Annotated in this window: 51 protein-coding genes (2 of these 51 cut by a window edge); 22 read left to right on the top strand and 29 right to left on the bottom strand. The window is 57.7% G+C overall.

Annotated features, from left to right (window positions below):
• On the top strand, positions 1–1,501 hold the 3' portion of the coding sequence (betT, locus tag LC059_RS03075; RefSeq protein ID WP_226702355.1) for a choline BCCT transporter BetT. 566 nt of this gene lie to the left of the window's left edge; only the last 1,501 of its 2,067 coding nucleotides appear in the window; its start codon lies beyond the left edge, outside the window; the stop codon is at positions 1,499–1,501.
• An 8-nt stretch (positions 1,502–1,509) separates the two neighbouring features.
• Entirely contained in the window at positions 1,510–3,213 is a 1,704-nt protein-coding gene (gene betA / locus LC059_RS03070) for a choline dehydrogenase (protein WP_226702354.1), read from the top strand.
• Between the two features lie 96 nt (positions 3,214–3,309).
• On the opposite strand, the gene betB is transcribed toward betA, so the two are convergent.
• The 8 genes from betB to LC059_RS03030 all read right to left on the bottom strand — a co-directional run bounded on the left by betB (position 3,310) and on the right by LC059_RS03030 (position 13,589).
• Positions 3,310–4,773 carry a betaine-aldehyde dehydrogenase gene (gene betB, locus LC059_RS03065; RefSeq protein ID WP_226702353.1) on the bottom strand — a complete coding sequence of 488 codons (1,464 nt, stop codon included), beginning with the start codon at positions 4,771–4,773 and terminating at the stop codon, positions 3,310–3,312.
• A 63-nt stretch (positions 4,774–4,836) separates the two neighbouring features.
• Positions 4,837–5,553: a TorF family putative porin gene (locus tag LC059_RS03060; protein WP_226703177.1), complete on the bottom strand. Its 717-nt coding sequence runs from the start codon at positions 5,551–5,553 to the stop codon at positions 4,837–4,839.
• A gap of 351 nt (positions 5,554–5,904) precedes the next feature.
• Positions 5,905–6,891, bottom strand: a complete 987-nt coding sequence (locus LC059_RS03055; protein WP_226702352.1) for an alpha-L-glutamate ligase-like protein — start codon at positions 6,889–6,891, stop codon at positions 5,905–5,907.
• Positions 6,891–8,423, bottom strand: a complete 1,533-nt coding sequence (locus tag LC059_RS03050; RefSeq protein WP_226702351.1) for an inactive transglutaminase family protein — start codon at positions 8,421–8,423, stop codon at positions 6,891–6,893. Before LC059_RS03050 ends, LC059_RS03055 begins: the two co-directional genes overlap by 1 nt.
• A gap of 107 nt (positions 8,424–8,530) precedes the next feature.
• Complete coding sequence (locus tag LC059_RS03045; RefSeq protein ID WP_226702350.1) at positions 8,531–9,148, bottom strand: ATP-dependent zinc protease; 618 nt, start codon at positions 9,146–9,148, stop codon at positions 8,531–8,533.
• 375 nt (positions 9,149–9,523) lie between these two features.
• Positions 9,524–9,850: a YqcC family protein gene (locus LC059_RS03040; RefSeq protein WP_226702349.1), complete on the bottom strand. Its 327-nt coding sequence runs from the start codon at positions 9,848–9,850 to the stop codon at positions 9,524–9,526.
• Between the two features lie 44 nt (positions 9,851–9,894).
• Positions 9,895–12,072, bottom strand: coding sequence for an ATP-dependent DNA helicase DinG (dinG, locus tag LC059_RS03035; protein WP_226702348.1), 2,178 nt, complete (start codon positions 12,070–12,072; stop codon positions 9,895–9,897).
• Between the two features lie 341 nt (positions 12,073–12,413).
• A complete protein-coding gene (locus LC059_RS03030; RefSeq protein WP_226702347.1) occupies positions 12,414–13,589 on the bottom strand; it encodes a 1-acyl-sn-glycerol-3-phosphate acyltransferase in 1,176 nt (391 codons plus the stop codon).
• 332 nt (positions 13,590–13,921) lie between these two features.
• Between LC059_RS03030 and nhaC the strand changes: the two genes are divergently transcribed.
• Both nhaC and LC059_RS03020 read left to right on the top strand, forming a co-directional pair.
• A complete protein-coding gene (gene nhaC / locus LC059_RS03025; RefSeq protein ID WP_226702346.1) occupies positions 13,922–15,412 on the top strand; it encodes a Na+/H+ antiporter NhaC in 1,491 nt (496 codons plus the stop codon).
• Between the two features lie 31 nt (positions 15,413–15,443).
• Complete coding sequence (locus tag LC059_RS03020) at positions 15,444–16,490, top strand: DUF3549 family protein (RefSeq protein WP_226702345.1); 1,047 nt, start codon at positions 15,444–15,446, stop codon at positions 16,488–16,490.
• Positions 16,491–16,917: 427 nt separating this feature from the next.
• Here the strand turns inward: LC059_RS03020 and LC059_RS03015 are convergent, their stop codons facing one another.
• The gene (locus LC059_RS03015) at positions 16,918–17,214 is read right to left on the bottom strand and encodes a hypothetical protein (RefSeq protein WP_226702344.1); all 297 of its coding nucleotides are present in this window, start codon (positions 17,212–17,214) and stop codon (positions 16,918–16,920) included.
• A 296-nt stretch (positions 17,215–17,510) separates the two neighbouring features.
• Between LC059_RS03015 and pgi the strand changes: the two genes are divergently transcribed.
• Positions 17,511–19,124 (top strand): glucose-6-phosphate isomerase, encoded by a 1,614-nt coding sequence (pgi, locus tag LC059_RS03010; protein WP_226702343.1) that lies wholly within the window; start codon positions 17,511–17,513, stop codon positions 19,122–19,124.
• Between the two features lie 347 nt (positions 19,125–19,471).
• On the opposite strand, the gene LC059_RS03005 is transcribed toward pgi, so the two are convergent.
• The 6 genes from LC059_RS03005 to LC059_RS02980 form a co-directional block, all read right to left on the bottom strand.
• Positions 19,472–20,242, bottom strand: coding sequence for a slipin family protein (locus LC059_RS03005; protein WP_226702342.1), 771 nt, complete (start codon positions 20,240–20,242; stop codon positions 19,472–19,474).
• A gap of 20 nt (positions 20,243–20,262) precedes the next feature.
• Complete coding sequence (locus LC059_RS03000; RefSeq protein ID WP_226702341.1) at positions 20,263–21,723, bottom strand: NfeD family protein; 1,461 nt, start codon at positions 21,721–21,723, stop codon at positions 20,263–20,265.
• 96 nt (positions 21,724–21,819) lie between these two features.
• Complete coding sequence (locus LC059_RS02995; RefSeq protein WP_226702340.1) at positions 21,820–23,496, bottom strand: lysophospholipid acyltransferase family protein; 1,677 nt, start codon at positions 23,494–23,496, stop codon at positions 21,820–21,822.
• Positions 23,493–24,314 carry a UDP-2,3-diacylglucosamine diphosphatase gene (locus LC059_RS02990; RefSeq protein WP_226702339.1) on the bottom strand — a complete coding sequence of 274 codons (822 nt, stop codon included), beginning with the start codon at positions 24,312–24,314 and terminating at the stop codon, positions 23,493–23,495. The genes LC059_RS02995 and LC059_RS02990 overlap by 4 nt, the downstream gene beginning before the upstream one ends.
• Before the next feature lie 155 nt (positions 24,315–24,469).
• Positions 24,470–25,297, bottom strand: a complete 828-nt coding sequence (locus LC059_RS02985; RefSeq protein WP_226702338.1) for a hypothetical protein — start codon at positions 25,295–25,297, stop codon at positions 24,470–24,472.
• Positions 25,297–26,670 (bottom strand): ABC transporter permease, encoded by a 1,374-nt coding sequence (locus LC059_RS02980; protein ID WP_226702337.1) that lies wholly within the window; start codon positions 26,668–26,670, stop codon positions 25,297–25,299. Before LC059_RS02980 ends, LC059_RS02985 begins: the two co-directional genes overlap by 1 nt.
• A 394-nt stretch (positions 26,671–27,064) precedes the next feature.
• On the opposite strand from LC059_RS02980, the gene LC059_RS02975 reads away from it, so the two are divergent.
• A complete protein-coding gene (locus LC059_RS02975) occupies positions 27,065–28,009 on the top strand; it encodes a collagenase (RefSeq protein WP_226702336.1) in 945 nt (314 codons plus the stop codon).
• Between the two features lie 94 nt (positions 28,010–28,103).
• On the opposite strand, the gene LC059_RS02970 is transcribed toward LC059_RS02975, so the two are convergent.
• Entirely contained in the window at positions 28,104–28,436 is a 333-nt protein-coding gene (locus LC059_RS02970; RefSeq protein WP_226702335.1) for a DUF1820 family protein, read from the bottom strand.
• 187 nt (positions 28,437–28,623) lie between these two features.
• Here LC059_RS02970 and miaB point away from each other — a divergent pair, with 187 nt between their 5' ends.
• From miaB to LC059_RS02940, 6 genes are all read left to right on the top strand, one after another.
• Positions 28,624–30,027, top strand: a complete 1,404-nt coding sequence (gene miaB / locus LC059_RS02965; protein WP_226702334.1) for a tRNA (N6-isopentenyl adenosine(37)-C2)-methylthiotransferase MiaB — start codon at positions 28,624–28,626, stop codon at positions 30,025–30,027.
• Positions 30,028–30,364: 337 nt separating this feature from the next.
• Positions 30,365–31,438 carry a PhoH family protein gene (locus LC059_RS02960; RefSeq protein ID WP_226702333.1) on the top strand — a complete coding sequence of 358 codons (1,074 nt, stop codon included), beginning with the start codon at positions 30,365–30,367 and terminating at the stop codon, positions 31,436–31,438.
• Between the two features lie 10 nt (positions 31,439–31,448).
• Positions 31,449–31,997, top strand: coding sequence for an rRNA maturation RNase YbeY (ybeY, locus tag LC059_RS02955; protein ID WP_226702332.1), 549 nt, complete (start codon positions 31,449–31,451; stop codon positions 31,995–31,997).
• An 8-nt stretch (positions 31,998–32,005) separates the two neighbouring features.
• A complete protein-coding gene (locus tag LC059_RS02950) occupies positions 32,006–32,902 on the top strand; it encodes an HlyC/CorC family transporter (protein ID WP_226702331.1) in 897 nt (298 codons plus the stop codon).
• Entirely contained in the window at positions 32,902–34,512 is a 1,611-nt protein-coding gene (lnt, locus tag LC059_RS02945; protein ID WP_226702330.1) for an apolipoprotein N-acyltransferase, read from the top strand. The genes LC059_RS02950 and lnt overlap by 1 nt, the downstream gene beginning before the upstream one ends.
• A gap of 173 nt (positions 34,513–34,685) precedes the next feature.
• A complete protein-coding gene (locus LC059_RS02940) occupies positions 34,686–35,618 on the top strand; it encodes a TIGR01777 family oxidoreductase (protein WP_226702329.1) in 933 nt (310 codons plus the stop codon).
• 94 nt (positions 35,619–35,712) lie between these two features.
• Here the strand turns inward: LC059_RS02940 and LC059_RS02935 are convergent, their stop codons facing one another.
• The 3 genes from LC059_RS02935 to LC059_RS02925 all read right to left on the bottom strand — a co-directional run bounded on the left by LC059_RS02935 (position 35,713) and on the right by LC059_RS02925 (position 37,711).
• On the bottom strand, positions 35,713–36,102 hold the full coding sequence (locus LC059_RS02935; protein WP_226702328.1) for a hypothetical protein: 390 nt from the start codon (positions 36,100–36,102) through the stop codon (positions 35,713–35,715).
• Positions 36,103–36,370: 268 nt separating this feature from the next.
• Complete coding sequence (locus LC059_RS02930) at positions 36,371–37,153, bottom strand: YdcF family protein (protein WP_226702327.1); 783 nt, start codon at positions 37,151–37,153, stop codon at positions 36,371–36,373.
• Between the two features lie 63 nt (positions 37,154–37,216).
• Entirely contained in the window at positions 37,217–37,711 is a 495-nt protein-coding gene (locus LC059_RS02925) for a zinc ribbon-containing protein (protein WP_226702326.1), read from the bottom strand.
• A gap of 102 nt (positions 37,712–37,813) precedes the next feature.
• Between LC059_RS02925 and leuS the strand changes: the two genes are divergently transcribed.
• From leuS to LC059_RS02905, 4 genes are all read left to right on the top strand, one after another.
• A complete protein-coding gene (gene leuS / locus LC059_RS02920) occupies positions 37,814–40,411 on the top strand; it encodes a leucine--tRNA ligase (protein ID WP_226702325.1) in 2,598 nt (865 codons plus the stop codon).
• A 216-nt stretch (positions 40,412–40,627) separates the two neighbouring features.
• Positions 40,628–41,158 (top strand): LPS assembly lipoprotein LptE, encoded by a 531-nt coding sequence (gene lptE / locus LC059_RS02915; protein ID WP_226702324.1) that lies wholly within the window; start codon positions 40,628–40,630, stop codon positions 41,156–41,158.
• Between the two features lies 1 nt (position 41,159).
• Positions 41,160–42,164: a DNA polymerase III subunit delta gene (holA, locus tag LC059_RS02910; RefSeq protein WP_226702323.1), complete on the top strand. Its 1,005-nt coding sequence runs from the start codon at positions 41,160–41,162 to the stop codon at positions 42,162–42,164.
• A gap of 109 nt (positions 42,165–42,273) precedes the next feature.
• Positions 42,274–43,932 (top strand): acyl-CoA dehydrogenase family protein, encoded by a 1,659-nt coding sequence (locus LC059_RS02905; protein ID WP_226702322.1) that lies wholly within the window; start codon positions 42,274–42,276, stop codon positions 43,930–43,932.
• Positions 43,933–43,975: 43 nt separating this feature from the next.
• Here the strand turns inward: LC059_RS02905 and LC059_RS02900 are convergent, their stop codons facing one another.
• From LC059_RS02900 to LC059_RS02875, 6 genes are all read right to left on the bottom strand, one after another.
• Positions 43,976–44,377, bottom strand: coding sequence for a hypothetical protein (locus tag LC059_RS02900; RefSeq protein ID WP_226702321.1), 402 nt, complete (start codon positions 44,375–44,377; stop codon positions 43,976–43,978).
• Between the two features lie 148 nt (positions 44,378–44,525).
• Positions 44,526–45,266, bottom strand: a complete 741-nt coding sequence (locus tag LC059_RS02895) for an SDR family NAD(P)-dependent oxidoreductase (RefSeq protein ID WP_226702320.1) — start codon at positions 45,264–45,266, stop codon at positions 44,526–44,528.
• A 31-nt stretch (positions 45,267–45,297) separates the two neighbouring features.
• Positions 45,298–47,307: an aminotransferase class I/II-fold pyridoxal phosphate-dependent enzyme gene (locus LC059_RS02890; protein WP_226702319.1), complete on the bottom strand. Its 2,010-nt coding sequence runs from the start codon at positions 47,305–47,307 to the stop codon at positions 45,298–45,300.
• A 139-nt stretch (positions 47,308–47,446) separates the two neighbouring features.
• Entirely contained in the window at positions 47,447–47,872 is a 426-nt protein-coding gene (locus LC059_RS02885) for an NUDIX hydrolase (protein WP_226702318.1), read from the bottom strand.
• A gap of 18 nt (positions 47,873–47,890) precedes the next feature.
• Positions 47,891–48,982, bottom strand: a complete 1,092-nt coding sequence (locus LC059_RS02880; RefSeq protein WP_226702317.1) for a phospholipase A — start codon at positions 48,980–48,982, stop codon at positions 47,891–47,893.
• A 184-nt stretch (positions 48,983–49,166) separates the two neighbouring features.
• Positions 49,167–49,904 (bottom strand): hypothetical protein, encoded by a 738-nt coding sequence (locus LC059_RS02875; RefSeq protein ID WP_226702316.1) that lies wholly within the window; start codon positions 49,902–49,904, stop codon positions 49,167–49,169.
• A gap of 284 nt (positions 49,905–50,188) precedes the next feature.
• Here LC059_RS02875 and LC059_RS02870 point away from each other — a divergent pair, with 284 nt between their 5' ends.
• Positions 50,189–50,650 (top strand): NfeD family protein, encoded by a 462-nt coding sequence (locus LC059_RS02870; RefSeq protein ID WP_226702315.1) that lies wholly within the window; start codon positions 50,189–50,191, stop codon positions 50,648–50,650.
• A gap of 56 nt (positions 50,651–50,706) precedes the next feature.
• Complete coding sequence (locus LC059_RS02865; RefSeq protein WP_226702314.1) at positions 50,707–51,552, top strand: SPFH domain-containing protein; 846 nt, start codon at positions 50,707–50,709, stop codon at positions 51,550–51,552.
• 30 nt (positions 51,553–51,582) lie between these two features.
• Here the strand turns inward: LC059_RS02865 and LC059_RS02860 are convergent, their stop codons facing one another.
• Positions 51,583–52,107, bottom strand: coding sequence for a GNAT family N-acetyltransferase (locus LC059_RS02860; protein ID WP_226702313.1), 525 nt, complete (start codon positions 52,105–52,107; stop codon positions 51,583–51,585).
• Positions 52,108–52,148: 41 nt separating this feature from the next.
• Positions 52,149–52,349 carry a hypothetical protein gene (locus LC059_RS02855; RefSeq protein WP_226702312.1) on the bottom strand — a complete coding sequence of 67 codons (201 nt, stop codon included), beginning with the start codon at positions 52,347–52,349 and terminating at the stop codon, positions 52,149–52,151.
• A gap of 252 nt (positions 52,350–52,601) precedes the next feature.
• Between LC059_RS02855 and can the strand changes: the two genes are divergently transcribed.
• The 4 genes from can to LC059_RS02835 all read left to right on the top strand — a co-directional run bounded on the left by can (position 52,602) and on the right by LC059_RS02835 (position 56,563).
• Entirely contained in the window at positions 52,602–53,258 is a 657-nt protein-coding gene (gene can / locus LC059_RS02850; RefSeq protein ID WP_226703176.1) for a carbonate dehydratase, read from the top strand.
• Between the two features lie 77 nt (positions 53,259–53,335).
• Positions 53,336–55,000 (top strand): FAD-dependent oxidoreductase, encoded by a 1,665-nt coding sequence (locus tag LC059_RS02845; protein ID WP_226702311.1) that lies wholly within the window; start codon positions 53,336–53,338, stop codon positions 54,998–55,000.
• Positions 55,001–55,105: 105 nt separating this feature from the next.
• The gene (locus LC059_RS02840; protein WP_226702310.1) at positions 55,106–55,633 is read left to right on the top strand and encodes a flavin reductase family protein; all 528 of its coding nucleotides are present in this window, start codon (positions 55,106–55,108) and stop codon (positions 55,631–55,633) included.
• Between the two features lie 159 nt (positions 55,634–55,792).
• Positions 55,793–56,563, top strand: a complete 771-nt coding sequence (locus tag LC059_RS02835; protein WP_226702309.1) for a glycerophosphodiester phosphodiesterase — start codon at positions 55,793–55,795, stop codon at positions 56,561–56,563.
• Between the two features lie 37 nt (positions 56,564–56,600).
• Here LC059_RS02835 and LC059_RS02830 read toward each other — a convergent pair whose 3' ends face one another.
• Both LC059_RS02830 and LC059_RS02825 read right to left on the bottom strand, forming a co-directional pair.
• Positions 56,601–57,260 carry a peroxiredoxin-like family protein gene (locus LC059_RS02830; protein ID WP_226702308.1) on the bottom strand — a complete coding sequence of 220 codons (660 nt, stop codon included), beginning with the start codon at positions 57,258–57,260 and terminating at the stop codon, positions 56,601–56,603.
• Between the two features lie 191 nt (positions 57,261–57,451).
• On the bottom strand, positions 57,452–57,671 hold the 3' portion of the coding sequence (locus LC059_RS02825; protein ID WP_226702307.1) for a YdcH family protein. Its footprint extends 29 nt past the window's final position; 220 of the gene's 249 nt are visible here — the last part of the coding sequence; its start codon lies beyond the right edge, outside the window; it ends in the stop codon at positions 57,452–57,454.

Here is a 57,671-nt window from a genome sequence, read left to right as displayed (position 1 = left end):
CGGCAAACGCATCTACGGCCCCATTGGCAACTCGGTAGATATTGCGGCGGTTTTGGGTACTGTATTCGGCGTCGCGACCAGCCTGGGAATCGGCATCATCCAGCTCAACTTCGGGCTGAAGTACATGTTCGGCGTTCCAGAGAGCACGGCCACCCAGGCTGTTCTCGCAATACTTATCGTCGTGTTCGCGGCAATTTCTGCAGCGACAGGTGTTGAAAGGGGGATTCGCCGACTGTCGGAGTTCAATATGCTGCTCGCGATAGCGCTGATGCTGTTTGTCCTTTTCAGCGGCAAGACGCGCTTTCTCCTGGATGCCTTCGTCACTAACCTGGGTGACTATATCCAAAACTTTATCGAATTGTCCTTCAACACCTTTGCTTTCGACCCACCACAAGACTGGCTCAATGCCTGGACTATTTTCTTCTGGGCCTGGTGGATCGCCTGGGGGCCGTTTGTCGGATTGTTTCTTGCCCGTATTTCACGAGGCCGCACCATCCGCTCCTTCGTCGCCGGCACCCTGATACTACCGTTTATGTTTATGGCCGCCTGGATGGGAATCATGGGCAATGCTGCCATCGATATGGTGTTAGGCGGGGCTGCAGAATTTGGTGCTCGAGCAACGGAGAACCCCGGGTCGGCAATTTACCTGTTCCTGGAGCAGATGCCCTGGACCACACTGACCACCATCGTGGTTACCATTCTTTCCATCGTGTTTTTCGTGACGTCGGGTGATTCAGGCTCACTCGTTCTTTCCAACCTCACCTGCCGCCTCAAGGACCCCAACCACGATGCGCCGCCCTGGATGCGGGTGCTGTGGGCCGCAATCATCGGCATTGTGACCCTGGCACTGCTGATGACCGGTGGACTGTCAGCCCTGCAGAGCGCCGTAGTGATTACGGGGCTACCATTTGCCGTGGTTCTGATCCTGATGATGTTGGGGCTGGCAAAGGCCTTGCGTTTGGAGGGGTTGAAGTCCGCAAGTATGCAAGATGCACTTTCCGGGCACCTTTCCGGGCGCACCTTCTCTCGTGAGGGGCACAGCAACTGGAGTCAACGCCTTACCCGCGCCATCAGTTTTCCCACCTTCAAGCAAGTGGAAGATTTCATTACGCGGACTGTAAGGCCCGCCTTCGAGTCGGTAAAAACCGAGCTGGAAGAAAAAGGGTATCCGGTATCTATATCCGGGGGCGGCGACGATGATCAACATCTGGCTCTGGACGTAACTTTGGGTGAAGAGGTCGACTTCACTTATCAGGTGTGGCCCCGGGAATGCACTATGCCGGCGTTCACACTGCGTGCCGAGAAACCTCGCTCCAGCTATTTCCGGCTGGAACCCCACCTGCGTGAGGGCGGCCTCACCTACGACCTGATGGGGTACACCCGTGAACAGTTGATCGGCGATATCGTGGATCACTTTGAGGCACACCTTCAATACCTGCATATGCGGCGTGAACTTGGCTCCCGTTCGCCCGGAGATGAAGGTGAGCCAGGCCCTACCTGAGAACAACTATGACGAAGACCGATTTCGACGAAACTTTCGACTACATCGTTGTCGGCGCCGGATCTGCCGGTGCCGTCGTCGCCAGCCGGCTGAGTGAAAAAAGCAAGCACAGGGTGTTGCTGTTGGAGTATGGCGGCAAAGACAATTCCATTTTCATCCGCATGCCAACCGCCCTGTCGATTCCGCTCAATATGCCCAAGTACGACTGGGAGTTTTACACCGAGCCGGAACCTGGCCTGAACGGACGGCGTATTCACCAGGCGCGCGGCAAAGTTATTGGCGGCTCGTCATCCATTAACGGTATGGCGTTTGTGCGCGGTTGCAAAGGAGACTATGAAGAATGGGCCCAGCTCGGTGCAAACGGATGGACCTATGCCGACGTACTGCCCTATTTCCGCCGTATGGAAAATTGTGTGTACGGCAGCGATGACTACCGTGGGGGCCAGGGGCCAATTTCCGTCTGCAACGGCAACAATATGCAGAACCCGCTCTACCGAGCCTTTATTGAAGCCGGTAATCAGGCGGGCTACGGCTATACCGAAGATTACAATGGCTATCGCCAGGAGGGCTTTGGGCGTATGGACATGTCCGTGCGCGATGGCGTGCGTTGTTCAACCGCACTCGCGTATCTCAAGCCGGCTCTCAGCCGCAACAACCTGGAACTCAAAATGCATGCGCTCACCACGCGCGTGATCATGGACGGCAAGAAAGCCATTGGTGTCGAGTACGAGCGACACGGGAAGCGTTTCAGGGCGCGCGCCAGCAAAGAAGTTATTCTTTCAGCGAGTAGCTTCAACTCGCCCAAGTTGCTAATGCTCTCAGGTATCGGCCCCGCGGGGCATCTACAGGAGCACGGCATTGACGTAGTCCACGACTTACCTGGAGTCGGGCAAAATCTCCACGATCACCTGGAAGTCTGGGTCCAGCAACGATGCACGCAGGACATCACTTTGAATGGCAAACTTGGGCCAATCTCGAAGGCGTGGATCGGCCTACAGTGGCTGCTGTTCAAGCGCGGGCTCGGCGCCTCCAACCAATTCGAGTCCAACGGCTATATCCGCAGTCACAAAGGACTACAGTGGCCCGATATCCAGTACCATTTCCTGGCGGGAGCGATTGCCTATGATGGTTCCAGCGCGGTCAAGGGTCACGGGTTTCAAGCGCACCTCGGTTGTAACAAACCACTCAGTCGCGGCTGGGTAAAACTAAAGTCCGCTGACCCGCGACAGGCGCCGGCCATGTTCTTCAATTACCTGAACCGGGAAGAGGACAAACAGGCATTTCGAGCAGGCCTGCACTTTACCCGGGAGATCTTTGCCCAACCGGCGATGGCGCCCTATCGCGGGCCGGAAGTGTCACCGGGTGATGGCGTACAGACCGACGATGAGATCGACAACTGGTTGGCGGAGTCTGCGGAAACCGCGTACCACCCGGCTGGCAGCTGCCGGATGGGAACAGACGATATGGCGGTCGTAGACCCGGAATGTCGGGTGCGGGGGGTGGAAAACCTGCGCGTGGTGGACTCATCCATTATGCCCACCGTAACCAATGGCAATCTGAATGCGCCTACCATCATGATCGGTGAAAAGGGAGCGGATCATATTCTCGGTAAGGGGATGCTCCCCCCCTCTGATGCCGAGAGTTATACCGCAAAAAACTGGGAAGAAAGCCAGAGGGAGTCCAGCCCGCAAACCGCCCTGAACAACTCCTGAAACGCCGATCTCCCGAAAAAGACGTATCGGCATGAGCTTGCGGGCATTGATACAGAAAGGGAAGCGCGGGCACAGGCCCGCGCAATCGAATAGACGCTAGTAAGGAGCTTCTACATCCCCTTCGGCCACATACACGGTCTTCATCCGAGTGTAGTGCTCGAACGCCCGGCGGCTGTTTTCCTTGCCGATCCCCGACTGCTTGAATCCACCGAAAGGCATTTCCACCGGGGTCAGGTTGTACTGATTGATCCAGACAATACCGGCATCCAGCCGATCCGCCACCCGGTGACCACGCTGTATATCCCGGGTGAATACTCCGCCAGCTAGTCCGAACTCGGTGTTGTTGGCGCGCTCCAGCACCTCCTCCTCGCTGGAGAAGTCGAGGAGGGACAATACCGGCCCAAAAATCTCTTCGCGCACTATGGTCATCTTGTCATTCAGCCCATCAAAAATCGTCGGCTCAACAAAATTTCCATTTTCAAAGCCGGGAACCTTCGCGCGCCCGCCACCTACAAGTACCGAGCCACCTTCCTTCTTTCCGATTTCTATGTATTCCAGCACCCCGGCCATATGATCGGCACTCACCATAGGCCCCAAATCCGTATCCGGATCCAGCGGGTCGCCCAGTCTGAGTTTTTGCGTACGCGCAACAAGCTTTTCGATAAACGCATCGCGAATGGATTGATGAACAAAAACCCGAGTGCTGTTGGTGCAAATCTGCCCCTGGGTATAGAAGTTACCGAGCATGGCTGCGCCCACCGCATTATCCAGGTCGGCATCTTCAAATACGATCAAAGGTGACTTGCCACCGAGCTCCAAAGTAACGCTTTTCAACGAGTCCGCTGCGGCCCGCATCACCGCCTTGCCGGTACCCACTTCACCGGTCAGCGAAACTTTCGCAACGCCAGAATGGGCAGTGAGCATTTTTCCGGTGTCCGCCATCCCCTGAACAACATTGAAAACACCATCGGGTAAGCCCGCCTGCTTATACAGTTCAGCTAGTTTCAGAGCAGATAGTGGAGTGAGCTCCGCCGGTTTGAAGATCATTGCATTGCCCGCCGCCAGCGCGGGAGCGGACTTCCAGGCGGCGATCTGAATTGGATAATTCCACGCGCCAATACCGACGCAAACCCCCAGGGGTTCTGGTCGCGTATAGAAAAAACCACCGGGAACCGCCTGATATTCCCCCTGTAGTGAGGCCGCCTGCCCACCGAAATACTCGAGACAATCGGCTGCAGACCCTACATCCGCCTCAGGGGTTTCGGCGAGGGGCTTACCACCATCCAAAGACTCCAGCCGCGCCAGCGCATCACAGTGTTCCCGCAGTAACTGCGCAGTTTTTACCAGAACCCGGCCGCGCTCTGCACCGCTCATCGCACGCCAGACCGCCTGGCCTTTCTGTGCCGATACCACCGCTTTGTCTACATCCGCCTGCCCTGCCTCCGCTACACGGCAGATAGCCTCACCTGTTGCGGGATTTAGCGTCTCAAAGAAACGCCCGGTTTCTGGGGCCACATAATCCCCGTGAATCCAAAGCAATCGGTCTTCCATGTCAGACATCCATTTCTCCATTCCGGGAATCCCGGTTTCACTCACCGTACACCTGACTGCGTCCGGTCACGGTCAAAAGCTACGGGTAACCCCAAACACCATTTCCCCATCCGCCAGCTTGGGGTTGGCCAGGAAAGGACTTACGCCATCTGTGTCATGCCAGCGCAAACCTATACTCCAGTCTCCCAGCGTGTAATCCACACCAATGTCCCAGTAGGTAAAATCCAGGTCGTCGTTTCCAGAGCCAAACGTCTGCTCACCAACGCGCACCGAAGACGCGAGTCCTTCGCAGAACTCATAGCCAAGGGTCACCTCATAGGCCAGTGCTGAGACATCGTCGAGAAAATCTTCACCAAAATAATTATCCGTCCACCACACACTGGGACTTGCCGAGAACTTGCCGCTCTCGTAGTTCAAATAGGTGTAAACCTCTGCATAGTCGAGGCGCAACTCCGAGCCCGGGTAGTTATAACTCCAGTAGCCGATATCAAAGTTGAAATTACTCTCACCAATATCTCGCGAGAACCCGATATACGGATCGATTTCCATGCTGTTGCCATCGCCACCGAAATCGGTGTTCGATGCCCAGACGCCCGCGTAGAGCCCCCCCTCATGTGACCAGTTGAAATCCCCCTGAACTTGGGGCCTTAAATTGGAGTTGGAGATTCCCCGAAACATATAGTCACTGGCCATCAAAAGACTTCCGCCGAAGGTCCCGAAATTTTTCTTTTCCGAGTCTGTCTCTGCAGCCAGGGGCGGAAAGCTTATGGTGAGCAGCGCGATGAGCATAGACAGTTGGGAACGTGTTATTCGACGATAGAGTTCTTCCATGCCCAGCGGTCCTTGTCTGTATTAGGGGAGCCTACTCACTGTAGAAGATGGGCACGACAGTTCAAGGAATCAGGAAGGTAACGATGGGGAGATACAAGGTAGAGCGCGCCCGATGGGGCAATATGTCCGAAAATTCCTCCTCACCCGCTGTTCATTTACCTGGGCACTAGTCACCCGGCAAAAAAAAAGCGAGCCATCAGGCTCGCCATTTGGACCTGTGCGACACACAGTAGGTTTGAGGAAAACACAATAGCCCTATATACGCAGCCCTCTTTCACGCCATAGGCCGCCTTTTAGGCTACCCCTCTGTCACGCCAAAGGCTTGGCCGCGAAATAATCCATGGAGTATGCCACCCGCTCGTCCACGTTTTTTTCCAGCTGCTCCAGGTCCATCTCCTCGATATGCTCCAGGCGCGTGCGCAGCCCAACGCCGTTGGCAATCTGGATAGCGAGGCCCGGGCGGGCGTTGGCTTCGAGCAATAAGGGGCCGCGCTTGCGGTCCAGTACGATATCGCACCCCAGGTACCCAAGCCCGGTCATTTCGTAGCAGCTCGCCGCCAGACGCACCAGGTCGCCCCAGTCCGGCACCAGCAGGTCCGCAAATGGCATTTCCGTATCCGGGTGCTTTTCGATACGAATGCCGCGCTGCACCGCGTGACAGGATTTACCGGTTGCCAGATCAACCCCGACGCCCACAGCGCCCTGGTGCAGATTGGCCTTGCCGTCAGAGTCGTGGGTAGAGCAACGCAACATGGCCATTACCGGGAAACCGCGAAACACGATCACACGGATATCCGGTACACCCTCAAACGAGTATTTGTCGAACACCGGATCAAAATCCACCAGTGCCTCGATCATCACCCGGTCCGGCTTACCGCCGAGGCTATAAAGACCACTGTGGATGTTGCTCACGTGGCGCTGAATATCCAGAGCGGTGACTTTGTTGCCGGAGGGCTTTACGTATTCATCACCGTCGCGACCCACGATCACAAGAATGCCCTTGCCACCGGAGCCACGGGCCGGCTTGATCACAAACTTTTCCAGCGGCTCGATGACTTCCATTACCCGTTTGCGACTGGGCTGGGTCTCGAAGGCGGCGATCAGTTCAGGAACGGGAATACGGTAACGCTTGGCCTGACGCTTGGTATTGAGCTTATCGTCAACAATGGGGTATTTGTCGCGGTCATTGTAGCGCGCAATGTAATGTACGTTGCGCGCATTCATGCCGAGTACGCCGAGCTTTCTCAGCGTAAAGGGCGAGACAAGACTACCGCGTAAAAAGGACGGCAGCTGCATCAGCGCACCAGCTGGCGGAAGCGCGACAGTTCACCCAACCGGAAACCGGTGTAGTTGCCGACAATCATGATAAAGCCCAGGAGTACCAGCAGCAGCTCGGGGAAGTTGAAGGTCCAGTGCTCGATGTAACGGTTGGTCATCACCCACCAGGCGATCACCGCAACCAGCAGGCTGCCGCCGGCCTGTACCACCACTTCGTAAGGACCATCCTCCTCCCAGACGATCGACATACGCTCAATGGTCCAGGCCAGAATAATCATCGGGAAGAAGGTCACTGTCAGCGCCTGCTCGATACCGAGCTTGTAGCTCACCACGCTGATCGCGCCCATCAATATCACCACCGTGACCACCACGGCGGCGATCCTCGCCACAAGGAGCAGGTTGAGCCTGCTTAAATAGAACCGTATCCACAGGCCGAGGATCAGGATCAGGACGAAAATGGCGAGACCGGTAAACAACTGGGTCTCGATAAAGGCGATCGCCAGCAGCACCGGCATAAAAGTACCGGAGGTACGGAGCCCAACAAACACCCGCAGCAGTACAACTACCAGGGCGCCCACAGGCACCAGCAGGATCAGTTTAAAAATACTCTGTTGCTCGATAGGCAGGCTGTAAATGGAGAAGTCCACCAGGGCTTCTTTCTCCTGGCTGGTACTCAGCATGGCCACGTCCCGGGCCGGTACATCGTTGGAAATGACCGAGAAGGTAACGCCGGAATTGCGTCCGCCTTCCACGTCCAACAGACTTTTACCGCCGCGCTGCCAGATAAAGAAATTCTTGGGCACTCCCGGAGAGCCGCTCAGGGGCTCGAACACTACCCAGCGTTTGCCATCGTAGATTTCCAGGAGGTCCTCCGGATCCAGTCGACGGCGATCGTCCTCTAGATACAGGCCTCGGATGCGGTGTGCGGGGATGTCTGCCGCTGCCAACACCAGCAGCGCGGTGTCTACAAAAGAACGCCCCTTGTAGTAGCCGAAAATCAGGTTGCGATCCTGATTGCGATTATCCGCCAGAGCAGTCAGCAGTTCAGAAGTAAAGGTGCGGGTGTCCGACGAGCGTTCACGCGCCGTTTCTACCAGTGAATAAATCGCCTGGCGCACTGCTTCCTGCTCGCGGGCACCGAGCATGGGCTTTACCACCTCGGTACTGAGATCCAGCGGCTGTTCCAGTGCCGCGCCGGGAGTCTGGTGCACATCCAGCTGATAAAACAGCGACTGCAATCCGCTGGCTTGGCGCTTGGCCCAGACCGCGCGATATTCATCGTCTTCGCTGATGATATTGAAACCGTAGCCGGAGGAGCTGAAGGTTTCCCCCAGCACTTCCATATTGCGCTGTTCCCGCGGCAGGGTAAGCGCAGCTTTTGCGGGACCGCCGTCTGCAGTGAAACGCACCTTGGCCTCAATAGTCCACACGGTGCGGTATTCCCCGGGCAGCAGGGGGAAGCCCAGTTCGACGTTTTTATAGATGGTGAGGCCGGCGCCCATGAGAGTGAGTAGCGCGGCGAGAATATAGACCTGAGCCCGTGGCGACATTCGCCATTCCCCAATTAGTGATTGTTTACAGCTTTTGACCGCTTATTTTTGCCGTTTACTGACAAATTCGCCAGTGACCGGAACACATTTTCAGGTATTCAGAGGAACTATTTACTAAAGGAAGGAAGCTTGGGCTTACCCTGCACCTGCTTGCGGCTGACATCCACCACAGCAGCGTCTTTCAGGAAGTTGCGCCCCACCAGGAGAGGAAACTCGAACTCGCCGCGCTCGACCAGGTTCACCTCCACCATATGGGTTACTTCACCCACGGTCAGGCTCATATCGACAATCGGGCGCCGCTGGCGATCGAACCCGGGGCGCGCCACTCGAACATGGCGCTTGATGGGCAATTCGATTTTCACCGGCTCGGCATCGCTGCCATCGCTGAGGCTGAAGCGTACCCAGTCGCTGCCATCCCGCTCGAAAGGCGTCAGCGCAACAACGCTGAGCGAGCTGGTTGCGGCACCGGTATCGACCAGCGCCAGCAGCCGCAGGCCGCCCGGCTCTATGGTAAAGAACTCTTCCGAGCCCAGTACCAGTTTGTCTTTGGCCACAGGCACTTCCACAACTTTCTCAAAGTTGCGCTCGATCACCCGCTCTACCACTTTCACTTCCGGTTCTGCACACACCACAGTCTCCACAGGCGGGCACTGGGCGGCCCCCAGGGGCGTCTCCGCAGGTGGAAGAGCAGGTTCGATGACCGGCTGCTGATTTTCATCAGACATCAGGCTTTCACAGCCGGTTAGTAGCTGCAGAACCAGCAATAGAGAAATTGAAGGCAAAAACCGCATCTGTTTTATTAATACCTTAGGGGCGGGAAGCCGGCCCTTTGTGCGCTGTTTTTAAGTAATCCTGGCGGTATGAGACTCGGGCTGTCCCTGTTGCCCGATTTTTGCAAAGCCCGGATAGTACCTTATCCGCCATGCAACTGCACCGGGGCCAAGGTAGCGGATCCCCGGGCAATTGCGTAGAAAAGCATAGTGTCGAACCGTTCTCCGAACCGCATGGTACCAACTAGTCACAACGAATCAAGCGACAGTGCTGCACCGCGCTATCCATAAGGATCTCTTCGGCGCCAGCCAACGCCTCCAGCTCAAGGCCTAGCCCTTCTCCAGACGCTCGTCTATTTCGACCAACTTGCGAGTCAATCCGCTGGCGAGCAGCGCGCTTCCGCTGAAATACTCTTCCGCCATCGGCGCGATCCCGCACTTCTGCGGCAAAGGTTGCTCCATCTCCACCAGGCGGCTCATCCGCGGTAGAAAGATAAACTGCAGCCACTGGGGAAATGTCAGGGTATCCACACAAAACGGCTGGGTACTGGCCAGGGCTTCCGGTGCCGGTGGCTCCATGTCCCACAGGCTCAGTGCGCGCATTTCGGCTTCCAGCTCCAGCAACAGGGTGGCGATATCGGGGTAAATCGACTTCATAGGCTCCAGAATTACAATTGATCAGCGTTTCAATTGACCAGAATTCAATTGATCAGGCGACGAAACGGCGGCAGAGAATCCAACATGGCGCGCCCGTAGCGCTTGGTGACTATCCGCCGGTCCAGCAGGGTGATGATGCCGCTGTCTTTTTCCGTACGCAGCAGGCGCCCGCAAGCCTGTACCAGTTTCAGCGCCGTGTCCGGCACGGTGATCTGCATAAACGGGTTGCCGCCCTTGGCCTCAATCCACTCCGCCAGCGCCGCCTCGATGGGGTCGTCCGGTACAGCAAAGGGTAATTTCGCAATAATCACATGGCGACAGTAATCGCCGGGCAGATCGAGTCCCTCGGCGAAGCTGGCGAGGCCGAACAGCACGCTGTGGCCACCACTGTCGACGCTCTTTTTATGACTATCGAGCAGCTGCTGGCGGGACTGCTGCCCCTGCATGAGGATGCGGTTGCGCCAGGTCCCGGGCAGGGATTCGTAGACGGTCTCCATTTGTCGACGGGAGGCAAACAGCACCAGCGCACCGCCACTGCCGCCATCCGAACCCCCGTCACTGAGGAGCCCCGGCAAGGCCTCGATCACCGCATCCGTGTGCAGGTCCGCGTTGTTGGCCTCTACCGCATCTTTCGGCACGCGCAGTTCCGCGCGGGAAAAATCAAACGGACTGGGGACAATTTCATAGCTGGCATTGTCCGGGGTACCGGCGCGCATTTTCAGGCGATCGAAGCGCCCCAGCGCCGTCAGCGTGGCCGAGGTAAGCACCGCGCCGTAACAGCGCCGCCACAGGCTGTATTCAAGGGTCTTGCCGGCGAGAATCGGTGAACTGCACACTTCAAAATCAAACGAGCCGCCCCAGTCCACCAGGGTCACCCAGCGCGCCTGCGGTACCGAGCCCTGATCCTCTCGGGAATAGTTTGCCCAGAGTTCCAGGTTGGCCTCGGCGCGGCCGTGCCAGCCACCGAGTACCGGGTACCAGCGCTCCAGATCAACAATGGGTACCGGACTGTGGGCATCCTCCATCATGCGCTGGACTACCTGCACCATCTTGCCTAGCAGCGCTTCCATCTCATCGAAGTCTTCGCGCAGCTGATCCGCCAGCTGCATCAGGGATTCCGGCACCACGCCACCCTCAAACCGGTGGCGTGCACTGCGCCCCGGGCTCCCGCCAGAGCCACCACGGCGGTCTTCGTCAAATTCGCACAGGTCTTCCAACAAAGGCCAGGCCATCTCCATCTTCTGCTTCGCCGAAGTAAACAGCGCGGGAAGCTCCTCGCCGGCACGATCCAGCTCTGCGCCATCACCAATCTCGCCCAGCAGCTGGCTCAGATTTTTATTGGCTTGATCCAGCCAGCCAGTGGTGGCGCCCACACGGCTGTGGTGCGCAAAGTGGTTCAGTGCCTTATCCGGCAGGTGGTGGGCTTCGTCCAGCACATAAATGGAATCTTCTGGCGCGGGCAGGATGGCACCACCACCCAAGGCCAGATCTGCCAGCAGCAGATCGTGGTTAGCGACGATCACCCGGCTTTTGCCCAGGCTCTCGCGGGCGCGGAAGAAGCTGCAGCTGCTCACGTGCGGGCAGCGGCGGCCACTGCACTGACGGTGGTCGGTGGTCACCCGGCTCCAGTCTTCGCCTTCGATGGTGTCTTTCCAATTGTCACGATCGCCATCCCAGCTGCCAGTGGCCAGCTGATCGGCCATTTCCCGGTACAGCTTGATACCAACTTCGTCCACCTGGGGCTTTTCGTCTTCGTACAGTGCCATGGAGGCACCGATACCACTGGATGTAAGTTCCGTGAGGAGCTGATCGAGCTTGGACAGGCACATATAGCGGCCGCGCCCTTTGGCGAGGGACACCTCGAACTTCAGGCCGGAGTGGCGAACCAGCTCGGGCAGGTCCTTGTTGATGATCTGCTCCTGCAGGGCCACGGTTGCGGTAGAGACGACGAGGGTCTTGTCGTGGGCAATCGCCATGGGTATGGCTGCCAGCAGGTAGGAGACCGTTTTGCCGGTACCGGTACCTGCCTCCACCACGCAGATGTGCTGGCCGTCGGTCTTACCGTGGTCCCGTTCACCGGCGCCATTGCGCTCGATACCGCCCAACGCGCGGGCAATGGCTGCAATCATCAGCTTCTGGCCGTAGCGGGCTTTCAGTTCGCGGCCATTGAGAAACTGACGGTAGGCGTTCTGGATGGATTCTTTGTCTTTATCGCTGAGCACTGGGGACCGGCTGGGTATGCATTGAAGTTAAATCAGCCGGGCATTATCCACGCTTGTTCAGGGTTTAGCCAACTGGGTTTCGTATGCGCTGATTTGTCGAGCAGTCCGATGACGGCTATCTGAAAGTAGGGAAGCGACCAAGCACTGGGTATCCGTGTTTTCTAACGGAGAACAGAGGGTAAGCGAAGGCGAAGTGCTGGGCGGGGGTTTTCAGGATCGTCGCAAACAAGGATGTTTGCGACGAAGCGTAGAGGGACGTATTGAAGGGGGGCGCCTAGCCCGGCCCTGCCCCCCATCCAGTGCTTCGCCGCCACAATTCCAGCTTTAGAGCCCCGAAAAAACTACGACTCGTACGCCAGTCTAGATACCACCGGATTCGCGTACCCCTGGATGGCCTTGTCCCGCCAGCGCTCGTCGATCTTGGCCATGCGCGCTTCGAACTGCTCGCGGATTTCCTGGTGCTCATCCGGGTGCCAGGGCTTGGGCGGGTAGCCTACCGGCAGATCCGGGGCCTCGCCGTAGATCATCTGGTAGGCAATCAGATTGGTGGGGTGCAGTACGTAGTTGCCAATGATCTGTCGATCAATCTCGTCCGCCAGCGCACCCACATCATTGAAATCTTTCTCGATCGGCGTACCGAAAGCGGCATGGATATGCCCCTTCTGGCCCACCACGCCCTTGGCAATACTGCCCAGGTCCTCGTGGGCTTTCTTCTGGTATTCGTCCTGGTGTTCCTTGATATACAGCTCGCGCGCCTTGTGGCGGTCGCAGGGATCCCACTCGTAGGAAATCGCCAGAGGCACTATGTGCAGTTCCTTCCAGAACTCCGCAAACGGCTGCTCCTTGGGCTTGGCCATGGCAAACATGGCCGCCAGCGCCGGATTGGTACGGTCACGGCCGTCTTTGGCGCGGCCAGCGCGCTGGGCGATCCACACATGCTCATTTTCATTAACAATGGAGTGGTGGATATATTGGGAAAGCGTGGTTGCCGCCATCAGCTTCTCGCGGCGGCTACCGGAGCTGCGCTTCACCACAAAGCACTTATTCAGCTTCATGATGTCGGTAGCGAACTGCTTGGACAGCAGGTTGTCGCCAATGGCGATGCGGGACGTCTCGTGCCCTTCCTTGAACATCGCGAGAATGGCAAGAGCCGGGTCCATGGCGATGTCGCGGTGATTACTGACAAACAGGCAGGCACGATCACGCGGCAATGTGTCCAGGCCGGAGATACTGAGGCCACAGCTGGTGCGGTTAACCGCCTTTTCCAGGTACTTGGCGATTACTTCCTGCACACCGCGTACATTGTTGGCCTTGCGGAACTCAAAGCGCACAAACTGGCGCACCAGCCACGCAAGCGGGCGCTCCAGCTTGCTCGCGGCGCCGGGAAGCAGGAAATGCGCCACCACCCGGGACATTTCCGGGTCGTCTACCAGACGTCGAAGTGCCGGGCGCACCTCATCGTCCCGATAGGGGCGGATTTCATCGAATTGACTAGGGTCCGGGTTTCTCGCATTCATGGAATTCAACTACCTGCCAACTTCAGCGCACCATCTCTTTTGCGGACGCTGCGCTCTGGCGCTTTCTTATTGTGGCCCAGACAGTTGCCAATGAAGGCACTGTGGGCAAAACCGGCGCAGAACATACCGGATGCGCGGGAGAACTACCAGCACCACGGTCGACTCAGCGGTTACCCCGGGGGTATCCCACCTCAAACTGCTCGCTATAGACATATAAAGCGCCCGCCCCGAGAATACGCGCTTCATAACAAGAAACTGACCTGGCAGCCCGGTCACAAGCGGGGCAGCCGCGACTTGCTTGCCACTATTTGCCTGCATTAGGAGACCATCTTTTGACCGACACCAGTTCCAGCAACCCGCAGCACGACCACCGCAGTCCCAGCCTGCTGGATGCCCTGATTCCTCTCCTGATCCTGATCGCACTGCTTTCTCTCTCGGTATTCTTCTACGGCGCGGACTCCTCCTACGGCCCCAACCAGATCGCCCTTTTACTGTGCGCCGGCGTCGCCGCACTGGTGGGCATGAAAAATGGCTTTACCTGGAAGGAAATGGAAGGCGGCATGCTCCACGGTATTAGCCTGGTGTTCGGCGCCATTCTCATTCTACTGGCGGTGGGCGCGCTGATAGGCAGCTGGATTCTCGCCGGCACCGTCCCCTCGATGATCTATTACGGGGTGCAGATGCTTTCGCCCCAGTGGTTCTACGCCGCGAGCTGCGTCATTTGCGCGATCGTCGGCCTCAGTATTGGTTCCAGCTGGACCACCGCAGGCACTCTCGGTGTGGCATTGATGGGTATTGCCGCCGCGCTGAACCTGAACCCGGCGATTACCGCCGGCGCGGTGATTTCCGGCGCCTACTTTGGCGACAAAATGTCGCCCCTCTCCGACACCACCAACGTGGCCGCCGCGGTCACTTCCAATGACCTGTTCCTGCATATACGCCATATGCTGTGGACCACCATGCCTGCGTTCGTGATCGCACTGGTGATCTTCGCGTTCATCGGCCTCAGCTCCGACACTGCCCACGCCTCAGCAGAAGACATCCAGAAACTGCTGGGCGCTCTGCAGGAAGAGTTCCGTATTTCCATCGTAAGCCTGTTGCCCCTGGTGCTGCTGCTGGCGATGGCCTGGAAGAAGGTGCCAGCCTACCCCACGCTGATCATCGGCTCCCTGGTAGGCTGCGTGATCGCTATGATCTTCGAACCCAATGCCACCCGCCAGCTAGCTGGTGGCGAAGGCCCATTGAGCCTGCTGAAGGGCGCCTGGCACAGCCTGTTCGATGGCTATAAATCCACCTCCAGCAATGAAGCGGTCGCCTCGCTGCTGTCCAAAGGCGGTATGAGCAGCATGCTCAATACGATCTGGCTAATTATTTCTGCCATGGCCTTTGGCGGCGTGATGGAGCGCGCCGGCTTCCTTGAGCGCATCGTCAACTGGGCTCTGTCAGGCGTAAAAACTGTGGGCGGCCTGATCACTTCCACTGTACTCACCTGTTTCGGTATGAATGCCGCCGCTGGCGACCAGTACATGGCCATCATCATTCCCGGCCGCATGTTCCGCGAAGCCTTCGAAGGCAAAGGGTTGCACGGGCTGAACCTGTCGCGCACCCTGGAGGACTCCGGCACCATTACCTCCGTACTGATTCCGTGGAATACCTGTGGCGCTTATATGAGCGCGACCCTGGGTATCGCCACCTTCACCTACGCCCCCTTTGCCCTGTTCAACATCATCTGCCCACTGCTGGCGATTGCCTACGGGTGGCTGCACTTCAAGCAGATGCCGTTGGGCAAGCAACAACCCCTGGCGGACGCAGCAAAGGCCTGAGCGCCCCCTGAGAGCATCTCTGAGAGCACTGATGTCGAAGACACTGACCGACCTGATCACCACCGCCCGCTTCAATGTGCGGTGGTTTGACCTGGGCCGCCGCGTCCAGCCAATCAGTAAAAAAACCGCTGAGGCCTTTGAGGAAGGAGCTGCGCCCTGGCCAAGCCCCTACCTTCGCCAGGCCTGGTGCGGTTTACTGCTTTGGCCCGCGGACGACAGTACCGAAGGAGCCCCGGTGGTGTGGTTTCTGCAGTTGCCCCTGGACGAGCAGGGTAAACTGCTGCTCCCCATTCGCGACCGCTTCCTCAAACAATTGCACCAGGCGCTCTATCCGCAGGGCAACGGCAGTAAGGATCCCGGCAAATATTTACAGCAGGCGCTGGAAGACAGCGGTCTGGTGTTTACACCAGCGGCAGAAAAGCGCGCGGTGTTTCACGCCAAGGCCGCTCGTGTGCTGAAGCAGCCAGCCAGCGATCACTACCCTGCAGCCAAAGCCTACGCCAAAGACCCTGCCTCTTTCCCCTGGGACCAACTGGCTCTGCAGGGCATGGCGGACCTGGCGGTGCGCTGGGAGGAGGAGAGGGATGCGCTGGCCGCGAGCCTGCCACGCTTTGCGGCACCGGCCCTGATCCCGCTGTGCCAGTGCCTGGAAAGCGAAGCAATTGACCACTACCTGGCCGAGCCACTGATTCGCCGGGCGGAAAAGACCCTCGCGGAGGATGAGCCCGACCTGAATCTGGTAACCGCCATTATTCGAGGTGTGTCCCACAGTATTGCGACGGGTATGCGTCAGCAGTTTTTACTGGATGTATTACAGGGCGTTGCAGGAACACATGGCGAAGTACTGGCCGCCATCGGCAGCCGCTGTCATGCAGACCTTGAAGTACCTGAGATCGCGCAACTCTGGTTGGAAAACCTGAGCGCCAGCCAGCCTCAACAGACGTTTAATCTGTTACTGACCGACCTGCTTTTTCTTCCGCAACAACGCAATGTCCTGCTCGGCGTTTTAAGAAATCCGCAACGCAAAGAATCTGTAGCGCGCGCATTCGGCGAATTTTTGTCACCCAACGGAAGCTGAAAGAAAGACAGTCGCGCGCCAGAGTCAGCCTTCCCCTACCCTGTGTTCATCGCGCGCATGAAAATATGCGCGCAATTCATCGACTTTATTTCGATCATTCCAGTTATTTTTTCGGCATTCTGGCGTAGTTTTTTGCAAAAACACCGAGAGAAAAAGGAAAAACAATCCTTTTTTACGCCGATGAAAAAATTCTTTCCCACCCCGCAATGGGCAAAACCATAATTTGGCGGGAAACCCTTTGAATTCAGGCCTATCGCGACGACAAACTGGCAGCGGTTTTATCCTGAATTCACCTCTGGCGGCTATTTTAACCGCGCGCCTATTACACTCCATTGGGCGGTATGTTTGTAGAAAAGATTTTTACAAAGCACACCAAACAGGTGACGTTTTATTGTCTATGCTATTGACTAACATCAACGGAAAGGAGTTAGGGGATGAATTTCACTCCAGCCAAGTACTTAACCGGAATTATTTGTGCACTGGTCCTCGCAGGTTGTTGTGCACCGGCTCCGATGCCGGCCGCCTGCCCTCCGGGGTCAGAACAGATTCCAACTTCCATGGCCTGTCCTGCGGACGCGGATTGCTGGATGGCATCCGATAATGTTCGCTGCATGAAAGTGGTTAAATAACCACTCTCATACAGGTTCATGCAAATGCCGCTTTTCGAAGCGGCATTTTGCATTTCTGGACCTTTGATTTTCAACCAAGACCGATACTCAATCATCGTCGGCACCGTCCCCTACAACTTGTGCCATTTATCAGCTTCTCTTAATCGTCCCAATTCCCACTTTGTTACAGCCCGCTTTTGACGCTTAATACCTTAATAATTCTTCGCCAGCTTTTTCCAGCTTTGCCCTGCGCACACAACTTCCACGCATGACGGAAGAATTTTACGAAGCTATTGCACCCTGTTTGGCTTTTCCCAGCTTCAACGGCCACTACTGGCCGCACGCCGCATTTGTCGCTAATATCAGCGGTTTCCTTTCTGAACAATCACCTCTTAGCGAATAAATATTGACCATGGATGCTCTCCCCCTGTCCGCCGCCATTTCCAAATTACAACAGCACAAAGACCACCAGCGCTGGTCGCTGCGGGAACTGTTCGCTTCCGATCCGAACCGCGCTCAGGCTTTCAGCGCAGAGGCCGCGGGTATTTACCTCGATTACAGCAAAAACCTGCTCAGTGCGGACACGCTGCAACAGCTGCTGGATTACACGGAAATCGCACAACTCAAGGCCAGCATCGAGGCGTTGCTGTCCGGTGCCTGTATCAATAACACCGAGCACCGTCCCGCTCTGCACACCGCTCTGCGCTTCCAGGGAGAGCCGAAGACCGAACACGAACAGGCGGTAGCCGACTGTCGAGTGCAAATGGCCCGATTCGTGGAGCAAGTCCATTCCGGCGCCTGGACCGGGTATAGCGGCAAGCGAATCCGCCACGTGGTCAATATTGGTATCGGTGGCTCAGATCTCGGGCCGCGTATGGTGTGTGAGGCCCTGCGCCCCTGGCACAAAGACGACCTCACCGTGCACTTTGTGGCGAATATCGACGGAGCGGACCTGAGCGATACCATCGCTCCCCTGTCCGCTGACGAGACTTTATTTATCGTTGCATCCAAGTCCTTCTCCACCCTGGAAACCCGCCAGAACGCGCTCTCCGCGCGCCAGTGGGTGCTCGATGCCGGCTGCGCCGAGTCAGACCTGGAAAAACACTTTGTGGCAGTGAGCAGTAACCTGACCGCCGCGCAGGATTTTGGTATCGCTGCGCAGAATATTTTCCCGATGTGGGACTGGGTAGGCGGCCGCTATTCACTCTGGTCCGCCATTGGCCTACCCATCGCACTGGCCTGTGGTTTTGACGTTTACAGCGACCTGCTGAAAGGCGCCAATGCCATGGATACACATTTCGCGGAAGCGGATTTTGCAGAGAATCTACCGGTGCTGATGGCGCTGATTCACTTCTGGTATCGCCAGTGCTGGAAAGCAGGCAGCCTCGCAGTACTCCCCTATGCACAGCGCCTAGCCAAGTTCCCGGCATGGCTACAACAACTGGATATGGAGAGCCTGGGCAAAAGCGTCACCCGCGATGCACAGCCCCTGCCCTACCCCAGCGGCAGTGTGATCTGGGGGGCCGAAGGCAGCAACGGCCAGCATTCCTTCCACCAGCTTCTGCACCAGGGCACAGACATGATTCCGGCGGATTTTGTCGCGATCAAGACGCCAACCTCAGAGCTGAAAGAACAACATCAGTGGCTGCTGGCCTGCTGCCTGAGCCAAAGCCAAGCATTGCTCAAGGGCAAGTCACTGGCGGAAGCGCGCAAGGAACTGGAAGCTTCCGGCCACACTCACAAAGACGTCCACCAGTTGGCTCCCCACAAGGTAATCCCCGGCAACCGCCCGAGTAACACCCTGATTCTGGAAAAACTCGACCCGTTCCATCTGGGCAGCCTGCTGGCTCTCTACGAACACAAGGTATTTACCTTTGGCTGCCTGCTGGATATCAATCCGTTTGATCAGTGGGGCGTGGAGCTTGGCAAGGTACTTGGCAATGCGGTACACGATGCGATTGAGGGGGAAATTCCGGACGATTGGGATGGCTCTACTTCCCACCTTCTAAAGCTTCTCCTCAAGTGATTGCGGGTTTTGTGGTATTCACTAAGGTATCCCGGTGGCGGCAAATCACTGGGTATCTGTTTTCAAAACCGCTGTGAATACATCCCTGTACGCTGCGTCGGCAACATCCCTGTTGCCGACGCTTTTGAAAACAGATACCCAGCACTTTGCCTACGCTTCACGCCCAAAGCACTGCCCCAAAAGACGTTACTCTTCAGCTTGGATACCGGAAACCACTTCAACTTGAAGGTAGAGTGCCGGGAGCGGGTTTTCAGGAGCGTCGCAAACAGTATGTTTGCGCCGCAACGCCCAGGGATGGGTTCACAGTGGTCCTGAAAACCCGCACCCGGTGCTCTACCGCCACTTAATTAACTAGTGGAGCCACTGCTCTTTACCCCCTGATCCAATAGTGGCTTAATCAAATCCATCGGCAACGGGAATACAATCGTAGAGTTCTGCTCTCCGGCAATGTCAATCAGCGTCTGCATATAGCGCAGCGTAATCGCATTTGAATTCTTGGAAAGCTGATCCGCAGCCTCGGTCAGTTTGACCGCCGCCTGCGCTTCACCCTCAGCATGAATCACCTTCGCCCGACGCGAACGTTCTGCCTCTGCCTGACGGGCAATCGCGCGGATCATGCTTTCGTCCAGATCAATATGCTTAATCTCCACATTGGTGACTTTCACACCCCAGGCATCGGTCTGCTCATCGAGGATTTTCTGGATATCTACATTGAGCTTATCTCGCTCGGAAAGCATTTCGTCCAGCTCATGTTTACCCAATACCGAACGCAGCGTGGTCTGGGAAAGCTGGCTGACTGCCTCGTGGTAGTTTTCCACATTGATGATCGCGGACTGCGGATCGATTACCCGGTAATACACCACCGCATTTACTTTCACTGAAACGTTGTCACGGCTGATTACGTCCTGGGTGGGGACATCCATCACCACCACCCGCAGGTCCACCCGCTCCATCGTCTGAATCATCGGAATGATGATAATCAGGCCCGGGCCCTTTACCGACTGGAAGCGCCCCAGAAAAAATACCACTGCGCGCTCATACTCGCGCAGAATCCGGATCGCATACATCACCAGAAATACGACCGCCAGTATCAAAAGACTCGCAAAATAGCTGACCATAAACTTGCTCCAGTTAATCCCTATTCTGGTTGTACCTGTAACGTTAACCCCTGCTCCCCGGTAACCTGCACCAACTGCCCCTCGGTCAGCAGGTTGTCGCATTCAGCGCGCCAGATTTCTCCGTCGACTTTCACCAGCAGCACAGGTTCCACTTCGGAAACTACCGCGGTGCGACCAACCATCGCCTGGTTGGCCGCCACTTTCGGCTTGCGTAATACGTGCCCCACCGCATACAAAAACCCCAGCAAGGCCAAACCATTGACACCGGCAATGCCGCCAATCAATCCCCTCGACACCCGCATTCCGGGCACATCGCTGTCAATCAGCATCACCGAGCCGATGACCAGCGCGACAACGCCACCAATACCGAGGGCACCGAAACTCGGCACAAACAGTTCCGCCGCAATCAACAGCGCACCGACAATAATCAAGGCCAACCCGGCGTAGTTGATCGGCATTACCTGCAGCGCGTAGAACGCGAGCAGCAGACAGATGATACCCACCACACCGGGGACTATGGCACCGGGGCTGTAACCCTCGAAGATCAGGCCATAGATACCAACAAGCAGGAGGATGTACGCGACCTGGGGGTTGGTAATCAAGGAGAGCAGTTCATTGCGCCAGTCTGGCGCATAGGTCTCGACCGGTAGTTCGGCAATTTCTGCTGTAATTTTCTTGGCACCACCCGCCAGCAATACTTCGCGCCCCGGCAACTGCGCGAGCAATTGCCCGCGATCATCCGCCACCAGGTCGATCACGTTTTCTTCCAGCGCCTCCCGGGCGGTGAGCGTCGCCGCATCACGCACCGCTTTTTCTGCCCAGTCCGCATTGCGTCCATGCCGTTTCGCCAGGCCACGGATATAGGCGACGGAATCGTTAATCACCTTGCGCTCCATCGCCGACCCGGATTTTCCGGCAGGCTCCGCCGATGCATCTTTATCATTTCCGTCCTTTTCATCACCGTGCTGCTTTTCTTCGGCATCGTTGCGCGGCGCCGGCTTCTCGGACCCAGGTGGTTCCTGCTGTCCGGGCATACCACCGATCTGAACCGGCGTAGCCGCACCGAGCGTAGTCGACGGTGTCATCGCGGCCACATGACTGGCGTAAAGAATATAGGTGCCGGCACTTGCAGCACGCGCGCCGGCGGGTGTGACGTAGGTTACGTAGGGGATCTCGGAGGCAAGAATATGCTGGATGATGTCGCGGGTCGCGGCGTCAAGGCCGCCGGGCGTATCCATGTTGATTATGAACAGACGTGCACCCCGCTCACGCGCGGTTTTGCTGGTGCGAATCAGGTAATCGGTGGTGGCGGGACCTATGGGGCCATCAATCGACAGCTCGGCAATATGCGGGCGCGGTTTACCATCGCCCTCCTTTGCTTCAGGTTCTTCGACCGCTTGTGCCAAACAGAAAACAGAAAAAACCTGCGCCACCACCAGCAACAGGCCTGCGAGTACTCCCTTCGACAACCGCTTGTCCATATCCGTTATCCTGGGTGCGAAAGAGGGAAAGGAAATACAAGCGTAACAGAATGAACAGGCGGCAAAGGGAATCTGGCGCCGGATCAACCGGCGACATCACCTGTGAGCCAAATACCGCCTGGCAAACTTCGGATCCATTTTCTCCAGATCCACCACAACCAGCCCGTCAACCGAATCACAGAAGTCCGGGTCGATATTGAAGGCGTGAAAGCTGGTACCGCCGGGTACGGTGACGGCGGCGTATTTTTTGAAAAGTGGTGGCAGTACCACCCCCTCTTCTTTCAAAAGCTGTTTCAACTGCAGCATATCCTGATAGGCATCGCCACTGAGATCTGGCAAATCAGCCCGGGTTTCCTCGAAGGGAAGGCGCGCATTGCCCATGGGCTTTTCGGTGGCAAAGTGGTGCAGGAAATAACGCACGATGGCGGACTTGGCGCGACGGGAGAAATTGCCGGGCATAGACACCGGGCCAAACAAAAAACGACGCTCGTTGCGCTGGATCCACTGGCCGATACCACACCACAGCAAGTCCAGGCCACGACTGCGCCAGTAGTCCGGCATCAGGAAGCTTCGGCCCAGTTCCGCGGAGCGCGGCAGGCACTCCTCCGGCGAGCCGGAATAGTTGAACAGGGTCGTACTGTAAATTTTGTCTGCGGCCAGACCATCGGTGTTCACAAGGCGATAGGCGCCGGCGATTCGCCGTTGCTCGGTATCCCACAGTAACAGGTGATCGTAATAGGCATCGAAGGCATCCCAGTCACGACTGTTGCCGGTGCCTTCACCCACTGCTCGGAAGGCGATCTCGCGCAGGCGGGACAATTCACGCATCGCCGGGCAGTCGGCGCGCTGGCGGTAGAGCTTCACTTCAAACTCGCCCTGGACAACCAGAGTTTCACAATCGCCCAGCACCTTCGCCACATCGGCGCTGGCTTCCGCTCCGGCAATGGGTTCCGGTGCAAGGCTCTGGGGGTTCTTATGCAGGCGGTACACCTGCTTTTTCCACAGCTTCGCCTGCGCCCGCGGAGCCATCGGCCAGTCGCGGTAGTGCTCCGGGGGCACCGGAGAACCAATGCGGATATCGATCCCCTTGCGCACCTGCTTGAACATCTCGCGCACCAGCCACAGGGTAGAGAGCGGCTTGTTGACCATGGACAATCCATACCACCACAGGGAATTTCTGCCGCGAACTTGCATTGGCAGAATCGGCGCATTGGTCTTGTCGGCGAAGCGGATAAAGCCCGGATTCCAGCGACCATCGCGCACCCCTTGCGGTGTCAGGCGAGAAACCTCGCCCGCTGGAAATACGATAATGGCTCCTCCGGCATGCAGATGGCTGTAGATCCCTTCCACATCCTCGCGTCGGGTGTGGCCTTTGAAATTATCGACCGGCAACAGATAACTGCGCAGCGGCTCGATATTCCACAACAACTGGCTGGCCACTGCCCGCACATCCTTGCGCACACGCGCTACCAGGTCGATCAGTGCCAGACCATCGAGACTGCCCAGTGGGTGATTGGAAACGATCACCAGCGGCCCCTGGGCTGGGATACGCTCCAGCTCCGCGGGGGTCACGTCGTAGCGGAAGTCAAAAGAGCGGAATACCTGGCGAATAAAGTCGATGCCGCCCAGGTGGGGGAATTCACGACCAAACTGCTGCAGTTGTTGCTCGCAGCAGATTTTCTTTACGGTGGCAGACACCAGCCGGCGCGCGGGACTTGTCGGCGCGGCACTGTACCAGGGATATTTTTGCAGCAGGTTTTCAAGCTGAATCATGCGGCGACGGCCTCAGTCATTATGCGAGCGATCCGGGGTGTACGGTGCCAGTGCAAAACATCCAAGGCGCCATTCCTCCCCTCGACGATGGCGGTCATGGAATCCACCCAGTCACCACAGTTGGCGTAGGTAACCGCACTCTTTTTGTCCGTACCTTTGCCGGTAACTCCAACCTCGACGGCACTATGACGAATACCCGCGCGGTGAATATGCCCACAGATCACACCATCAAAACCGCGACGACCGGTCTCACGGATGGCCACTTCCTCAAACTTGTTCATCATTTTGCGCGCGGCGTTTACACGGTTTTTGACGTGGTTGGCCAGGGACCACCAGGGCTTGTCAAAGCGGCTGCGCCAATAGTTGATCCAGCGATTAAAGCGCAACATCAGGTAGTAACTGTGATCGCCAATGTGATAGCTGACGGGATTGATATCGATATGGTGTTCGAACTGGTCGCCGTGGGTCACCCAGTAGCGTTTGCCATCGACCGCAGTGTGGATCCATTCGCGCTCCACGCGGATGTTGCCCAGGCGTTTGCCCGCCCAGCTGCGCATAGGCGCATCGTGATTACCTGGCACATAGATGATTTCCGGTACCCGAGTGCTCAGGTCGGAGAGCATTTCCAAAAGCAGGCTGGAAGCGTGGCACCAGCTGCCCTTGCCTTGGGACATGGCCTTCATATCGAAGATATCGCCCACCAGATACACCGTGTCCGCCGTATTCTGTGCGAGGAAATCCGCAAGCCGTTGCGGCTCGCTGTCCCGACTGCCCAGGTGAACATCGGAAACCCACAGTGCGCGATATCGATTACTCATTGGCAAGTCCCATCTTTGGTTAGGAACACATCAGATGGAATGCAACTTTGCTCGAGTTTTCTTACAAACCGACGGCTGTTTTTTGAAGCTTCTGTTGCAAGTGGGCAAAGAGAGGGACTTCAGTAACAAAAAGAGGGATTTTGAGGAATCGGTTTCTAATCTCTGACCCGCTGTATCTCTTCAAGTCGGGAAACGCTCCCCAGATAGTCCTGCCAGCTGGCCTCCAGCTCCGCTGTCTGGTAGCGCTGGTACTTCGCGCGGTCCAGCCAGTAGACCCGGGTTCTCGCCCGGCGCAAATCGATCAGCGGCAACTGGTCGATCGCCGCGGAACCGCGCTTGAATACCGAGCCGGCGCGAGAGTTCTGGATCATGTCACTAACGATGGTGAGGTACACATTCTCCGCCGCCGGATCCAGGTGATTGAGCGCCACCACGTCAGATAGCGCTTCATAAATGGGAGACACCGGCTGCTCACCACCCGATACCGCGCGACCGATGGCGTGGTCCAGGGGCTGCTCGAAGCGCTGCCTGTACAACGCCTGCACAAACTGCTGGTTTGCGGTGAGAGCGCTGACATCTTCGCCGGAGTGGGGTTTGCACAGATTGATCACGGGCTCAGAAAGCCCGTTGTAGTGATCGTCCAATACGAAAATGGAGAACCGGTCATTTACCGCGGCGGACTCCAACAGTCCTGACAAGTGTGTTTTAAGAAATCGGATCTGGTAAGCCGAAAGGGTATCGGAGGCATCGATGACCACCAGATGCTGCGCGAAACGGGGTAAATGTGGATTGCACAGAGTTACCTTGTCGAAGTCCCGCGCCGGAGAGCGCACCACTTGCAGAGCCGACACCACCAGCGCGATCAGGATCATCGCACCCAGGGCGAAGATCAGGGTGCCCCGCTTGTCCTCCCGGGATAAGCGCCTCCAGGAACGCGCACGTCGAGGTAATCGCCGGGGGCGGCGACGAAGGATCCCGCCCATCACGCTCTCCGCAGGCCGTGCTCTAGCTCCAGCCTGTCCACCAGTTCAGCCAGGGAGGCCTGGATCGATTCACAGCGCTGATTCACGATGCCTACAGCATCGCTGTAGGTCTGGTCCAACTCTTCCATCACTGTTTCAAAGGTGTCGAGGTCACGTTTGTGCTGCTCCAGCCCGGTAGTATTCAGGCACGGCAGTTTGTCCAGTTCGAACCGCAGCAGCTCACCAAAATATGCCGAGCGTCGATTCATCATGCGCGCGGAATACGACTGGTAGTAGCGCACCAGTTCATCCAGTAAACCCTGCGCCTTGATAATATCCTCGTGATAATGGCGATGGATTTCCTCACTGCGCTCGATACTTGCCTTGAACTGGATAAACTGGGCACGGATAGTTTTCTCTGTATCAGAAATGGTTTCCTGAAGATCTTCCGCCAGTTCGCTGACACTTTCGATGGCGTCCTCGTGGGCCTCTCGCCACGCCTTGTGATACTGCTTCACCCGCCGAGTGATCGCGGTGTATCCGGGGTAGCGGTCATCCACCACAAAAAATTTGGCCGCAAGCAGGATCAGCGCAATACCGCTGACAACTACCATAATCCAGGAATTGAAGTCCTGAATCCCAAGCGGCTGCGCCTGCAAGGTGGTCATCGCCATTTGCGATGCAGTAAAGGGATTGGCTTCCAGGGCTTCGCGGTAGTGACCGACGCCGAGCACAAATACCACGGCGGTTGCCAGCAACATCAGGAAAAGAGTCCCTGACAGTATCTTCCTGAAAATATTCTGATGGAAACTTTGCCGTAGAGAAAATGCCAGAAACGCCGCAAATCCCAAATTGATCATCGAGATAATAAAGGCTTGGAAAAATCCGCCTACCAGCCCCAGGTCACTGCCTTTCGACAGAAAAAAGGCGTTCAACACGGTTTCCACAATCACGATAAAAAAGATCACGGAAAAGTGCAGTAGCTTCGACTCGCGGTACACCGCCTCGCGGGTAAGTCCGTTGCGCTGGCGGAACATTTCCAGGTCCATACGCAGGGCGGAATATTCCTGTGCCCGCTGCTTCAAGCCGCCCACCAGGTTGGCAAGACGCCCGGCAATGGATTTCTCCACCAGCGATTCGGTATTTTTCATTTCCTGATGCAGCTGGCGGATATCCACGTCACTGCGATCCGCCAGTTCTTTGTCCAGTTCGTTCTGGCGGTTTTCATGTACCCGGCCGATGATTTCCCGCACCACGTAAGAGCGCATGCTCTCTTCGCTTTCGGTATGGTTGCGGCGATCGACCTCGGGGATGCCCGCTTTCACATCGCGCTCGACGCGCTGCTCGATCTTGAGGGCAGAGATGGCGGCTTTGGTGGCCGGTATTGATGTCATGCTGTCACCTAAAAACTTCCACTACATTTTAGGTTTGGCGTTTCTCTCACTCTCTGGCGCGCAAGTTGCCAGATAGAGTTCAGTCCAGTATTTGAGAAACCCTTTCTTGAGAATAGCCGGCCGCCAGCCCGTGTGTTGTCGATGCGACGAAGCGTTATCCTCGCGTGAAAGCTGACGCCAGAATTTCACCCGCTCCTGCCAAAACGTGATTTTCAGTAACTTTCTCCGCCAATCCTTGAAGTAATTCACGCCAAACCCACCAAAAATACATTGCACTCAAAGTAATACTAGACCTAAGATTTAAATGCCTTGGTACGCAATAACAAACAAGGCACTAAACTCGCGCCACTACCGGCCCTTCCAGCGAATAAACGATAACAATAGGAAAACGACCATGCCCCACTCTCGAAGGATCCTCCTGACTGCATTTTGTGCACTCACGCTCGCCACCTCTGCACAAGTTTCCGCTGCCGATATCGACCAGGTATTGCCGACCCAGCACAGCTGTAGCAGCACCCTTAAAATCCGCGCCCAGGATATGACCGACAGCCAGCTGAACGCCTCCTGCGCGGATCTGGCAGCGGAAGAAGCGCTCTTCCACCAGCGACTGCAGACCAATCAGACCCCTGTACCGGATGATTACAACGCCGACTTGCGGGTGGTGGTATTTGACGATTACAGCCAGTACGACACCTACGGGTACGACCTTTTTGGCATCAACACCAACAATGGCGGTATTTATATTGAGGGCTCGCCATCCATTCCCGGCAACCAGGCCAGCTTCTATGCCCACGAAGCCTCCTGGCTGCGCCCTGAGTTTTCAATCTGGAACCTGGAGCACGAATATGTGCACTATCTGGACGGGCGCTTTGTGGCGTACGGTGGCTTCAATCACTACCCGGGCAATATGGTCTGGTGGTCCGAGGGACTCGCCGAATACCTGTCCCTCGGCAATGACAACCCGGAGGCAATACAGGTAGCGCGGGACCACAAGCCACGGCACCGCAAGCCCAGCCTGGCGTCCGTGTTCGACACAACATACCGCGACAAAACCGACCAGGTGTATCGATGGAGCTACCTCGCCATCCGCTTCCTGTTCGAGCGCCACTACGATGAAGTCATCGCGATGACCAATACGCTCAAGAGCAACGACTTTGCGAGCTATACCGCCTATCTGAACAACTGGGAAAATAATTATGAAGCAGAGTACCAGAACTGGTTGGACGGCCTGATTAATAGCGGGGCAAGGGGCAAGCCCAAAGACAGTAAGAAGGAGCAAATGCTGCAGCGGCATTCCATGGCAGAAGAGAAGAAACGCGGGAAAGGAAGGGATAAGTAGCAGTACTGGGTTCTGGATCCCGTTACAGTCCAGGACAAACAAAAAAGGGCCCCGCGGGGCCCTTTTTTAATACTTCAGCCAATTGCGCCAACAGTCAATCGCTGTCGCCCGGGTGGCGCATGGGTGCGGGGAAGGGAAACTGTGCAATCTTGTCGCCCTTCACCTCATGCACCTTGCCTACGCCTTCTTTTTCCACTTCATCGATGCGCACGATGCTGTGCATGGGAATATAGGAGCGCTTGACCGAAGAGAACTCGGTTTTCAGCTTTTCCTCACTGGGGTCCACCACCAGCTGGGACTTCTCGCCGAACACAAACTCTTCCACTTCGATAAAGCCATACATCTCGCTCTGGTAGATGGCCCGCGCGTAGAGCTCGAACACCTGGTTCTGGTTGTGGAAAATGACTTTGTAGATTGGGTTTGCCATAGATCGCTCAATGAAGGGACTGAATGCGGATGCCCCATGAATTCTAGTGTGCAGGCGGGCCGGGCCCGACCGAGCCAAAAAAGGCGCGGAAGATTAACACTCTCCCATCCCCCCGTCTATGCAGCCCCAAATGCGGCCGGTATAATGCCCCACCTTTTGAATTGACCAGTTTTTAACCAGGCCCATCATGTCTACTGAGATGTCCCCCGAGAAGCCCGCTGAACCGACCGAAAAACCGGTGAAGAAGCTCTTTATCAAGACCCACGGCTGCCAGATGAATGAGTACGATTCTGCGCGCATGCGGGACCTGCTGGGCGAATCCCACCAGATGGTGCCCACGGACGACCCGGAAGACGCGGACGTGCTGCTGGTGAACACCTGTTCTATCCGCGAGAAAGCACAGGAAAAATTGTTCCACCAGCTGGGCCGCTGGAAGCACCTGAAAGAAAAGAATCCCGAGCTGGTTATCGGCGTCGGTGGCTGCGTGGCCAGTCAGGAAGGCGAGGCCATCGCCAAGCGTGCGCCCTATGTGGACCTGGTATTTGGTCCCCAGACCCTGCACCGCCTGCCGGAAATGATGGAGACCAAAAAGCAGAAGAGTGGTGCCATTGTTGTAGACGTGTCCTTCCCGGAGATCGAGAAGTTCGACCGCCTGCCACAGCCGGAAGCGGACGGTGTGAGCGCGTTCGTGTCCATCATGGAAGGCTGCTCAAAATACTGCACCTTCTGTGTAGTGCCCTACACTCGCGGTGAAGAGGTGAGCCGCCCGGTGGCGGATGTGCTGGAAGAAGTCGCACACCTGGCAGACCAGGGAGTCCGCGAGGTGAATCTGCTGGGACAGAACGTGAACGCTTACCGCGCGCCCGGTGAAGACGGTCAGATCGTGGATTTCGCCGAGCTGATCACCTACGTGGCGGCCATCGACGGCATCGACCGCATCCGCTACACCACCTCGCATCCGGTGGAGTTCTCCGATGCGCTGATCGACGTATATGCAGAAGTCCCGGAACTGGTCAATCACCTGCACCTGCCGGTACAGAGCGGGTCCGACCGCATTCTGATGGCAATGAAGCGCGGTCACACCGCGCTGGAATACAAGTCCAAGATCCGCCGCCTGAAGGCGATCCGCCCGGATATCTGCCTGTCGTCCGACTTTATTATTGGCTTCCCGGGTGAGACCGAGCGCGACTTCGAGGCCACCATGAAGCTTATCCAGGATGTGGGTTTCGACATTTCCTTCAGCTTCATCTATTCCTCCCGCCCGGGCACCCCGGCGGCTGACCTGCCGGACGACACCCCGGAAGAAGTGAAGAAACACCGCCTGCAGCTGCTGCAACACCGCATCAACCAGCAGGCCGCGGAAATCGCACGCAAAATGGTTGGCAACGTGGAGCGCGTTCTGGTCAGCGGTGTCTCCAAAAAAGACCCGGGCCAGCTGCAGGGCCGTACTGAAAACAACCGAGTGGTCAACTTCCGCTGTGACCAGCTGGAACTCATCGGTAAGTTTGCCGATGTGCTGATTGAGGAAGCACTGCCGAACTCTCTGCGCGGTACTCTCGTAGCCTCCGAGCTAGACGGGCCTCTGAGCTGAATCGACTTTCCGGGCAGCCAATTAGCTAGATATGGGCGGCCCTGCTACCGGGATTCGTTTCCGGGACCGTGCGCGGCCATGGATGGCCGCGCCCGAGCGCACAGGGATGTGCTCGTAGCGTGTCCCGGAAACGAATACCGGCAGCAGGGCCGCCACAAAACCAACTACGAAGCCCTCACAAGCCGCTACGGAGCAACAACCCCGGAGCGACCTCAAACCTTCATACTCCCCTGTTATAAGCCCCAAGACCGTTTAGAACCCATTCGTCACAAACCAACCTTTCCCCTACAAGGTAAATGGGTATAACCTACAGACTGAACCATCAGACAAAAGGTGCATGGAAACCAATTTGGAAACACAAGCCCTCGCTCACAGCATCATCCTTGAGCCAAACGACGCTCGCCGCCTGGCCAACCTCTGTGGCCAATTCGATCAACACCTGCGCCAGATAGAACAGCGACTGGATATCGAGATCCGCAATCGCGGCAACCAGTTTGCCTTCTATGGCGACGCCAAGTCCGCCCGCGCAGCTGGCGAGATCATCAGCAACCTGTATAAGGAAACCGGGGACAAAGACGACCTGACTCCGGACGAGATTCATCTCGCCCTGCAGGAATCCGGGGTCGAGGAGCTGGTGAGCGGCAAGCAGAAGATGGAAGACGGTGAAGGCGACCAGGTAGTGCTGATCCGCACCAAGAAGTGCTCCGTACGCCCTCGCGGTATCAACCAGCGCAAATACGTGCGCGCGGTGCAAAGTAACGATATCAACTTCGGCATCGGCCCCGCCGGTACCGGTAAGACCTACCTGGCGGTGGCCTGTGCGGTAGAGGCCCTGCTCAAAGACTCCGTGGAGCGAATCCTGCTGGTGCGCCCAGCGGTGGAGGCCGGTGAGAAGCTCGGCTTCCTGCCCGGTGACCTCAGCCAGAAGGTCGACCCTTACCTGCGCCCGCTGTATGACGCCCTGTATGAAATGCTCGGCTTCGAAACCGTTGGCAAGCTGATCGAGCGCAATGTGATCGAAGTGGCACCGCTGGCCTACATGCGCGGTCGTACCCTGAACAACGCATTTGTGATTCTCGATGAGAGCCAGAACACCACCCGCGAGCAGATGAAGATGTTCCTGACCCGGATCGGCTTCGGCTCCACCGCAGTGATTACCGGTGACCCGAGCCAGATTGACCTCCCCCGCGGCCAGGCTTCCGGCCTCAAGCATGCAATCGAGGTACTGAGCAACGTCAACGGCATCAGCTTCACCCATTTTGGCGCCAAAGACGTGGTGCGCCACCCCCTGGTACAGCGCATCGTAGAAGCCTACGGCGTGCATGAGGCGGAAGTGGAAGCGGAGCGCGAAGCGCGCAAAGCGGCCGCTATCGAAGCTGCCGGCAAGCCCGCTGGAGAAAATGCGGCCTGACGCCGCGCCCATGAACGCCAATTTGTCCGAGAGCCAATCGCGCTCGCCCGCTGACGTCCATTTGGATGTGCAGCGGGCCACCTCCTGCACTCAGCTTCCCTCCGATGCCGACCTTGCCCTCTGGGCATCCGCGGCCGTGGGCGAGCACCGCGCTGAGGCCGAGATCTCCCTGCGTATCGTCGATGAGGACGAAAGCCAGGCGCTCAACAGCCAGTACCGCGGCAAAGACAAACCCACCAATGTGCTCTCCTTTCCGGCAGACATTCCGCCCGAACTGGGCCTGCCGCTGCTGGGCGACCTGGTAATCTGCGCGCAAGTGGTCGCGCGGGAAGCGGAACAGCAGCACAAAGCCCTGTCCGCGCACTGGGCACACATGGTGGTCCATGGCACACTGCATCTTTTGGGTTACGACCATATCGAGGACGATGAAGCCGAGATCATGGAAAGTCTCGAAACCCGCATACTGGCTGGGCTGGGTATCGATGACCCATACCGGCCTCTTGAAGAGCCTGCGCAAACCGCACAGGCCGAAAAAACGACAAACGGAACCGACGAGTAACGCGGAGTATGGCCACATCCATGACCACCGACGAACCCCCAAGTAGCTCCTCTTCCAACCGCCCCCGATCGGGGGAGAAAAACTGGTTGGAGAAAATACTGGGTGCCTTCTCACAAGAGCCCAAATCCCGCGATGAACTGCTGGACATCATCAAGGACGCCGCCGAAAACAAGGTGGTAGATGCCGAAGCCCTGTCCATCATCGAGGGTGCGCTGGATGTATCCAGCCAACAGGTGCGGGAGATCATGATTCCGCGCTCACAGATGGTCGTGGTCAGCATTGAAGACCACCCCAAAGAATTCCTGCCCAAGATCATCGAATCCGGCCACTCCCGCTTCCCGGTGGTGGGTGAGAGCATCGACGATATTCGCGGCATACTCCTCGCCAAGGACCTGCTGCCACTGGTGCTGAAAGGTGTGGATGATTTCCGCCTGGAAGACCATATCCGCCCTGCGAATATCATTCCCGAGAGCAAGCGCCTCAACATCCTGCTGCGTGAATTCCGCGAGAACCGCTATCACATGGCGGTCGTAATCGACGAGTATGGCGGCGTTTCTGGCGTGGTGACAATTGAAGACATTCTCGAGGAGATCGTCGGCGAGATCGAAGACGAGACCGACGAGGAAGAAGCGGATAGCTTTATCCGCAAAGTGAGTGACAACGACTTTGTAGTCAAAGCGCTCACCCCTATCGAGGATTTCAACGAGTACTTCGAGTGCGAATTCAGCGACGAAGAGTTCGACACCATCGGCGGTCTGATCATGCAGTCCTTTGGCCACCTGCCAGGGCGCGATGAGATGACCAAGCTTGGAGAGTTCAAGTTCCGCGTCCTCTACGCCGACAACCGGCAGATTCACCTGCTGCGCGTCAGTCGTTTTGACCGGCCTGCCGAAGAAGATGGCTAATGCGTAAGTCCTTGTTGCTATCGCGGGCCCTGCCCTCGCTGGCCGCCCTGTTCGCGGGCGGCCTGCTGACCCTCTCTTTTGCCCCCTACAACCTCTGGTGGTGCAGCCTGCTCTCCCTGGGGTTGTTTGCGTGGCTGTTGGCGCCCGGGCGCGATGCCGCATCCGGTATCGCCAGCAGCGCTTTGCCCCGAAATTCGCTTAACGGAAAACAGATCTTCTGGCTCGCACTGAGCTTCGGCACCGGCCTGTTCGCCACCGGTGGCTCCTGGGTTTACGTATCCATTACCGACTTCGGCAATTCCTCACCCGTGCTCGGGGTAATACTGACCGCAGCCTTCGTGGGCATTCTGGCACTGGTGTTCGCCCTGCCATTTCCGCTTCTCGCGCGCCTGCGCGCCAACCCGATTTCATTTGCCCTCGCCTTCGCCGCCCTCTGGTTTGTGAGCGAGTGGTGCCGCACCTGGATGTTTACTGGCTTCCCCTGGCTGTTTGCAGGCTACGGACACATCCACACCTGGCTTGCGGGTTGGGCGCCCATTCTGAGCGTATACGGTATCGGCATGGTGCTGGCCTTCACCGCCGCCGTGGCCGCCCTGTTTATCCGCCGCAGCTTCGTATCCTGGAAATCCACGCAAGCGCTTTCGCTCCTGGCGGCTGCGCTGCTGACCTGGCCGGCCGGTCTCTTGCTGCAAAACCTGGAGTGGACGGAGCGCACCGGCGATACCAAAACCATCGGGCTGGTGCAGGCCAATATTCCCCAGGACAAAAAGTGGCGACCGGAATTTCGCGGCGAGACCATTCGGCGCTATCAAAGCGCCACCGAAGAGCTGCACCGTAAGAACGTGGATCTGGTGATATGGCCGGAGGCGGCCTTGCCGTTGCTGTACCACCACGCACCCAACCTGATGGAAGCACTACAGAACAGCGCCCAGGAAACGAAAACCGACCTCATCACCGGCATCCTTTACGATACCGAGCAGGATTATCGGCGCGTGGTGCACAATTCCGCCGCGGTGTTCGGCCAGGAACAGCAGGTCTATCACAAACGCCATCTGGTTCCCTTTGGCGAATACGTACCGCTGGAAGACTGGATTCGCGGAACCATTGAGTTCTTCAACCTGCCAACGTCGTTCATCCGCCCCGGACCGGAAGGTCAGAAGCCACTGCGGGCCTCCGGCCTTAGCTGGGCGCCGCTGATCTGTTATGAAATTGTCTATCCGCAACTGGTCGCCCAGAGCAGTGGCGACGCCGGGGTCCTGCTCACCCTGAGCAATGACGCCTGGTTTGGACGCTCCATCGGCCCGCTGCAGCATATGCAGATGGCACAGATGCGCGCCCTGGAAACCCAGCGCTACCTGGTGCGCGGAACCAATACCGGAGTCACCGCCATCGTCGCGCCGAACGGCACCATTACCGAGCAGCTTCCGCAGTTTGTACAGGCCACCATGATTGGCCAGGTGGAATCCCGCAGCGGGTATACCCCGTTTATGCTGATCGGTGTGTGGGGAATTGTTGCACTGGCGGCACTGATGCTGGTATCTGCGGTATTACTACAACGCCGCCCGGCGATGGACGAAGAATCGATTTTCGCCGGCGAAGCCACAGACTGAAGTCACCGCAGTCCGAACCGACCGGGGCGTTCGTTGCCCCGGTATCACACCTGCACTTTCATCCCTTTCTACCCGCCTTTCCACTATTCCTGTTTTATTGTCGCCAATGCGTCGCAATCACCAAAGTGACTGCTATTATCCTGAGATATTCATCCGGCAGGGATGCCTGATTTATGCATTGCCTAATCACTGGCGGCACTGGATTAATAGGCCGTCTTTTTTGTGCGAAGTGGCTGGCGCGAGGCCATCGACTTACGGTACTCAGCCGATCTCCCGCTAAGGTGCACAAACTCTGTGGCGAGTCCGCTGTGGGCGTGCGCGACCTACAGCAGGCCGAGGGCCCGGTGGACGTTGTTGTCAATCTGGCGGGAGAAACCATTTCAAAGCGTTGGAGCGACGCGCGCAAACAGGAAATACGCCGCTCGCGCCTGGACACCACATCGCAGCTGGTGCAATGGATCCTTTCCCAGGATCAACACCCCCAATACGTGCTTTCCGGTTCCGCTGTTGGTTATTACGGAGACCGCGGAGGCGACTTACTGAAAGAAAACAGCGGGCCCGGTGGTGGGTTTGCCGCGGAGCTGTGTAAGGAATGGGAGGCCGCCACCTTGCCACTGCAGCAGGCGGGCATTTGCGTCGGGATCATGCGTACCGCGATTGTGCTTTCCACCCGGGGCGGCGCCCTCCCCCAGATGCTGCCCCCTTTCCGGCTGGGACTGGGCGGCCCCATGAGTAGCGGAGAGCACTGGATGAGCTGGATTCACGAGGAAGATATTGTCGGTCTGATGCTGCACGCCATCGACCGGCGCCTCTGTGAGCCGTTCAACGCCAGCGCCCCGGAGCCCGTTACCAATAACAGCTTTTCAAGGCTTCTTGCCAAGCAGCTCCACCGCCCCTGCCTGATGCGCACACCCGCATGGATGTTGCGTCTGATGTTTGGTGAGATGGCGGACGAGCTTCTGCTCGCCAGCCAGAGAATGGAGCCGCGCGCAGCTATGGATAGTGGTTACAGTTTCCAGTACCCCACGCTGGAAAAGGCCCTCGCCGAACTCCTCGGTCCCGCGCACGAAAATGGCGGTGCCCACCCCTCTTCCCGGACTCGCTAGGCTCGCCAGCAGCCCACCACGGAAAAACCCCGCGCCGCCAGAACGCAAAGAGCCCGCAAAAGCGGGCTCAGGGCATCGACAACAGGGATTAAGGTCAGGCCGCAGCAGTATTGCGCGTCAGCGCCTGTTCCAGGTAGTTGCGTGCCGCGTCCGAAGTTACCGGATCCGCCTTGCACTCCATTGGTGCAGAACCTACCCAGTGTGCATGCCAGCGATACCAATTGTGGGCCTCGGCTTCGCTTTTAGGCTTTTCCTGGCGCAGTTCCACGAAGTCGGTCTGTTCCGGATCCAGCTTGAACTCGCGAACGATCTGCCCAACAAACGTTTCAAAGTTTTTGCTCAATCTGGCCGCAGTGTCGTCACCGGCGGTGAGCAGTACCAGCTGGCGCTTGCCACGCTGGGTCAGCTTGAAACCGATCCATACCGGACGGTTCAGACGGTTGTGGAGCTGAATGGGGGAGAAGGACGCAGGGATACCCGTCATCTGGACATTACCTCAATTTTTTTATGTTGTTATGGGCGATTCGGTCGAAAATTTCGCCAAAACTGCAGAGCCAAGAACATGAGATCCTTTCACCGGGGTCCAATGGGCCCTCGCCAGTTCTCAAAAGTATGGTTTCAGCAGTAACTGTCCTTGAGGGCGCCCATACTAGTTATTCGTGCCGGAAGCATCAAGCTCGCATCCGGAACCGATCGGGGTGATCAGTCAAACAATGCTGCTCAACACTTCACTCACTACGCCAACAGCCGCATTAACAGCTGCGCCGGGTGGGCAGTGGCCGCCAGCGATACCATTGATCCGCCACCAGTTCCCGCCAGTACATTTGGCTGCGTAACAGGGCCGCCGCGCTGGGCAGCCAGCGCAACAGGCCAATCTCCGCCCGGGGCACCAGTTCGCCGGCACTCCCGACAGGCAGTGGCCGCACCTGGATACCGGCCCGGGCAAAACTCTCGGCCGCTCGTGGCATGTGCCACCAGTGGGTTACCAACAGCACGCTTTCGACTCCGGAATCGTGCAGAAGTGCCGCCGAATTCGTAGCATTTTCTGCCGTGCTACGACTGCAATTCTCGCGCCAAGTCACCGGGCGCTGGAAAAGTTTTTCCAGCGCGTCCGCCATCAGGTCCGATTCTGGCACTTTCTCACCGGAGTAGACCCGCCCGCCGGTCACCAGGATTGGCAACTGTTCCGGGGCATTTGCCACCGCCCAGGCCACGCGCTCCAGGCTAGCCGCCGACAACCGCTCGGATCCTGACTCGGGGTCCCTATAGCGGCCACCGCCCAGCACGACAACTGCCGCCGGCTCCACATCAGGCGCCGGTGGCTGGAGGCCGACCAGACGCTGCCCCAGCCAGCCAGAAAAGGCAGGAGTCGCGCAAATCCACAAAGTAAGGAAACACAGGATAGCGAGCGGCAGTGACAGTTTGGCGACGGGCGTCGATGAGGGGAAAAACCAGAAAACAAACGCCAGCAGTAGCCCCACCAGCGGGGCAAATGGCGGCATGATCAGTGTGGCCAGGGCGGTTTGCAGTTCCATCTTGCGATGCGGTGTCCCGTTGCAATGCGATTGTTTTAGTAAGTACTGTCTGGCAGCGTGGATTCAGCCCGCATCGAGACCACCAGAAATCTGGCGGAAGCACCCGTAGCCACAACGGTGACAGGGGGTAATCTGGCTGCCCGCATCCGGCAGTGCGCGATAACCACAGCCCAGACACTGCAGCTCCTCGCCCTCACCTGCGGTTTCCCCGGCCAGTGCCCAGGGCTCTCCGCGGCGAATACAGTGCATCAGCGCCGGCCAGGCAGCCTTGGTGGGGTCGGCGGCCTCCAGCATCCAGTCGCCGTAACGCTCCTCCAGGGTCTTCAGCTCGCCGCCCAGGTCTTCAAGGTAACCCGCAGCCCGGTGCCGGTCGTCTTTCAGCCAGGCGTTGAGGAACGCGGCCTTGCTGGCGGTGAGCTTTTCCACCGCAAGTTCGTCCTTCACCAGCTGCTCCAGCTCCTGACGCAGCCCCGCAGACAGCTTTTCATCTTCCAGCAGCAGATCGGGATTATCCACCTGCCGTGCCCCTTTCGTACCGGCTTTAGGTTCCTTACTCACCCTATCCCTCCTATAATTCGCCGTTTTCCGGCAGAACCGCAATGGCGGTTGCCAGTCGGAATACCCCAATAGATCGAGTCACTGAGTATAGGTTCCCCACAGATGGAAGAGCAGTACAACCCCTCCGCAGTCGAAGCCGCCGCCCAGGAGCATTGGGCCGAGCAGAAAAGCTTCGAGGTAAAGGAAGACCCCAGCCGCGACAAGTTCTATTGCCTATCCATGTTCCCCTACCCCAGCGGCAAGCTGCATATGGGGCACGTACGCAACTACACGATTACCGATGTGATCTCCCGCTACCAGCGCATGCAGGGCAAGAACGTGCTGCATCCCATGGGCTGGGACGCCTTCGGCCTGCCGGCGGAAAACGCCGCCATCCAGAACAAGACCGCGCCGGCCAAGTGGACCTACTCCAACATCGATTACATGAAGGGCCAGCTGAAAGCCCTCGGTTTCGGCTTTGACTGGTCCCGCGAACTCGCTACCTGCCAGCCCTCCTACTACCGCTGGGAGCAGTGGTTCTTCACCCGCCTGTACAAGAAAGGCCTGGTGTACAAGAAGAACTCCGCGGTGAACTGGTGCCCACACGACGCCACCGTACTCGCCAACGAACAGGTCGAAGACGGTGCCTGCTGGCGCTGTGGCACCACCGTTGAGCGCCGCGAGCTGGCACAGTGGTTTATCAAGATCACCGACTACGCCGAAGAGTTGCTGAACGACCTGGACCAGCTCCCGGACTGGCCGGAGCAGGTGCGCACCATGCAGCGCAACTGGATCGGCAAATCCAAGGGTGTCGAGCTGGCCTTCGCGCTGCCGAAAACCATTGCCGGCGTCGACCACTTCGACGTCTACACCACCCGCCCGGACACGCTCATGGGGGTTACCTACGTGTCCCTGGCCGCGGAGCACCCGATTGCGCTGGAACTGGCCGAGGGCAACCCGGAACTGAAAGCCTTTATTGCCGAGTGCAAAAAGCAATCCATGTCCGAAGCCGATATGGCCACCATGGACAAGAAAGGCATGGACACCGGACTCAAGGCCATCCACCCGCTCACCGGCGAAGAAGTTCCTGTGTGGGTCGCCAACTACGTACTGATGGATTACGGCTCCGGCGCCGTAATGGCGGTCCCGGCCCACGACCAGCGCGACTGGGAGTTTGCCAAGAAGTACGACCTGCCCATCGAACAGGTGATCGCCCCTGAAAGTGGCGAAACCATCGACCTGGAAAAAGAAGCCTTCACCGAAAAAGGTGTGCTGGTGAACTCTGGCGGCTTCGACGGCCTCGACTTCGATGCCGCCTTCAACGCCATCGCCGACGGCCTGGAAGCTGCCGGCAAAGGCCGCGTCACCACCAACTACCGCCTGCGCGACTGGGGTGTATCCCGCCAGCGCTACTGGGGTGCGCCAATTCCCATGTTCAACCTCGCCGACGGCAGCGAGATCCCAGTACCAGCGGAAAAACTGCCGATCTTGCTGCCGGAAGACGTGGAACTGGACGGTGTTACGTCCCCGATCAAAGCGGATCCAGAGTGGTGCAAAGACGAATACAACGGCGAAGCAGTCGAACGTGAAACCGACACCTTCGACACCTTTATGGAGTCCAGCTGGTACTACGCCCGCTACACCTGCCCGGATTTCGAAGAAGGCATGCTCGACCCCGACCGCGCCAACTACTGGCTGCCGGTAGACCAGTATGTGGGCGGTATCGAACACGCCATCCTGCACCTGCTGTACGCGCGCTTCTTCCACAAGCTGATGCGCGACGAAGGCCTGGTCAGTAGCGACGAGCCCTTCAAGCGCCTGCTGTGCCAGGGCATGGTTCTCGCCGAGTCCTTCTACAAAGAAGAAAATGGCCACAAAACCTGGATCGCCCCGACTGCCGTCGACGTTGAGCGCGACGACAAAGGCAAGCCGATCAAAGCCGTAGAGCGTGCCACCGGTGAAGAAGTCGTCGCTGGCGGCGTAGTGAAAATGTCCAAGTCCAAGAACAACGGCATCGACCCCCACGCCGCAGTACAGGAATACGGTGCCGACACCGTGCGCCTGTTCACCATGTTCGCCGCCCCCCCCGAGCAGACTCTCGAGTGGCACGACTCCGGTGTGGAAGGCGCCAGCCGCTTCCTGCGCAAGCTGTGGAAAACCGTGCACGGCCACATTCAGGCCGGCGACGGCAGCGCCGCGATCGATGCAGACAAGCTGAGCGACAAGCAACAACAGCTGCGCCGCAAAACCCACGAAACCATCCAGAAAGTCAGCGACGACTATGGCCGTCGCCAGACCTTCAACACCGCCGTCGCCGCGGTGATGGAACTGCTGAACGAAGTGAGCAAGGTTGCCGAACGCGACTCCGCCAACGGCCTCGCGGTAGAACGCGAAGCCCTGCAAGCCGCCGTCATGCTGCTCGCCCCGGTCACCCCGCACATCAGCCACGAACTGTGGAACGCGCTGGGCAATTCCGGCGAGCTGGTCGACGCCCAGTGGCCGCAGGTAGACGAAAAAGCCCTGGTGCGCTCCAGCATCACTCTGGTTGTGCAGGTGAACGGCAAACTGCGCGCGAAGCTGGAAGTCCCGGCAGACACCGACAAGAAAACCCTAGAGCTGAAAGCTCTGGCGGACGAGAACGTGGTGAAATTTACCGAAGGTAAAACCGTGCGCAAGGTGATCGTTGTACCGGGCAAACTGGTCAACATCGTAGCCAATTAAATTGCTCGAATATGGTGGATACACTGCGTCTATCCACCTTTGCTTACGAAGCTCAAGACTTTACGCAAAGGCCGAGTGCCGGGGGATTGTTTTCAGGAGCGTCGGCGACATGGACGTCGCCGACGCAGCGTACAGGGATGTATTCACAGCGGTCCTGAAAACAATCTCCCGGTACTCGGCCGCCACAGCTTTAGAAAAAGAACCCAGCGGACCTCGATGAAAACAACACTGTTGCGCACAATCACATTAATCCTGGCCGTCACAATCTCAGCCTGTGGCTGGCACCTCCGCGGCGCACCCAAAAACTTCCCCCCGGGAAGTAAGCTTTACATCACCACCGAAGACCCCAGAAGCGAACTGGCCGAGAGCATCACCAGCCTGCTGCAAACCAGCGGCCTGCCCTTGGCGGAAAATCCGCTCGAAGCCGACTTCACCCTCACCATCCACAAAGAGACCGAGAAAAAACGCACCGTCTCCGTGGACGCCAAAGGCCGCGCCTCCGAATACGAACTCATTACCAGCGCTGAATACAGCGTGCAGGACAGAAATGGTCGCGACCTGCTTACCGAGGCCCAGGCCGACGTCTACCGCACACTGGAATGGGACGACAACGAAGTGGTCAGTAAAGGGGAAGAAGAGCGCCTGCAGCGAGAAGAAATGCGCCGCGAACTGATTAGCCGAATCATTGACCGCCTGCGCCGCATAGAAATCAGCGCCCCGGTTACAGACAACCCGGCAGCGCCCTGATATGCCCCGCATCAACCCCCGCCAACTGGCACAGAACCTTCGCCAGGGCCTCGCCCCCATCTATGTTGTCACCGGCGACGAACCCCTGCTGGTACAGGAGTGCTGCGACAGCATCCGCGAAGCCGCGCGTAATCAAGGTTTTAACGAGCGGGATCTGCTGCACGGCGAACACAATTTTGACTGGGGGCAACTGCTCTCGGCCGCCGGCAGCCTGTCTTTATTCGCGGACAAAAAAATCATCGAACTGCGACTCCCCGGCGGCAAGCCCGGAGACAAAGGCAGCAAAGCCCTGCAGGAATTCGCCAGTATGGCGAATGAAGAAACTCTGCTGTTACTGGTACTGCCGCGCCTCGATCGCTCGCAGCTGAACAGCAAATGGGTCAAAGCACTGGAAGCCAAGGGTGTCCTGATCCAGATCTGGCCTGTCGACGCTTCCGAAATGCCCCGCTGGATTCACCAGCGGCTGCGTGCCAATGGCCTCGACGCCGAGCCGGAGGCCATCCAGATTCTGGCCGAGCGGGTCGAAGGCAACCTGCTCGCCGCCAGCCAGGAAATTGAAAAACTGAAACTGCTGGCCAACGACAGCGTCATTACCGCCGACACCATGAACAATGCCGTGGCGAGCTCCGCCCGCTACGACGTATTCGGTCTCATCGACAAAGCGCTGGCCGCAGACGCCGCTGGTGCCGTACGCACACTGCAAGGGCTGCGCGCCGAAGGCGTGGAAGCTCCGGTGGTACTGTGGGCTATCGCCCGCGAAATCCGTACCCTGCTGGAAACCCAGCAGAAGCTCGACCAGGGCCAACCCATCAACCGCCTGGTGCGTATCCAGAAGCGCCAACCGCTGGTGCAGGCCGCCTGCCAACGCCTGCGTCCCCGCCACCTGCAAAACTTCCTGCTACGCGCCCGCGCGGTGGATAACGCAATCAAGGGTGGCAAGGAAATGGATCCCTGGGCCGGCCTGTTGGAGCTCACTCTGAACCTCTCCGGCAAACGGAGTATCTGAACCCAGCGCAATTTGGCGCATGAGAGCAGTTTTCCCGGCAGTAAAGGGTAAGTACTAACCTTTCAAGTTGGTTAGGATTAACTCTAGGAAGATCTTTAGAGAGACGACCATGAGTAATGCTCAGGCACCATCCGAGGTGGCGGCTACCCACACCGTTGTAAACCAGCCAAGGCCCCTGCAGGGCCACAATCTCTACGCCGGAGATACCGCACTCAGGGAAGCGGTGACGCGTAATGGCGGTCACGGGGGTGAGGATGACCTGCAGCGCTATGGCGAGGTGTGTGGGCGCCCGGAGTGGATCGAGCGCGGCTTTCAGGCTAACCACTACAAACCGGAATTCGAGCCCCACGACCGCGTCGGCAACCGCATCGACCAGGTCAATTATCACCCCGCCTATCACCAACTGATGCAGTTGGCGAAGAGCGAAGGGCTGCACTCATCCCCCTGGACAGACCCGAAGCCTGGCGCCCACGTAGTGCGCGCCGCCAAATACTACCTGCATAGCCAGGTAGAGTCCGGCCACTGCTGCCCGATCACCATGACCTTCGCCGCAGTTCCCTCCATCAACCTGACCCCGGCGCTGGCGAAGGAGTGGCTGCCAAAAATCACCGATCGTGGCTACGATCCCAGCAACCGTCCGCACACTGAAAAAGCCGCGCTCACCATCGGCATGGGCATGACCGAAAAGCAGGGCGGTTCAGATGTGCGCGCCAACAGCACCACCGCGACGCCCCTTGGCGACGGTAGCTACGAGCTGGTAGGCCACAAATGGTTTACCTCTGCGCCCATGTGTGACGCTTTCTTGATGCTGGCACAGACTGACGCGGGCCTGAGCTGCTTCCTGGTGCCCCGCTGGCGCCCGGACGGCAGCAAAAATCCCATTCAGGTACAGCGGCTGAAAGACAAGGCCGGCAACGTCTCCAACGCCTCTTCCGAAATAGAACTGCGCGGCGCCCTCGGCTGGCTGGTGGGTGAAGAGGGGCGCGGTGTACCGGCGATCATCGAGATGGTCGCAGCCACCCGCTTCGACTGTATGATCGGCTCATCCGCAGGCCAGCGGCAGGCGACTCTGCAGGCGATCTACCACGCCAGCCAGCGCAGTGCCTTCGGCAAAACCCTGATCGACCAGCCACTGATGCAGAACGTGCTCGCGGATTTACAGCTCGAGCTGGAAGGCTCCGTAGCTATGACCATGCGGATAGCCCAGGCCATGGACCACCTGGATGATGAAAGGCAAAAGCTGCTGATGCGCCTGGGAACCGCAGTGGGCAAATACTGGATCTGCAAACGCACCCCGCACCACGCCTACGAGGCCATGGAGTGCCTGGGTGGCAATGGCGTGATCGAAAACTTTATTACCGCGCGCCTATACCGCGACGCGCCAATCAATGCGATCTGGGAAGGCTCCGGCAACATCCAGGCACTCGACGTGCTGCGTGCGCTGACGAAAACACCGGCGGTAATCACCAACTGGTATGACGAACTGGAGGGTAGTACAGGTAGCCACCCGCTCTACGATAAAGCGGTAACCAATCTCAAAGACGAATTAAGCAAGTTTGAGAACATCGAATACCGCGCCCGATACGTGGTCGATCAGATGGCGCTCACCATGCAATCACACCTGTTGATCCAGGGCGGCAACAGTGCCGTGGCGGAAGGGTTTATTACATCGCGCCTGGGTACTCAGGGCATCAGCAATACCGGGACTTTACCCGCAAGTATCGATGTAAAATCAATTATCGGGCGGGGCAACCCACTGCTGATTTGAGCTGGCTCCCCTGCAAGGACATTCTCTTTGCGACGCGAGACACTCAGGTAATCAGGTCGCGCACCGGCTCCAGATCCGGATGATCTTTCGGCACTACAAGTTTGCGTGCACGCACTTCCTGGGAGAGCTCGGTGCCGACTTTATGCAGCGCAGGGGCTGCAAATTGGGAGTGAACACCCTCTTCCTGGCTAAGCTGCTCAAGATGTCGCAATAACTTACCATAAGCCGTGAGTGCTTCATCACAGCGCCCCTGGCGAAAGTACAGGTCGGCAAGATTCTGGTTGCTCACCGACAACATGGCTACCGCTGCCTCGCGGTCTTCACATTGGGTAAGCAAAAAGGTGGCGCGCTGACACGCGGCTTTATAGAGTTCCTCTGCCTCAACTTCCTGGCCACCCTCATAGGCGCGATTGGCGGAGGTCATGATTTCTTTCCACTGCTCCATTGGCTTCCCTTGGAGTTTCATTGGTATGGATTGGCGCAAAAATCCTTAATTGCGAATGGGAACCTCTGACAACTATCCACTATCGACACATCAGCAGTGGCTGTCAAGGGAGAGCAAGGGCTTCAATGTACTGCACTAGCGGGCCTCTTCACCACGGAATAGGAGATCCATCCCAGAATAATAGTTTTCCGTTATCCCCGGACTGCAATTGCGCGAGCACGCTCACTATCCGCTGTGCACTCAGCGCTGGGGAATAGAGTTTTCCATCCGGGATATTGCTCTGGAACGGCTTGGACAAGGGGGTGTCGGTCGTTCCCGGATGTATCGCCACAACACAGCAATTCTCGACCCTTCTGCTCCATTCAATCGAGAGGTTTCGCACCAGCATGTTCAGCGCGGCCTTGCTCATCCGATAGCTGTACCAGCCGCCCAGCTGGTTGTCTTCGATACTGCCAACTTTTGCCGATAGCGATGCCCACACCAGTGGCGACCGTTTCAGCAGTAGTGGCGCTAGCGCCTGCGCGAGATGAAGATGCGTCAGAACATTGACAGAAATACTTTGCAACAGCGCTTCGTCGCTACATTGCTGCAGATTTTTTTCCGGGCTGTGATCCCGCCAGTGCAGGATACCGCAACAGTCGATAACCCAGTTTGGTATTGGCTGTTCGCGCAACCAGTCGCGGACCGTTTTCACGGCCCCCTCATCTTCGAGGGAGGCACACAGATGTTGGTGAGTTACAGAAAGACGGTCCAGACCGGAGCGGCTGATGGTGAGTAAAACGGCATCTGGAAAACGCTTTACCAGTTCACCGCATAACGCCGTGCCGAGTCCACCACGGGCCCCAGCCAGCAAGATGCACTCGGGGCTGTTGATAACAGTTTGCTGCATCGGCTTCCCTGCCCTGCAGACAGCGGCGGAATCAGTGCTCCGCGCTACTGTCTTTTCCTGAAGGTTTCTTTGGCTCGCACACCACCCGCAGCATCGGCTCATCGGAGCGGAAAATCAGACCGTGGATTTCGGTGGTGTTCTGCCCCTGCAATAACTGCTGCAGGAATTGCACAATCTGCGCGGAGATTTCCTGCCCCGGCACCAGCACCGGAATCCCCGGTGGATAGGGCACGATTTCGTCGGCACAGGTGCGGCCCACCAATTTTTTCTCCGCCGCCACCCCGTTATCCATCAGGGGCAGCTCTTCGGTCTCGGCGAAATAGGCGTCCGCAGGCAGGCTGTTGAGATGCGTAAATTCCGGTAGCTGGCGGGCGGTGCCCACGTGACTGCGCCTGCGTGGCTGCTTGGCCAATTGTTTAAGCGCGTGCACCAGACGCAACAGTTTGCTCTCGGTACTACCCAGGGTAACCAGCACAGACACGGTGTTATAGGTGGTTTTTTCCACCTGGATACCGAACTGATCAAACAGTTTCACCTGGATCTCATTGCCCGAATATCCACTCTTGGTGACGTCGATAGTCACTTTGGTGGGGTCCAGGCGAATATTGTCGTTGGCCAGTGGCGCGGGAATAAGGTCTTCGCGGGTCAGCGCGCGGAATACACCAGTAGCGTCCACTTCCCGGCGCAGAGTCTCCACCATCTTCAGGCAGTGTCGCAGGCGGCCGTAACCTTCCATCACCATCTGTTTACGCGCCACGTCCAGACTCGCGATCATGGAATATTGCGGGCTGGTGGAGGCGTACATATTGAGGTTTTCGCGAAAGCGGAATTCGTCGAAGTCCGGATCCTGCACGTGAATCATGCTGGCCTGGGAAAAGGCAGACAGCATCTTGTGGGTGCTCTGGGTAACGTAGTCTGCACCGCACTCCAGCGCCGTGGGCCGCAGCTCGGTGTGGAAGTAACCGTGGGCGTACCAGGCTTCATCAATCAGCACCTTTACGCCGCGTTCATGGGCGTAGTCGATGATCGGCTTGAGATCGTAGCGCAGACCATCGTAGGTGCAGGAGGTAATCACTAACAATCCTGCATCCGGGTGCTCGTCCAACGCCTTTTCAATATCCGCGCGACACACCGGGCCGTAGATACCGAACTCCGGATGCAGGGTGGATTTCAGGTACACCGGCTCTATCCGGTTCATCACAACAGCGTGATGCACGGACTTATGGCACGCCTGGTCAACGATGATCTTGCCGCCGCCGCCGAGAATCTGCTGGATGACCACCTTGTTGGCGGTGGAGGTGCCATTGGTGAGGAAGAAGGTCTTTTCGGCGCCGAAGGCCTGAGCCGCCAGATCCTGCGCTTCCTGGATCACCGAATGGGGTTCCAGCAGGCTATCCAGCACCTGCACGGACACAGACAGGTCTGTGTTGAAAACGTGCTCACCCATAAACCGGTAGAAATCCCCTACCCAGGGGCTGTTGCGCAGGCTGTCGCCACCGGAGTGTCCCGGCGTGTGCCAGGCATCCCGGGCGCTGAACACGTATTCCTTGAGGGTATCGGCAAAGGGAGTGGAGGCGCGGCGGGAAATGAATGCCTGCACCAGGCGGAACATATGATTGAAATTGCACTCGCGGCGGTCGAACAGCTCGTCGAAACGCTTGCGCACCGAGGCCGGCGCACCGCCCTGGTCGCTTAAAAATGAGTCTTGCGCCACCAGAAATACATTCAACTGGGCGCGCAGATTGTGCATCCGATCGGCAAGCTGTTCCGCGGCTTGCAACTCGTCGGGGCTGCAACCACCGTCGATGATCAGGGCCTGCAGCTGGTCTACTTCCCGCAGACACTTCTCCAGCGCACCGGTGGCCACCGCCTCAAAGCGCAGTCCATAAGGATTCTCGTGCTGAGCCGCCGTAGCATTGAGGGCATTGACCCAGACACTACTCAAATCGCGGTCATTACTGACCAGTGCCACTCGGCACTCTAGTGGCTGACGCTGCTCACACCGGTTGCCCAGGTCAGGCATCTTCAGTTCTACACCCATAACACTTCTTCTTATCTTTCAGCATAGAAGGCAGATACTAAAGGAGGCAGGCGACGAATACGGGGCAACAAGAGGATTTGGCGATAACCGCCAGCAAAATGGTGTTCGGCAGGATCAATGATCAAAAAATGTGATCACATTAGAATTTTGCGCTCTGAACTTCGCCGTTGAACTGTAAACAGTGCTCGACCCTGACGCGCTGTACCGGGGACAGGTCATTGAGCGGAAAGTAGTCAAAGGCGGAATGCTCGGATGACAGGGTAATACCACCATCGCCGTTGGAGCTGGCGCCATTGGCCTTCAAGTGCGCGCGGAATATGAAAACGTGGGAGTTATACACCCTGTGGTAGTAAACGCCACTGAGGTAATCGATGACCACATCCCGGCCGAGTTCTTCACGGCACTCCCGGTGCAGGGCTTCGTGAATAGTCTCCCCGAGATCCAGCGCACCGCCGGGCAGCCCCCAGGTCTTGTCGGCATAGGTGGCGCGGAGCTGCAGCACTTCCCCCTCCTCGTTGGTAATAACGGCGTGAGCGCTCAGTTTGTAGGTGTCGTCAAATCCCATCCGTGGACCTTATGCCCTTTAGCTTCCGGTACCCCGGGCAAGTTCGAAACCAATCCCCAGGGTCTGTACCGATTCATCGTAGTCGATCAGGCTCTCGCCGTAACCATTGAAATACTTGACGTATCCGCGCACCCGGTTGCCCATGGGGAAGCTCCAGCGCAGCTCTCCGGCCCCCTTGTTGTCGGAGCGCAGGTTATTGCGCACCATGATGGAAATATTGTGGTCACCGCGCTCGACGCCGCCGACAAATTCGAAGTGCCCCAGATAGAACTCGAGGTCTGGATTGTCATCGTCCTCCCGGTCTTCCGGTATCCGGTACCAGGGCTTCAGGGTGAAATAGACATCGTCTTTTTCAAAGGCAAAATTTGCGTAGATGCGGTTCCAGCTGCGGGATAGAGGCTCGCTGCGGCCGTTGGACTGGTGATTAAACGCAATCTGGTTGGCCACGTTCTGAAAACCGAAAATGGTCCAGTCATTGAGCCAGGTCATGATCAATTCCGGCTCGTGGTTGGTCTCGCGGAAAGGCGCAGAATCATCTGAATTGTATGCCTGCCAGAAGGAGCGGTTGGTGTAGGCGAAGCTCATGAAGGACGCCTTGCCGAGAAAACCGCGCCACACCGGCACCTGCACCGATAGCTGGAATTGCGCCTCGATGGAATCCAGGTCCAGCTCATCCGCGATTTCGTAATCTTCCAGCCCGCCTTTATTGGGCTTGGGGTTGTAAGTGAGGGGCAATAGATAGTTGGTTTTGTGAGACGCCAAAGTAAATGGGTTCTGCGAGGCATCGCGAATGGCCTGGGCGCGCTTGCTCACCAGTGCCCCACCCGCACTATCCGACTCCGCTTCTGGTACGGTGGCAAATATCGGCGTCTCCTCTACCCGTCGCCCCTCTCTGATCACCGAAAGCTGGCAGCGAATCCGCATCTCTTCCAGAGTGATATTGGCGGGCGCTGTTAATAGTTGCTCGCGCAAGCAGTTTTCCTGACGCTTTTGCTCACTCAGTAACGAGTCGTCGGTCTGCAGCAGCTCTATTTCTTCGTAGGAGGAAACTGAGGGCTCGGTATCTTCTGCCGCCAGCTCGGCGGAGAATACCGTGGCGATCGCGGTCACCAGACCAAAAATCCGTAAATTCCGGGAAAAGTGGTGGGGGAAAAACAAAACTGGCGCTCCTGGATCAATTCAGGGCGCCAGTTTACACGGTTTACGGACTTATAACGTGCTTAGGGTCAGGCTGTCATCGCCCTACCCACATTCGATACAGGTCCTCTGACTCAGCTTCTCTAAACCTACTCTCCTAACACAAAGCCTTGAGCTCCGGCGCCCACTCCAGGTCCCGCAGACGCACCTGCCACAGGCGTCCGGTGCTACTGGGCCAGTCGTAGCCCACCAGCAGGCCGCGGGGGTCCACATAGCAGTGGGTATCCCGTTCGGCTTCATCGCCTTGATAGGAGAACACGGTGATATCCGGCCCCAGGTCGTGTACACCCTGGATATTGGCATCACCGGCCACAATGGACGCGCGTCGGTGGCTCACCCGCGGCGCAAGCAACTTGCCACGCTGAGAGGGGTCAACGATATCCGGCGCCACCACTTCGCACCCGAACTCCATATCGCGCAGGCGCATTAACAGTGGGCCCATGAAAATCCGCATCAGCGGGAACAACAACCGGTTCTGCCCTTCGAGCACGCTTTGCTGCAGGCCGTTGGGCCCGGTCCACTCCGCCTCAATGGCATCCCCCATATGTGGAACCCTTGCGCCTTGGGGGGCGAGACGATAGTGGGCATTAACTTCGTCCACCTCATCTTTCCACGTAACACGGCACTCAGTGACCAAGCCGGCATCCATTCGGGCGCGAACCTCAATACCGTGGCCCTGCTCACCCACCAGTCGACGGCTGATAAGTAGCTGCTGCCCGTCCTCGTCACGACCCAGCTGCCAGTCATCCTGTACCGGCATTGCTCTGCCGTCGCAGATGTATTCGTAGCGACCCTGAGCCAGGTTAGCAGTCAATCGCATAAGATTTTCGTCCATGATTTCTCTTGATGCTGAGGGGGAGTTTGCTGGATTAAACGCACAAAATTGATGCATGGTTTCGCGCTCTAGCCTGCAAAAAGTATTGCACAAGCCCACGCGTTTGCTGCGGAATTGTGACGTTTACCAGAAATATTTATGAGCCTGGCTGGCCGCCGCGGCCGGGTTTCTTCCACTCCGTTACCGCAGTATTTCAACCACAAATGTTCGCTGCGCGTTAGTAACCACTTTGGTGCATAATCGACGGGTTTATTACTCAAGGTTTTAAGAAGGAGAAGGCCATCATGCTCGAGTGGCTCAACGCACACATCGCTTACTGGCACTGGCTGGTGCTGGGCTTACTACTGGTTACCGCAGAGATATTTGTCTCCGGCTTTATTCTGTTCTGGTTTGGCCTTGCGGCACTTTTTATGGGGGTACTATTGCTAGCGGTAGGTATGCCCATTACCGCACAACTGCTGCTGTGGGCCGGCCTCTCTGTTGCCCTGGTCTTCCTGTGGCTCAAGTTCATCAAGCCCAACTGGAAAGACCGCACCACCTCCGGCATGGCAATGGAGGCACTCACCGGCCAGGTGGGGTCGGTCATCGAGTCCAATATCGGCAAGCCTCGTGGGCGGCTGCGTTTTCCTGCTCCCATTCTTGGTGAAGACGAATGGCAATTTATGAGTACCAGCGAAATTGCCATCGGTGAACGGGTAACGGTCGTCAATATTTCCGGTAATACACTGGTGGTCAGCCCGAACTGATCGCTGTAACCAAACAACAAATCCAAGTTTCAGATCCACATTCTTAAGGGGAAAATATGGAAGGATTATCCGTAGTACTGGCACTAGTGGTGCTGGTTATCATCACCATCGGCATGGGTGTACGTATTGTGCCGCAGGGGTCCAAGCACATTGTGCAGCGACTGGGTAAGTACCACAGCACACTGAACCCGGGCATGAACGTGATCATCCCCTACGTGGACCAGGTGCCCTACAAGGTGACCACCAAAGATATCGTGCTGGATATCCCTTCCCAGGAAGTCATCACCCAGGATAACGCCACCATCATTGCCAACGCAGTAGCCTACATCAATATCGTCTCGCCGGAGAAAGCGGTGTACGGGGTAGAGGATTACGAAATTGCTATCCAGAACCTGGTACAGACAGCCCTGCGCTCCATTGTGGGCGAAATGTCCCTCGACGCCGCGCTGTCGTCACGGGACCTGATCAAAGCGAAACTGAAAGAAGCCATCTCTGATGATATCGCCGACTGGGGTATCAACCTCAAAACCGTCGAGATTCAGGACATCAACCCCTCTGCCACCATGCAGAAGGCGATGGAAGAACAGGCCGCCGCCGAACGTCAGCGTCGCGCCACCGTCACCCGCGCCGAGGGTGAAAAGCAGGCCGCCATTCTCGAGGCCGACGGCCGACTGGAAGCGTCCAAGCGGGACGCCAAGGCCCAGGTAGTACTGGCCGATGCCAGCCGCGAAGCCATTGAGAGGGTGACTCAGGCCATCGGCGATAAGGAGATGCCGGTTATGTACCTGCTGGGCGAGCGCTATATCAATGCGCTGGAAGAAGTGTCTACCTCAAGCAACGCCAAAAACGTTATTTTCCCGGCAGACCTGCCCAATGCAATCAAGGGCCTGCTGAGCCGCTAAGCCCCAGGCCCTGAACTGGTGGCGCTTCCGCTACAGGTAGCGCTGCCAGAACTCCGCTTTGCCGTACTCCTCATCCAGGGCATAGGGCTTGAACCCACTCTTGAGATAAGCCCCACGCGCGGGGTGGTTTTTTTCCAGCACTTCCAGGGTGATCTTGCAGCAGCCGCGCTCGCGGGCAACCTCCGCCACTTTTTCCATCATCCGGGAACATACCCCCAGGCCGCGCGCCGACTCCATCACCACCACATCGTGAATGTTCACCAGCGGTTTGCACAGAAAGGTAGAGAACCCCATAAAACAGTTCACCAGCCCGAGTGCCTCGCCGTCTCGATAGGCGAGCACCGAAAACGCACCGGGAAACTCCGCCAGCCGCTCGAGCAGCTCTCGATGACAGACCTCGTCGAGCGGCTCACCACCACCATAGGGGTCCCGCGAATAGTGATCCATCAGGGTGAGCAGGTCCGCCCCGTGTTTTTCATCCCGGTAGTCAGCAATCACAATATCCAGGGACGCGGTAGGCGACTTAGCCGCAGAACTGATTTGTATTTTTTCCATACCGATTGACCTCATCAAACTTCCATACCAGTGGCGCTGATTTAGCGCTCCGCCTGAGCATTCTTGCGCGACGCTTCCGCCTGGGACGTCAATGCACTCTGGGCAAGAAAAAAACGCCGGTAGTTGCGTACCCGAGCGCGCTGAGCCAAAAGCCAACGCACTTTTTTGCGTCGGCGCGCCAGCGCGGCATTGTGCTTATTGAATCGACGCGGGCGGCGAATTGCCGAATTTCTGAGCCCCATCAGGCTGCCCCTATGTAGTGTTCTCTTGTGGTTACCCATAACGGTAACCTTTGACGATAGAAAGACGCCCCTAAAACAAGCGGCAAATACGCCGCCGCAGAGTAGCAGAACATTGCCCCGTTTTCAGGGCCGGCAAGCGTGTTATTCGTTCAATATCCACCCGAAGCAGCGGCGTAGATTGGCGCGCTCGGGCAAAAGCGCTATCCTGCTCGGCTAATATAAACAGCCACGCAAACCGCGGGGATGAGTGCCTTGTCAAAGCTGAACGATCTGATCGAAAAAAACCGCGCCTGGTCCGAGTCCACTCGTCGGGAAAAGCCGGATTTCTTCCTCAAGCTGTCTGAGCAACAGTCCCCGGAATACCTGTGGATTGGCTGCGCTGACAGTCGGGTACCCGCCAACCAGATCGTCGACCTGCTGCCCGGTGAGCTGTTCGTACACCGCAACGTCGCCAACGTGGTGGTGCACTCTGACCTCAACTGCCTGTCGGTCATCCAGTTCGCGGTGGAAGCCCTCAAGGTGAAACACATCATGGTAGTCGGCCATTACGGCTGCGGCGGCGTAAAAGCGGCACTGGAGGATCAGCGCCTCGGCCTGATCGAGAGCTGGCTACGCCATATCAAGGATGTGCGCGACAAGCACCACACCCTGATCGAGCTCTTCCCGCAGGAAGAACGCGTGGACTTACTGTGCGAACTCAATGTACTGGAACAGGTCATTCACGTATGCCAGACCACCCCGGTACGCGACGCTTGGGAAAGTGGCCAAGAGCTGACCGTACACGGCTGGGTCTACGGGCTTTCCAACGGTTTGGTCAACGACCTGCAGATCACGGTGGAAAACACCGCACAGATCAATGAGGTTTACCATCGCGCGCTGACCAGCATCGCCCAGCGCACCAAGGGCTGAGTCACCAGCAGGCACCAGCCAAAGCAAGATAATTACGTTTTTCAATTTAAAAGAACCAGTAGTATTCAGGGGTCTTCATGTCCGATTTTCGCGTTTGGGAATGCCAGATTTGTGGCTGGATTTACGATGAAGCCAAGGGCTCACCGGACGACGGCATTCCCCCCGGCACCCGCTGGGACGACATCCCCGATGATTGGGTCTGCCCAGAATGCGGCGCCACCAAGGACGAGTTCGAGATGCTCGCGGTGGTCGCGAGCAAAGAGTCAAAGGTAGCTCAGGGCGAAAGCATTACTCGGGAGGCCGCCGTGAGCACCTCTGCCACCGCGCCAAACGCAACGCAATCTGCCAGCAGCCGCATCTGGGAATGCATGGTGTGTGGCTGGGTCTACGACGAAGCCAAGGGTGCCCCTGAAGAAGGAATCGCCCCCGGCACCCGCTGGGAAGATATTCCCGAAGACTGGACCTGCCCGGAGTGCGGCGTCGGCAAAGAAGATTTTGATATGGTGCTGGTAAGCCAGCCCAAAGACATACCACAGGAGCAGACGGAGGCTACAGAGCCCGCTCCGCTGGACGACACCGATCCCCTGGTGATTATTGGCACCGGGCTCGCGGGCTATCATCTGGCGAAAGAATTCCGCAAGCTGGATCAGCGCACCCCGCTGCTGCTGATCAGCGGCGATGACGGTACGTTTTATTCCAAGCCCCTGCTGTCCGCGTCCCTCGCCCACGGCAAAACCCCACAGCAACTGGCTACCGCCAGTGCGGAGGCCATGGCAAAAGAACTCAATGCCGAGATACTCGTGCACACCCACGTTACCGACGTGGACCGCGAAGCCCGCACCCTGACACTGGTATCCGACGGCAGCGGCGTCAGCGCCAAACTGTGTTATAGCCGCCTGGTATTTGCCACCGGTGCCAACTGCGCGCCACTCCCCCCCATGGAAGGCGACGGCCTTGCGCGCCTGTTCCGGGTCAACAGCCTGGGGGACTACCACCGCTTCCGCACCGCACTGACCAACCGCAAACGCGTATTGCTCATCGGTGCCGGCCTGATCGGCTGTGAGTTTGCCAACGACCTGGCGCAAGCGGGCTACGAGGTAGATGTAGTCGATATTCAGCCCTGGCCACTGGCTAACCTGCTGCCGGAAGCCGCCGGCCGCGATATTCAGAAAACCCTTGAACAGACTGGTGTTCGCTTCCACCTCGGTGCGGGAGTCTCAAGACTCGAGCGCACCGCAACTGGTGTCCGCGCTCAGCTCGCCAATGAAACGAAGGTAGAGGCCGACCTCGCCCTCGCCGCCCTCGGCCTGCGACCCAATACCGGCCTCGCCGAGACGGCCGGCATCGAGGTAAACCGCGGTATCGTCACCAATCGGCAGCTGCAAACCAGCGACGCCAACACATACGCCCTGGGGGACTGCGCAGAAGTGGACGGCCACAGCCTCTACTATGTGGCACCGCTCACCCAAAGCGCCCGCGCCCTCGCCAAGACCCTCACCGGTACACCCACCCCGGTACAATACGGCTGTCTGCCGGTCGCGGTAAAAACTACCTTGCGCCCCACAGTAGTCTGCCCGCCCCGTCCGGGCAGCGCGGGGGAATGGCAGGTTGCCGCAACGGCCGATGGCGTAAAAGCCGAATTCCAGGACAGTGCCGGCAACCTCCTCGGTTTCGCCCTGACCGGCAACGCGATTGCCGAACGCGACGCCCTCAGCCGCCGCTGTGCGCCATTAATGGAGTGACACCGGGAACGACACACCCCGGTAACAAAAGAAAACCACGCAAAACGGCCATTTTTCCCGTAGAATGGCCGCCAGCACAAAAATTGAACAGATTTTAATCGAAGTATGACGGCATCCAGTAACCCAGCAGCCCAAACTGAAACCGCCCAGTCAGCGGAGGAGCGCAGCCGCGCCCTGCGCGACACTCTCGGGCATTTCGCCACCGGTGTCACTGTGGTTACCACCCTGGACGCGAGTGGACAGCCCGTGGGAATGACCGTCAACAGCTTCAACTCCGTCTCACTCGACCCGGCGCTCACTCTCTGGAGCATCGACCGCAGTGCACTCAGCTACGCAGCCTTTACCCAGTGCGAGCGCTTCGCAATCCACGTGCTAAAGGGCGACCAGCAACACGTCTCCAACCTGTTTGCCGGCCGCGGCGCCGACAAGTTCGGCCAGGTCAAATGGCACCAGGGGCCGGGCAATATCCCGCATTTGGACGACTGCGCCGCCCTCTTCCACTGCCGCCGCGCCCAGAACATCGAAGGCGGTGACCACACCATCCTGCTGGGTGAAGTGCTGGAATTCAGCGCCAGCGGTGGCGAGCCCCTCGTTTTCCACCGCGGCCGCTACCGTGCCCTCGCCGGGGAATAAGGCGTCCATACATAAATCCGCGTTATAAATCTGCCTGCGATACGCACCAATCGGTATAAAAATTCCGGCGGAATCTGCCTCGATGCATTGTGACGCTGTCACCTGCCGGTCATACTTTTGGTACACCCTTGGGAGACCTCCGCCACTGTGGACGTCGAGATGCGCACAACCGACACCCTCTTCTGTTTTGCTCACCGCGGCTACCCCAAGCGCGCCACGGAAAACACCCTGCAGGCCATTACCCACGCCCTCGAATTCGATATCGACGGGGTGGAAATTGACGTGTGGAATGTGGGCGGCGAACTGATCGTAAAACACGATCGCCGCCTGGGAAGATTACTGGCGGGGCAGGAACTACTGACCGAAATGGCCCCCGCCGCCCTCCGACAAATGCTGCTACCCGGCGGCGAGCATGTGCCCACGCTGCGGGAAGTGCTGGAACTGGTGGGCAACCACGTACAGCTGAATATCGAGCTTAAAGGCCCCAACTGCGCCGCCCTCGCCGCGCAGGAGCTGGAATCCTACATCCGCGACAACGGCGCCACCTACGAGCAGTACCTGATCTCTTCCTTCGATCACCGCCAGGTGTATGAATGCCTGAAGCTGATCCCGGAGGTACGCCGGGGTGTGCTCATCGACGGCGTACCCCTGGATCTCGCCGCGTGCGGGGAACCGCTCGAGGCCTACTCCATCCACCACAGCCTCGATTTCGTCTGCCCGGAAATCATCGCCGACGGCCACCAGCGCGGCTTCAAAAGTTACGTATTCACCGTCAACCACCCGCACGACCTGGCACTGGTGGCCGCGATGAACGTAGACGGGGTGTTTACCGATGAACCGCAGCTGATCATGGACTACAACTGCGAGAAAACGGGAGAGATGATGGCTCAGCAGATTGAGCCGGTGGGGAAGTTCAACGAGGCAGGGTAACCTAAATTAGTGTTAGCCCCGCCTGGATAACAGGTTGTTAGTTACGCGCGTCCAGCATGCCAAGCAACTGTTCCACACTCGGACGGGTTTTGTAGTCCTGGGACACATGGGCCCACTCTATGCTGCCGTCAGCACCCACCAGGAAAATACCCGGCGCGGCAATCTTGTGGTGATCCTTACCGGACCAGTCTTCCAGCACGATGCCGTAGGTCTTGTACTTCTCCGCAGTGGCATCATCAATCTCCACCACTACATCGAACGCCTCGTGGGCTGTCAGCTCCGGATCCGACAACACCGGGAAGGGAATCTCGTACGTTGCCTTGGCCATGGCACTGGCATCGGGCTTGTCCACACTAATCAGCACCGGGGTCACCCCGCGCTTTTCAAACTCCGGCCAAGCTTCGGCCAGCTGGCGAATCTGCACGTTGCAGTAGGGGCACCAGCCACCGCGGTAGAACACCACCAATATCGGCGCATTGGACTTTAGCAGGCCCTCGAGGGAAGCCTCTTTGCCCTTGTGGGTCAGCACTGAGAAATTCGCGGGCTTGTCACCCAACTTCAGGCCAGATTCAACCTTGCCGAGATCGGTGCTTTTGGTCTCGCCGAGTTCGGGGAGCTTTTCAGGGAGGGCGATATCCTGGGCCATTGCACTCAGACTGAATACGCTGAGTAGTGCGGCCAGTAAGGGGGCTTTCATCGATGGTGATCCTTGTGATTTTATAACTATCAGTACTTTACGTTCAGGGCACCTCCTCGGACCATTCGACCGAAGTAAAGTGCCCAAATCGGATACTCCAACACCACCAGGACCTACAGCAGGCGTCCTATATCAAATAACCCCGCTGAATTTAGCGCACAGCTGCGACCTACTTTGCGAGTTACAAACCGCTAATGGGAGTCGTGATTCTTAGCCTGTGTGTATAACTGATCCTTGAGTCGGGCGCGCTGGGTTTTCAGCTCCCTGAAGTGGTGGTCATCCGTCGCAACACCCCGCTCTTCCAAACCGCGGATTTCCTTGTCCAGCTTGTGGTAAACGTCGCGGTCAGTTTTGTACTGAATACTGTCCTGAACCAGATGGCGGATGCTGTCGGCGAGATCGGGGAACTCG

Origin of the sequence: Microbulbifer elongatus, from assembly GCF_020524885.1 — a bacterium.
Taxonomy (GTDB): Bacteria; Pseudomonadota; Gammaproteobacteria; order Pseudomonadales; family Cellvibrionaceae; genus Microbulbifer; species Microbulbifer elongatus_A.
Note: the sequence above shows the minus strand (reverse complement) of the source record. Positions and strands in the feature narration are given on the sequence as shown.

Excerpts from the sequence above, each read along its gene's own strand:
- LC059_RS02940 (WP_226702329.1), top strand. The coding sequence starts at position 34,686 with ATGCATTGCCTAATCACTGGCGGCACTGGATTAATAGGCCGTCTTTTT.
- holA (WP_226702323.1), top strand. The coding sequence starts at position 41,160 with ATGCCCCGCATCAACCCCCGCCAACTGGCACAGAACCTTCGCCAGGGC.
- LC059_RS03000 (WP_226702341.1), bottom strand. The coding sequence starts at position 21,723 with ATGGACAAGCGGTTGTCGAAGGGAGTACTCGCAGGCCTGTTGCTGGTG.
- betA (WP_226702354.1), top strand. The coding sequence starts at position 1,510 with ATGACGAAGACCGATTTCGACGAAACTTTCGACTACATCGTTGTCGGC.
- LC059_RS02830 (WP_226702308.1), bottom strand. The coding sequence starts at position 57,260 with ATGAAAGCCCCCTTACTGGCCGCACTACTCAGCGTATTCAGTCTGAGT.
- LC059_RS03060 (WP_226703177.1), bottom strand. The coding sequence starts at position 5,553 with ATGCTCATCGCGCTGCTCACCATAAGCTTTCCGCCCCTGGCTGCAGAG.
- LC059_RS02905 (WP_226702322.1), top strand. The coding sequence starts at position 42,274 with ATGAGTAATGCTCAGGCACCATCCGAGGTGGCGGCTACCCACACCGTT.
- LC059_RS02840 (WP_226702310.1), top strand. The coding sequence starts at position 55,106 with ATGACGGCATCCAGTAACCCAGCAGCCCAAACTGAAACCGCCCAGTCA.
- LC059_RS02890 (WP_226702319.1), bottom strand. The coding sequence starts at position 47,307 with ATGGGTGTAGAACTGAAGATGCCTGACCTGGGCAACCGGTGTGAGCAG.
- LC059_RS03050 (WP_226702351.1), bottom strand. The coding sequence starts at position 8,423 with ATGTCGCCACGGGCTCAGGTCTATATTCTCGCCGCGCTACTCACTCTC.
- LC059_RS03005 (WP_226702342.1), bottom strand. The coding sequence starts at position 20,242 with ATGGTCAGCTATTTTGCGAGTCTTTTGATACTGGCGGTCGTATTTCTG.
- LC059_RS02900 (WP_226702321.1), bottom strand. The coding sequence starts at position 44,377 with ATGGAGCAGTGGAAAGAAATCATGACCTCCGCCAATCGCGCCTATGAG.
- LC059_RS02870 (WP_226702315.1), top strand. The coding sequence starts at position 50,189 with ATGCTCGAGTGGCTCAACGCACACATCGCTTACTGGCACTGGCTGGTG.
- LC059_RS02865 (WP_226702314.1), top strand. The coding sequence starts at position 50,707 with ATGGAAGGATTATCCGTAGTACTGGCACTAGTGGTGCTGGTTATCATC.
- LC059_RS02980 (WP_226702337.1), bottom strand. The coding sequence starts at position 26,670 with ATGACATCAATACCGGCCACCAAAGCCGCCATCTCTGCCCTCAAGATC.
- LC059_RS02970 (WP_226702335.1), bottom strand. The coding sequence starts at position 28,436 with ATGGCAAACCCAATCTACAAAGTCATTTTCCACAACCAGAACCAGGTG.
- miaB (WP_226702334.1), top strand. The coding sequence starts at position 28,624 with ATGTCTACTGAGATGTCCCCCGAGAAGCCCGCTGAACCGACCGAAAAA.
- lptE (WP_226702324.1), top strand. The coding sequence starts at position 40,628 with ATGAAAACAACACTGTTGCGCACAATCACATTAATCCTGGCCGTCACA.
- LC059_RS03040 (WP_226702349.1), bottom strand. The coding sequence starts at position 9,850 with ATGAAGTCGATTTACCCCGATATCGCCACCCTGTTGCTGGAGCTGGAA.
- LC059_RS03020 (WP_226702345.1), top strand. The coding sequence starts at position 15,444 with ATGTCGAAGACACTGACCGACCTGATCACCACCGCCCGCTTCAATGTG.
- LC059_RS02895 (WP_226702320.1), bottom strand. The coding sequence starts at position 45,266 with ATGCAGCAAACTGTTATCAACAGCCCCGAGTGCATCTTGCTGGCTGGG.
- ybeY (WP_226702332.1), top strand. The coding sequence starts at position 31,449 with ATGAACGCCAATTTGTCCGAGAGCCAATCGCGCTCGCCCGCTGACGTC.
- LC059_RS03030 (WP_226702347.1), bottom strand. The coding sequence starts at position 13,589 with ATGAATGCGAGAAACCCGGACCCTAGTCAATTCGATGAAATCCGCCCC.
- LC059_RS02990 (WP_226702339.1), bottom strand. The coding sequence starts at position 24,314 with ATGAGTAATCGATATCGCGCACTGTGGGTTTCCGATGTTCACCTGGGC.
- LC059_RS02995 (WP_226702340.1), bottom strand. The coding sequence starts at position 23,496 with ATGATTCAGCTTGAAAACCTGCTGCAAAAATATCCCTGGTACAGTGCC.
- LC059_RS02930 (WP_226702327.1), bottom strand. The coding sequence starts at position 37,153 with ATGGAACTGCAAACCGCCCTGGCCACACTGATCATGCCGCCATTTGCC.
- LC059_RS02885 (WP_226702318.1), bottom strand. The coding sequence starts at position 47,872 with ATGGGATTTGACGACACCTACAAACTGAGCGCTCACGCCGTTATTACC.
- leuS (WP_226702325.1), top strand. The coding sequence starts at position 37,814 with ATGGAAGAGCAGTACAACCCCTCCGCAGTCGAAGCCGCCGCCCAGGAG.
- LC059_RS02860 (WP_226702313.1), bottom strand. The coding sequence starts at position 52,107 with ATGGAAAAAATACAAATCAGTTCTGCGGCTAAGTCGCCTACCGCGTCC.
- LC059_RS03015 (WP_226702344.1), bottom strand. The coding sequence starts at position 17,214 with ATGATTGAGTATCGGTCTTGGTTGAAAATCAAAGGTCCAGAAATGCAA.
- pgi (WP_226702343.1), top strand. The coding sequence starts at position 17,511 with ATGGATGCTCTCCCCCTGTCCGCCGCCATTTCCAAATTACAACAGCAC.
- LC059_RS02935 (WP_226702328.1), bottom strand. The coding sequence starts at position 36,102 with ATGACGGGTATCCCTGCGTCCTTCTCCCCCATTCAGCTCCACAACCGT.
- LC059_RS02875 (WP_226702316.1), bottom strand. The coding sequence starts at position 49,904 with ATGGACGAAAATCTTATGCGATTGACTGCTAACCTGGCTCAGGGTCGC.
- LC059_RS02950 (WP_226702331.1), top strand. The coding sequence starts at position 32,006 with ATGGCCACATCCATGACCACCGACGAACCCCCAAGTAGCTCCTCTTCC.
- LC059_RS02835 (WP_226702309.1), top strand. The coding sequence starts at position 55,793 with ATGCGCACAACCGACACCCTCTTCTGTTTTGCTCACCGCGGCTACCCC.
- LC059_RS02975 (WP_226702336.1), top strand. The coding sequence starts at position 27,065 with ATGCCCCACTCTCGAAGGATCCTCCTGACTGCATTTTGTGCACTCACG.
- LC059_RS02845 (WP_226702311.1), top strand. The coding sequence starts at position 53,336 with ATGTCCGATTTTCGCGTTTGGGAATGCCAGATTTGTGGCTGGATTTAC.
- LC059_RS03055 (WP_226702352.1), bottom strand. The coding sequence starts at position 6,891 with ATGCAGCTGCCGTCCTTTTTACGCGGTAGTCTTGTCTCGCCCTTTACG.
- LC059_RS02855 (WP_226702312.1), bottom strand. The coding sequence starts at position 52,349 with ATGGGGCTCAGAAATTCGGCAATTCGCCGCCCGCGTCGATTCAATAAG.
- LC059_RS02985 (WP_226702338.1), bottom strand. The coding sequence starts at position 25,297 with ATGGGCGGGATCCTTCGTCGCCGCCCCCGGCGATTACCTCGACGTGCG.
- LC059_RS02960 (WP_226702333.1), top strand. The coding sequence starts at position 30,365 with ATGGAAACCAATTTGGAAACACAAGCCCTCGCTCACAGCATCATCCTT.
- betB (WP_226702353.1), bottom strand. The coding sequence starts at position 4,773 with ATGTCTGACATGGAAGACCGATTGCTTTGGATTCACGGGGATTATGTG.
- LC059_RS03045 (WP_226702350.1), bottom strand. The coding sequence starts at position 9,148 with ATGTCTGATGAAAATCAGCAGCCGGTCATCGAACCTGCTCTTCCACCT.
- lnt (WP_226702330.1), top strand. The coding sequence starts at position 32,902 with ATGCGTAAGTCCTTGTTGCTATCGCGGGCCCTGCCCTCGCTGGCCGCC.